Consider the following 56,598-nt stretch of genomic DNA (forward strand, 5'->3'; position numbering starts at 1 on the left):
AGCCCTCGATTCCGCCGTCTCCCATCAGCGCCTCCAAGCGTTCTTCGGCGTTCATTTCGCCCGTTGGATGGGCATTGAACAGCCTTACCTGCGAGATCGCTGCCGGACCAATGAAATCCGTCTTCTCGTTCACGTTCGGACAGGCCTCTAGGCAGACGCCGCAGGTCATGCACTTGGACAGCTCGTATGCCCACTGGCGCTTCTTCTCCGCCATCCGCGGTCCCGGGCCCAGATCATATGTTCCGTCGATCGGAATCCATGCTTTGACGCGCTTCAGCGCATTAAACATGCGGCTGCGGTCAATGACCAAATCCCGGACAACCGGGAACGTCTTCATCGGCTCCAGCCGAATCGGCTGCTCCAAATTGTCAATCAAAGCTGCGCAAGCCTGGCGAGGCTTGCCGTTAATCACCATCGAGCAGGCACCGCATACCTCCTCCAGGCAGTTGGAATCCCAACATACCGGAGCCGTGTCCTTGCCCTCCAGATTTACCGGGTTACGCTGAATTTCCATCAGGGCACTGATGACGTTCATGCCCGGGCGATAGTTCAGCTCGAACTCTTCCGTATAGGGAGCCGAATCCGGCTTGTCTTGGCGCGTTATAATGAACTTCACCTTTTTGGCCGTTGTTTCCGCTATAGCCATGACATTCCCCTCCTATTTTTCCTTCGAATAATCGCGAATCCGCGGTGGAATCAGCGAGACATCCACTTCTTCATACGAGATTTCCGGTCCGTCCGGCGTCCATTTCGCCTTCGTCGTCTTCAGGAACTCCTCATCATTCCGATCTGGGAATTCCGGCTTGTAGTGAGCACCGCGGCTCTCGTTGCGAAGCAGAGCGCCCAGCGTCATCGCTTCAGCCAGCTCCAGCATATTCCACAGCTGGCGGGTAAAAGCCGCGCCGGTGTTGTTCCAGCGGGACGTATCGTTAATGTTGATTTTCTGATAGCGCTGCTTCAGCTCTTTAATTTTGCCGATCGTAGCTTCGAGCTTATCGTTGTGGCGCACAACCGTCATGTTATCGGTCATCCACTCGCCAAGCTCCTTATGAATAACGTAGGCATTCTCCGTGCCGTCCATCGCCAGAAGAGCCTCGTATTTGCTCTCTTGAGCCTTGCGGTTCTTCTCGAATACAGCCGGGCTGATATCCTCTGCCGACTTCTTCAGCCCGCGAATATATTCGACTGCCTTCGGTCCAGCCACCATGCCGCCGTAAATCGCCGAGACGAGCGAGTTCGCCCCGAGCCGGTTGGCCCCATGATACTGATATTCACATTCCCCCGCAGCGAACAGGCCAGGAATATTCGTCATTTGGTTGTAATCAACCCACATACCGCCCATGGAGTAATGGACTGCCGGGAATATTTTCATTGGAATTTTACGAGGGTCATCCCCCATGAATTTCTCATAAATCTCGATGATACCGCCTAGCTTAATGTCGAGCTCCTTCGGATCCTTGTGGGACAGGTCGAGATACACCATGTTCTCGCCGTTAATGCCCAGCTTCTGCTCTACGCAGACGTTGAATATTTCCCGGGTAGCGATATCGCGAGGCACCAGGTTGCCATATGCCGGATACTTCTCCTCGAGGAAATACCAAGGCTTTCCATCCTTGTAAGTCCAGATCCGTCCGCCCTCGCCGCGAGCCGATTCCGACATCAAGCGCAGCTTGTCGTCGCCCGGAATCGCCGTCGGGTGAATTTGAATGAACTCGCCGTTCGCGTAATAGACGCCCTGCTGATACACGGCGCTCGCCGCAGTACCTGTATTAATAACCGAGTTTGTCGTTTTACCGAAAATAATCCCCGGTCCGCCCGTCGCCAAAATCACAGCATCGGATGCAAAGGTGACGACCTCCATCGAGCGAAGGTTCTGCGCCACGATCCCGCGGCAGACCCCCTCGTCGTCCAGCACCGCGGACAGGAACTCCCAGCTCTCGTACTTCGTAACAAGGCCTGCGGATTCATAGCGGCGAACCTGCTCATCGAGCGCGTACAGCAGCTGCTGTCCCGTCGTTGCCCCAGCAAACGCCGTCCGGTGGTGCTTCGTTCCGCCGAACCGGCGGAAATCAAGCAGGCCTTCCGGCGTACGGTTAAACATAACCCCCATCCGGTCCATCAGGTGGATGATCCCCGGAGCCGCTTCACACATCGCTTTCACCGGCGGCTGATTCGCAAGGAAGTCTCCGCCGTATACCGTATCGTCAAAATGCTCCCATGGGGAGTCGCCTTCGCCCTTCGTATTGACGGCGCCGTTGATGCCGCCCTGCGCACAGACGGAGTGAGAACGCTTGACCGGAACTAGGGAGAACAGATGCACCTGAATCCCGGCCTCCGCCGCTTTGATCGTAGCCATGAGCCCGGCTAGGCCGCCGCCTACGACAATAATGCTTTGTTTAGCCATATATGTTTCAACTCCTAAAAATTTTGTACAGCGTTACTGCATTGGAATACCTCGAACAAAACTTGCATATCAACCAGTCACTTTGTTTGGTGTAGCATTACTGCGTTGAAATGCCTTGAGCATAGCTTGAATCTCAAGCAGTCGATTTGTTTGGTGCAGCGTTACTGCAATTGAAATACTCCGAGTAGAAACTTGCCCCGAAAGCAGTCGCTTGTTTAAACAACATTACCGCCACCGATATGGTCTGCTCATTCAAGCTTAAATTAGCCTACAAACGCCTTCAGCGTCTGCAGCAATGCCGTTCCTTCCGCGGCAAATTCAGCGTTGCGGAATGCAAACAGCGACCACACGAACATCACGGAGACGATCACGAACAATCCCATGAAAATATTCGAGGAAACGCGCTGCGCACGCGGCCCTACCGTAATCCCCCAGCTCACGAGGAAAGACCACATGCCGTTGGCGAAGTGGAACGAAGCCGCGATAACACTGATAAAATAAAGGCCGAAGAAGATCGGCTGCGTAACGATCCCGTGCATCACTGCACCAAGCTCCTCGTGCGTCACGTTGCCCAATGCGACTTGTACCCGAGTCTCCCAAACGTGCCAGATTACGAACGCAAATACAATAACCCCGCTAATCCGCTGGAGCAAATAGCGAAGGTTCCGTTCATTGCGGAATCTGCCATTGTTCGGCTTCGCCTGAAATGCGATATACATCCCGTATACGCCGTGGTACAGTAGCGGCAGCCAAATAAATAACGCTTCAATTACAATAACAAGCGGCAGACTGTTCAGGAATGCAACGGCATCCATGAATCCCTGCCTTCCGCCTTCAACGGCTGAAAAGTTCGTAAGCATGTGTTCCAGAATAAAAAATCCTAGCGGAATGACACCCAGGAGCGAGTGCAGCTTTCTGGAATAAAACCCTTTCATAAGTGCGTGTTCCCCTTTCTCATTTCCATCGTTCCCTATTCAATGACACCATTCAACACCGGCCGTCAAGAAAGTATATGATAAATCCCACACCAAAACGGCCAACTGTCCATGTGCTTAAAATAACATGTGAACATCTTGTGTCACTTTCAATGTTACTCCTTTTTATCTTATAATGGAATTGCAATATACTTATTAATAGTTATAACTAATACGCATAACAATGTAAACTCCCAAATTATTTGCGAAAATTTATTTTCTTTTACAAAATTTATTTCAATTACTCTATTAGTTGAACTATTTGATTTACGGTACAAGCAGCAGAATAAAATGTTCTTTCGATATGAGCGCTTTTAAACGATTTTTCGATTAAAATTGCCACTCAGCCGACAAAGTCCGATTCCGTTTTTTGCCTCCCTGCGGCCCCATATCCGTTTAACCTCCGTATTACCAGCTATTAGTTGAATAACGTGGAGGACGGTGGCAATGGCTATAAAGTGCGGATCAGCTCATGGCATAAAGTGCGTTGCTCTTAAAGCCCATTACTATAAAGTAATTGCTATGAAGCACATTGCTATGGTGCGCATTTCTATGGAATCGATTGCTATGAAGCGCGCATTTCCACAAGATGTATTGCACAAAGCGTTACATTAATAAAGTGCATTGATATGAGAAAATTACTATAAGATGGATCATGAAAAAGAGCTGGTTAAACTGTTCAACATAATAATTAATTTCTATTTCCTAGTTTCTAATTCCTAATATCTATTTCATATATCACACGGCAATCGGGAGGGACTTACCTATGATGGAAGATTTACTCGTATTCACCACAGTCGTCGAGCAGTCCAGCTTGAACAAAGCTTCAAAGCTGCTCAATTTGTCGCAGCCCGCCCTGTCTCGCAAAATAGCCAAGCTCGAGGAAGAATGGGGCGTAGCCCTGTTTGACCGCAAAGGCAAACGGCTGGAGCTGACCCGCGTCGGCCAGGAGGCTTACATTTACGCTCTGGAACAGCGCCAGCGCCACCAGCAATTTCTGCAATCGGTCTCCCGCTTCAAGACGGCCGAGCGCAGAGTCATTACGCTTGGAGCAAGCCTGACGACGATTCAGACGACCCTGCCCCCGCTGGTCACCGCTCTGATGAACAAATCACCGGACATCGAAGTGAAGCTCGTCACCGGCAAGACCCATGAGATCGTCTCCTATGTCCGCGACAAAAGGGTCGACCTTGGCGTCGTCGCCTCTTCCATCTCCGAGCAGGGCTTGAAGTGTATTCCCTTGTTTCAGGATCATCTGGAGCTCGTCATTCCGAGGAGTCATGCATTAGCTGCAGGAAGTCCAGCTACCATGGAGGATTTGAACGGCCTGCCTATGATTATTTTCTCGAAAGGGACATGGTATCGTAAGCTGATCGATGATTTGTTTGGCCGTTACAGCATCATTCCCGACGTACGGATGGAGATTGATTCCTTCGAGGCGATCGTCCGGCTTCTTCCGACATGCCGGGCCGCCGCGCTGTTACCGCAATCCTATCTGCGGCCCCAACTGCTGAAGGACAATGAGCTTGTTGCTCTGCCCATGAAGGAGCTGGAGCAGACGCGCCGGGAAACCTGCCTTATTTACAGCAACAGCTCGGAGCTCAGCCAGGAGACCAAAGATTGGATCAAGGACATTAAGGGCAGTCTGATCGATGCCTTAGAGTTAGAGTGATGAGTGTAGGTATGGGTATGGGTATGGGTATGGGTATGGGTTTCGGCTTCAATAACAGAAATACCTTCATTCGCGCCTTTAAGGGCAAGGAAGGCATCACCCCAGCGAATATCGAAAAAATATGAGTAAGTAGACCAGAAACGATCAAACGGCTTAAGCCCTGTATTTTTCATCGGGCTTAAGCCGTTTGAGTTATAACTTTAACTATTGACCTCCGCCATTCGCAGCAGCATCGCTGCCGCCTCTGCACGAGTCGCGGTTTCATTAGGCGCGAATCGGCTGCCGCCGCGGCCATCGGCGAGGCCCAATTGGCGAATCGCTCCGACCGCGCCTTTCGCCCATAGGGGAATGGCTTCGTCATCGGTAAAACCGCTTGAAGTATGGGCATTCGTCGGAAGCTTAAGCGCCCGGGCGATCATGACCGCCATCTCGGCGCGGGTGATCTGCGCGCTCGGCCGGAAAGCACCGTCGTCATATCCGCTGACGATACCTGCTTCCACTGCACGGGAAACGGCCGGCCTCGCCCATGCACCGATTTGCTCGTAATCGGTAAAGGGCTGCTCGGCAGCCTTCCCTCCCAATTTCAAAGCGCCTGCAAGCATGACCGTAAACTCGGCGCGCGTAACCGGATCGTTCGGTTTGAAGGTGCTGTCTGGATAACCGCTAGCCAAGCCTTTCGCCGCAGCGCGTTTGATGTGACCTTCCGCCCAGTGTCCAGCGATGTCGATAAATGAGATCCGAGGTGCTTCAGGTTCATCTGATTCTGCTATTTCCCTTTCAATAGATAGCGTATATGTTTTACGGGAACCGTCTTCCGCTTGAACGGTCAGTGGAATGACGTTCTCCCCTTCTTTCAGTTCGATCCTGATCCCCTTGCCCGCTGCTTGATGGTTCCATTTCACTTTGGCAGCCGCATGCTCAGGATTCGCTTTCACCTCGATTTGCTCCGCTTCAGTCTTGGCCGTGTAAGCAAAGGTATCCGCTTTAAATACAGGTGTTAAGGAGATGCGTTTGCCATCCGCCCATACTTCCAACGTCTTCAGATTGGCGTTACTAGATAAATGCCAGCCAACGCCTCCTCCGCTGTCTGAACCTCCAGTATCGCCCTTCCCTGCTGCTGCCCTTGGAGTCGCTGTTGCTGCATTAGAGAAATCGCTGAACCCTTCCGCATGGATGCTTTTTACTGCAAACGCATAACCATTTCCATTCGTCAATCCAGTGACGGTGTAGGTGCTCGGCACAACATCAGATCGAATGAGCCTCCAGTTCGCCGGATCGACAGGAGCTGATGAGCCTTCCGCTTGATAGACAGCATAAGTCACACTATCTAATTCCGTAACCGCATTCCACTTTAACGTAACAGAACGATCGCCCGCCGAGGCTGTCAGATTGGCTGGCGCGGGTATCGTCGCGGGTACCGTTATAATAGAATAATATTCCTCCAGCATTTCACTATCGGTCATGCCATCCTTCACAGCGATAGCTTTGATTGTCATCGCCTCGGTAACCTCTATAGGAGCTGAATATACCGAACTGGTGCTGCTTACCGGTTCGCTGCCGTCTATCGTGTAATAGATCGTCGCTCCCTCGGTCGGCGTGCTTAGCGTAACCCTGGTGCCAGACCGCCTGCCGGACTCGCAACCGGCTTGGCGGCCTGCTCAAGCGGCGCTGAATTTTTCACCAGAGTGATCGTATACGTTTTATTTTCTTTCAAATACGGGGATACTTCCACATTAACGATCGTTTGCTCGTCGATGACTGGGATTCTGGCTGCCACTGCCGGATCGGATTGCCGCTCGCCATTCACATACACATCGGCATGCTCCGTGTATTCCAGAACAGCGAGCACGTTCATCTCGTTGACATCATTGTCAATCTGAACGGTGTACTCCTGCTGATCTGCATTAAATGGGAGCTCCACTTCTTCCCCGCTTGAATCGGTCAGTTCGATCCAAGTCAGATCGCTAGTCGGAATGTCGAGTTTGCCGGATCCCTCATAACCCCAGCCGACAACGGTTCCATCCGCTAGCAGCGCTAAGGTGTGATTATCCCCCGCCGAAATCGCGACGACGTTGCGCAAGTTTAGCGGAACCTCGAGTTGGCCCCAAGTATTATTTCCCCATCCAACCACCGTGCCGTCAGACTTTAAAGCGACGGAATGATGGCGGCCTGCACTTACGGCGACGACATCTTGCAGTCGATCAGGCAGGTTTAACTGGTTATGAGTATTATCTCCCCATGCGACGATCGTACCGTCTGTTTTCAAAGCCAAGGAATGATAGCCGCCTGCGCTGATCGCTTTCACATCCCGCAAGTCGCTTGGGATATTCAGTTGGCCAAAGCGATTGCTTCCCCATACCGCTACCGTACCGTCGGCCTTTAGTGCAAGGGAGTGAAACAGTCCCGCGCCGACCGCGATCGCATCCTTCAACTCGTCCGGCACCTCGAGCCGTTTATCTTCCTCATTCCCATAAACTTTACCCCAGGCAACGACCGTACCGTCATCCTGCAGCGCCAACGAATGATAGTCTCCTGCATCGATCGCGTCAACCTTGCGCAAATTCGGCGGAATGTCCAACTGATTGTACAGATTGTCTCCCCAGCCGTTGATCGTGCCATCTGTTTTTAATGCCAAGGAATGAGAGACGCTCGCGCTAATCGCTTGTACCTCATCCAAGCCTCCGGGGACCGGAAGCTGGTTGAAGCTATTGCTTCCCCAGCCGACCACGCGACCGGCGGATGTCAGAGCCAGGGAATGGCTGGCTCCCGCAGCGACCTGCCTTGGTTTCACGGGAGCAGCGATACGTGCCGGCACATCGATCTGTCTCGATCCGTTATCCCCCCAGGCAACGATCGTTCCATCCGCTTTCCGGGCCAGGGAATATTCATACCCCGCAGCAATCGCAATCACGCTGTTTTTCGCGGCTTCGGGTACGATTGCTTGTCCGTAGTCATCTCTCGAACCGTTGGAAATGCCCCAGGCAATGACGGAGCCGTCTGCTTTCAAGGCAAGAGAATGCGCACGCCCTGCAGCAATTGCGATAACACCGCTTTCCGCCTCTTCCGGCACAGAAGATTGTCCGCTTTCGTTCCTCCCCCAAGCAACCACCTTACCCGATGCGGTTAACGCCAAAGAATGATGCGTTCCTGCGCTAATGGCCACTGCATGACCTTGGACTTCATCGGGGATATTCAGCACTCCCGATCCGTACGGGTCTCCTCCCCAGGCAACCACTTCTCCAGCGGCAGTTAAAGCTAAGGAGTGCCAATACCCCGCCGCTATGGCTACAACACCGCGCTCCGCTTCATCCGGCACATCCGATTGACCCGTAATGTTAGCTCCCCAAGCAATGACTTTCCCTGAGGACGTAAGGGCTAACGAATGGAAGGCGCTGTTACCTGATGCAATCGCTACAATGTCGCTTTTCGCTTCCATGGGTACATTGGCTTCGCCAAATCTTCCCCCTCCCCAGGCAATGACCTCGCCAGCGGATGTAAGAGCGAGAGAGTGGTCTTGTCCTGCGCTAACCGAAACAATATTGGATTGTGCTTCAAGGGGGACCGTGGCCTTTCCATATCCATTCGATCCCCAAGCCAGCACTTCCGTATCCGGGGCCAAGGCTAAGGAATGGTACCGCCCTCCTGCGATTTGCTGGATTCCGCCCCAACGATCCCCGAGGGATGGATGAGCGCTCCCTTGAGCATAAACATTGCCGTAGGGTACTGTGAGCAGAAACGACTGCATCAGCAGCAATAGGATGCATAACCTCGCCAACCGGGCGCCTATTTGGTCTTTGTTTCGCAAGCTTCTTCCCAACCTCATTTTCACCATGCCTCCACCCATCTCCTAAGAACTTTATCGAGACGATTATACCTATTTCCCGTTCAGCAGTGATCAACCCCAGCTGTCGCATCCAACCCAAAGGTTGAGGAAGGGGGTGGAGACATTTCATGCAAAAAAAGAGGAACGGCTTAGAACAAATTCAGTGTTCTGGCACGTTCCAATGCTTGCAATCGGCCTTTGACCTGCAGCTTGCTGTAGATGTTGTTAATATGCGTTTTTACGGTAGCAAGGGAAACATGAAGTTCGAGAGCAATTTCTTTATTGGACAGCCCTGTTTCCATAAGCTGCAGCACACTCTTTTCTTTAGCTGTTAAAGAAGGTTTATTTGCTCCCCTGATAACCGCATCCTCGATCCGCCCTCCGCTTTGGTCAATGATCCGCCACAGCCGTTTTACATAGGGCAATGGAACCCTTTTGGCGGGACTGCGATGTTGATTTTGGCGCAGGCTGATATAGGTATCTAATAATTCCCCAAGCGGTGCTCCCTCATCGACAAAGGTACGAATGTAGCCTTCTGGCCAAGCCAGGGCAAGCGCTTCTTCCAATACATCCATACTCTGTACCACCTTTCCAAGGAGGAAAAGAATCCTGCTCTTTTGAATCAGCAAAAGGATTTTGTCGCTTTGCCGCCCTGCCTGATTCACCATGGAGGTGAGCCGGTTCGTTAAAGCAGCGGCTTCCTCTATCCTCCCCTGCGCTGTCAGCAGAGAGGCCAGTAAATTATATTCCTTGACCATCGATAGCGGAATTTCATCCCCGGGCCGTAAATCGCTTGTTCCCAGCCATTGCTTCGCTGGCTCCTCCGCTCCCTGCATCCTGCCTAGCACGGCCGAGAACCATGCGATTTTCCTGGACAAGTGAGTGTTCGCCCTTGAATCCGTTTGTTCACTCAGCTCCTGGAGCATAGCATTCGCTGTCCCCCAGCTGCCTTGTGCAGCAGCTATGCGGGCAAGCCAGAGCACGGCGATCGTCGCAAGGCTTGGATTGTCATGCATTCTTCCGAGCTCTTGCGCCCGGCGCATATAGCCTTCCGCCTTGTCAAGGCGATTTCGCTCGTAGTGCAATTTTCCGAAATCTATGTATAAATGAGCGATAAATAGCACATTTCGCGTTCCGGACCAAATGGATAATAAGGAAGTCAGTATGGGTTCAGCCAACTGAAGGCTGTCATCGGACACATAGATGTCCCACACGGGATGGTAGCCATCCCGCTCGCTTCCAAATCCTATGAAGAAATCTCCATCGGGGTTCCTCTCGACATATTCCTTTGAGAATTGAACGGCATATTCGAAGTCCCGGTCCATGAACGTGCGAAATGCCGCCAGAAAGTCCAGGCCCGCTTGCAATGACTCGGCTTCATAAGGACGCAGGGAAGCCGTGTCTTCTTCCAGCCTGCGAACCGCCCGCCAATACCCGTCTGTGGCCGCTTCGACGTGTCCAGACAGATACTGGGAAGCGAGCTTTGTCAACAACATCATCGGCCTGGCAAACAGCAGTGAATCGGGAATGGAGCTTAGCCACTTGCAAAGCGTCGTCCATTCATTAACCATGAGCTGCGGCGCAATCGCTTCTATTAAAGCAAACGCCTCTTCATAGCTCGTACCCGCCAAATAATGCTCGACTGCCTCGTAAGGATAGCCGTTCTCCTCCAGCCATCTTCCCGCGGCATTATGGAGCTCCTTCCCTCGGCCCGGTTCAAGCAGGTTCAATTGTACCTGGAGAAATTGCTGAAATAGATGGTGGTATCTGTACCATTCCCTCTGCTCATCCAAAGGCACGAGAAACAAGCTCTCCTGCTCCAGCTTCTGCAGCCATACAGCACTTTCGGCAATCCCGGTGACAGCCTCGCATAGCTCGCCGTTCATCCGCTGCAATATCGAGCTCTGGAGCAGAAATTGCTGCTGCCTCTCCGGCTGCCGGGACAGCACCTCCTCGAAGAAATAATCGGAAATATCGCGCTCCGTCCCTGTCATCTTCAGAATCATCGACGCGGGATCGGCATGCTCGTGCAGCGATAAGGCGGCGAGGCGCATCGCGGCCGCCCAGCCTTCCGTCCTTTCCTGCACAGCTCCCGCTTCTTCGGGAGACAAACTCACTCCGCCGCACTTCGCGAAGAACTCGGATGTTTCTTCCAGTCCGAAGCGCAGGTCGCTTGCTTCCAGCTCGTTCAACCTATTCTCCACCCTCATTTTGGAAAGGGGGAGCGACGGCTGGCTGCGGCTGGCGATATAGAGATGAACGTGAGAAGGCAGACGCTTCAGCAAATATACGATTCCCCTCAGGATCGCCGCTTCTTCGACATGATGGAAATCATCCCATATGAGAATCATCGGATGCGATACACGGTGCAATGCATTGACAAGTGCAGCAATCAACGCGTCGCCCGAGGCGTCTTCTGCGGCATGATGAAGCACGGCCTGTTCGTCCAAGGCCGGGTAGGCCTGCTTCAACGCGGCAATCGTATGTGCCCAGAACCGCATTCGATCATTATCCCCCTGATCCAGCGATACCCAGGCGCTCGAATGTTCCATCGTCATTACCCACTCGCTGAGCAGGGTGGTTTTACCGTATCCGGCAGGCGCTGTGACCAAGGTGAGCTCGCAATCCAACCCTTCATGCAAACGATGGAGGAGGCGGTGGCGCGTAACAAGCGCCGATCGCGGCCGGGGAATATGTAACTTCGTGGCGATGATCACCTCGATCACTTCCTTTTTTGACAAAAATCAATCGAACGGGATATTTTCCCTTTTATTCTATCAAATATCCATTCGTTTGACGCTATCGACTGAACCAAACATTAAGAAATGCAATACTTTCCTGCCGCCTGCAGCTGGGAGAATGCGATGGCATTTGTGGCCTCAGGAAAAAGAGTACAAGGCAAGCCTCCAACGAAGCAAATCGATGGAAGCGAATTGACAACCGGGATCGTTGGTTATATGGTTAGTTACATAAGTAATTAACCAAAGTAGGTGTGTGGATATGGCCATGCTGAGCGACGACGGCCGCCCGATATTCCAGCAAGTCGCAGAGAAGATGGAAGACGATATTATCGAAGGCCGGCTGCCCGAGCAATCCCAGGTACCTTCTACGAATCAGTTTGCGGCGTTCTACCGGATCAATCCTGCAACCGCCGCCAAGGGAGTCAACCTGCTGGTTGACCAAGGGATATTATACAAGAAGCGAGGAATCGGCATGTTCGTAGCGGAAGGAGCCCGCGCTGCCGTACTGGAGAAGCGCAAGCAGCAATTTTACGAGCAATACGTGGTAGCGATGGTTCGCGAGGCTGCGAAGCTGGGGATTACGACGAAGCAATTAGTTGAAATGATTATGGAAGGAGATGCTTAATGCTGGACTACACCTTAAAATGCCATCAGATCTATAAAAAGCTCGGAGACACCCAGGCCATTCACGATGCTGCCGTCGAATTCGAGCCCAACGCGATTCACGGGCTGCTGGGACCGAGCGGCGCCGGCAAAACGACGCTCCTTCATCTCATCTCCGGCCAATTGATTCCGGATCAGGGGGCTGTTACGGCAGGCGGTCATCCCGTTCACGAGAATCCGGGCATCGTCTCGCGGATATGCTTCGCCAAAGCCATAGAACAGGCTTGGAGCGAATACAGGGTCCAAGATATCATGAAATTCTGTTCCCTCCTCCACCCGGACTGGGACGCCGGATTCGCCGCGGAGATGCTGGACAGATTCCGCGTCCCCCTCAAGCCGAAGTACAAGCATTTATCGCAGGGAAGCCAGTCGCTGCTCAGCATCATTAAGGGGCTGGCCAGCCGCAGCCCGATCACGCTGCTTGATGAACCGACGCTCGGGCTTGATGCGGAGAAGCGCGAGGCGTTCTATGAGCTGCTCTTGAGCGATTATAGCGAGCATCCGAGAACGATCATCCTGTCTACGCATCTGATCGATGAATCCGCCGACCTGTTTCAATACATTACGCTGATGCAGCAAGGGACGATCGCTGCCCATTGCGAAACAGATGAGCTCGCCGGCCAAGCCCGCTATCTGCAGGGAAGCACGGAGCAATTGGCGCCCTTCCTCGGAGATGCCAGAATCCTGCACCAGGAATCCTTGGGCAGCGTAACGAGGCTCGCCTGGCTGGGTTCCATAGACCATGAGACGTATTTTAGAGAGCAAGGAATCGAAATAACCCCGATTCCCCTGCAAAAGCTCTTCGTTTATTTAACCCGCCAAGAACAGCAAATATCGGAGGTGCTTGCTAATGAGAACATTTCGTAGCCAGCTCGCCTTCCATTGGCATGAGAACCGCAAGCGCTTGTTGTATTTCGGAGCGATCGTGCTGCTCCTTGATTTGTGGGTGCTTGCCGGATATGGCGTATACGAGCCCGAGAATGCGTTGGCCCTGGTCATGAATAACAATTTTGCAGCAATTTCCATTTTCATCCTCTTGATCACTTATATTACAGGGGCCAATTCCTTCCCCTTGCTGATGGGCCTCGGCAGCACCCGCAGGCAATATTACTGGAGCAGCCTAACCTATTTCGCTGCATTCAGCGTGGCGATATCACTTGCCCAGACCATGCTCATGGCAGCGCTAAAGCTGCTGCTGCCGCTGCTCGGCTTCCATCTGGACAATGCTGTCATTTCATACGGTGCGATGTGGTATTCGCAGAGTGCCACTTACTTCCTGCTAGCCATGCTGTTCTTTCTGGCGAGTACCTTGATGTACCGCTTCGGCATCTTCTGGGGCTTCGGGTTAATCGCCATCTATGTTTTTAGCCTGGAGGCTCTTCGCACGAGCAATCCCACCCTCATCGATGCTACGGCCAGAACCTTGGTCGATATTCTCTCTCCTCATTTCGCCCTGGCCGCCTCCGCCGGCATAGCCCTCATCTGCGGATGGCTGTACCGGAGCGCCGAGGTGAAGACCTCAGCATAGTCAAAAAGCTGCAGCCCCGGCCTCAGGCCGAACTGCAGCTTCCTTATTCTCTCGCCTCAGCTTACTCTTCCTCGTTAATCATAGCTTCAAATTTATCTATGCTATCATTCGACCCGATCAGAACCATAATATCTCCAGCATCCAGCACGTCCATGGCGGTAGGCGCAACAATGACTCCCGTATGCTTGTGAATCGCCACTACGCTGCAGTTGAAGTTGACCCGGGGGTTGATCTCCCCTAGCGTTTTTCCCGCCAGGCAATCCGGTACCCTTAACTCAACGATACTGTATTCCTTCGACAGCTCGATATAATCGAGAAGATTCGGCGTAACCAGCTGATGCGCCACGCGAACCCCCATATCCCTCTCCGGAAAAATCACCCGGTCTACGCCAAGCTTCTCCAGCGCGCGGCCGTGCAGCACAGAGATCGCTTTGGCAACCACCGTCTTGATGCCCAAATCCTTGAGCAGAATCGCCGTCAGTATACTCATCTGTATATCGCTGCCGATCGCCACGATGCCGCAGTCGAAGTTGCGGATGCCCAGGGACTTCAGCATCTCTTCATCCGTAGCATCCGCCACGACGGCATGGGTTAAGTAGGCGCTCATGTCCTCCACCAGCTCCTCGTTCACATCGACGCCTAGCACCTCGTACCCCAAGTCCATCAACTCCAGGGCCAGGCTGGAGCCGAAGCGCCCTAAGCCGATCACCACAAACTGCTGCATTTTCATGGAATGGTCAATCTCCTATCCTATAATCATTTTCCCTTCGGGATGGCGGTATAACTCTTTACCTTTTTTCGGTCCAAGCGCAAAGGCCAGCGTCAAGGGTCCGAGCCGTCCGGTAAACATCATGAAGCATAATATAACTTTGCCGATATCGGTCAAATCCATCGTCAGCCCCATCGATAAGCCCACCGTGGCAAAGGCGGACGTCGTCTCGAACAATATGCTCAGGAAGCTGGCATCCTCGGTCGTTGAGAGCACCATCGCTACCGCAATTACAAGGAATAGGGCAAGCATCGTAATCGTCACCGCTTTGAATATCCGCTCCTGGGCCAAGCGGTATCGAAACATGACCAGATCATTGCGGCCGCGGATCATGGAAATGACCGCCCCGACCAGAATCGTGAACGTCGTCGTCTTGATCCCCCCGCCCGTCGAGCCCGGAGACGCGCCAATGAACATAAGGATGATAATAAAGAATTGCGAAGCCTGGCGAAGCGCGCCGATATCCACTGAATTTGCCCCTGCGGTTCTTGACGTCACCGATTGAAAGAACGAGCTCCATATTTTCCCGCCCCAATCCAGCGAGCCCATCGTCTTCACATTCGTAAATTCAAATATAAAAATAACTGCAGCTCCAATAATAATGAGGGAGCCCGTCATGGACAGCACCACCTTGGAATGAAGCGACAGCTTGCGGCTGCGGCGGAAATCCACAAGCTCGGACAGAACGATAAAGCCCAGCCCTCCAGATACAATCAGAAAGATCGATACGAAGTTAACGAGCGGATCATTCACGTATCCTGTCAGACTGCGAAACTCGCCGAATAAATCAAAGCCCGCGTTATTGAACAGGGAGATGGCATGAAAAATTCCATAATAAGCCGCTCGTCCAAGCGGCATGTCAAACGCCCAGCGCAGCGTAAACAACACGGCAGCGGCAGCCTCAATGATCATGGAGTACATGAACACCTTGCGGATGAGGCGCACGATGCCTTCCATCGTGTTTTGATTCATCGCCTCCTGCAGCAGAAGACGGTCGCGAAGCGAAATCCGCCGTTTCAACACTAGCGAGAAAAGGGTTGCCATCGTCATGAAGCCAAGGCCCCCGATCTGAATGAGCGTCATGATCACGATTTGGCCGAACACCGTAAAGTGAGTCCCGGTATCGCGAACGACGAGCCCTGTCACACAGGTGGCAGAGGTCGCCGTAAACAGCGCATCTATTAAAGGAAGAGGCTCCCCGCTTACATTGGCGAGCGGCGTCATGAGCAGCAGCATTCCGGCCAGTATGATGGCCGCAAAACCAAGCACCAATATTTGCGGGGGAGATAATTTAAGCCATTTGGACATCCTGTTCACCTCGTCTTCCTTTTCAGCATACCCACAACGTATTTATCCCATTAGGACGGCTCCTTTGGCAAAAGAAAAAAGCACTGGAAATCCAGAGCCTTTCGGATATGGTTCCTCTGCAATACGCCTACGAGGTTAGCTGACGGGTTCGGGCTGCACAGTCACCCTATTCGTCCTGCGGCGGACGCTCCGTCCGGCAGACTTGGAAATTCACCCCTAAAAATTGGTTCCCCCGTTTTCCTGTGGAAATTCGGCAAATATTATTTTCATCTCTTTCATTTCATTTTCATCTCATCTCTATGAATTGGATTATAAGCTTAATTCACGCTCACCACAAAGCGTAATTTGCGCGAAATACGATGAAAATCACCTTTGCTGCCCGAAACGCTGCCCGTCAGCCTTCATTCTCTGAGCCATGCTGTATTTTTACGGTATTATTGCGCCTTTTCAGCCCCGAGTTCCTGGGCATTCTGGCGATGGCTTATGGATTTATGGTATCTTTACATTGATATCCATTTACATTACTGCAAAGGGGTTTTGGAATGTTATCTGTCTTTTCGTCCACAGGACGAATGCCGAAGCAGCGCACCGTCTATCTGATGGCTGCTGCAGGTTTGCTTGTCTTTCTGATCCTTCAGGTGATTCTGCCATTGGCCGCGCCGGAATCATTAGTGCAGCTTAAAAAGACGATCACGAAGCAGGAGGCAGCGGAAATAGCTGCTGAATTTGCCGGCTCCACGCTGGGGCTCCCGGTGCCGCCGGACGATGCCCTGGTTACCTATGATACGCGGTCGGATATATACGGTTATTTATCCCGGGAAAAACTGATGAACACATACATGAAAGACTACGATGAACAGTTCCCGTTAGAGTTTTTTCGCGTACGGTTCGAGCGGCCGGATGACGTGCTTAGCGCCCTGACCATAGACGTTAACATGTACGGAGGCAGAGTTGCCGGATTTGAGCGTATTGTCACCTATAGCAATGCCACCAAAGAGCTGCTCCTTGAGCAGAGTATACAGAGCGGCAGAGAATTGCAATGGTTGGAGAGCAGACTGACGTCCGCAGAAAAGGAAGGCTTGGCAGAGCCCTACCTGGCAGCCTTTGGCTTTGACCCCGCCAAGCTGACGGTCAAGAATGCTCCGAAGGAGGCCGGACTGGTCTACGAGGTATCCGGCTATGAAGCCGGCGAGTCCCGCGGCCAGATCGAATTCCATTTTGAAGACGATGCTGTTTCCTCCATGCAAGCTTATTTCGCTCCCCCGGCAGCTCATAAGGAATATGTCAAAGGGCAGCAGACACTGGCCAATTGGTTCACCTGGGCCGGCTATGCCCTGTTCTCCTTCGTGCTCGGCATATTAGCAATCATTTACAGCGCAAGGACGCGTCCGTACTCTTCCTTCCTGCGCGGTCTGGTTCTGTCCTCCGTCTATTTTGTATTCTCGTTGGCCGGGGCCATTAATATGCTTCCCATGCTGAAGAAGGATGGAATGGGAGACGGTATCCTGATCGCCGGCTACATTGTACAGGGCATAGTTACATTAATTATCTCGGCCTCCATCTACTTCTCCCTGGTGGGGGGAGACGGACTATGGCGGCAGCAGGGACGGAATCTTTGGAGCCGGGCCAAAGAGCCGGGATACGGCCGGCATGTGATGCTCTCGATGAAAAACGGCTATCTCTGGGCCCTTATCCTGCTTGGCGCGCAAGCGATTATTTTCTTTATCCTAGAGCGTTCGATCGGCACCTGGTCAACGACCGATGCTTCGCAATCAGCGTACAACATGCTCTATCCTGTTCTGTTTCCCCTGCTTGCCTGGGTGGCGGGAATCGGTGAGGAGGCAGTCTACCGGTTGTTCGGCATCCCGATGCTGAAGAAAATATTCCGCAGCACGTTCGTAGCCAGCTTGCTATCGTCGCTCATCTGGGCGCTCGGACATTCCTTGTATCCGATTTATCCGGTCTACTCCCGGCCGATCGAGCTGACGATCATCGGGTTGCTGTTCAGCTTCGTCTTCCTGCGCTACGGCTACATTACCGCCATGTTCACGCATGTCGTCTTCAACAGCATCCTGATGTCATTCAGCCTCATGCTAATGGGCGGAACGCTGAACTTGGCCGCTGGCGTACTGTATATCGCACTGCCGGCTATCGTGGCGTATGTCATCTATTTATTCAACCCGCCGGGCCGGTCGGGAAGCGCTCCGCCGGTACAATACAAAAAAGAGGAGCCGCCATTTACGACTCCTCGTCCCGAAGGGCATTTATAATTTGATTGGCGAGCTTATCGCCGATCGACAGAGGCCGAAAGTCTTCGACGGAGGCCTCTTTTATTTTTTTGAGCGAGCCGAAATGCTTCAGCAGCAGCTTGCGCCGCTTCTCTCCAATGCCTGGAATCGCATCAAGGCGCGACGCTACCATAGACTTGGCCCGCTGCTCGCGGTGGAAGGTGATCGCGAAGCGGTGCACCTCCTCCTGGATCCGCTGCAGGAGATAGAACTCCTGGCTGTCGCGCGGCAGATGCACGGGCTCGGGCGGATCGCCCACCATAAGCTGGGCCGTCTTATGCTTGTCGTCCTTCACGAGCCCGCACACCGGAATGAACAAGCCCAGCTCGTTCTCCAGCACGTCGATAGCGGCCGATATTTGGCCCTTCCCGCCATCTACGACGATCAAATCCGGCTGCGGCAAGTTTTCCTTGAGCACCCGTTCATATCTGCGGCGAATTACTTCCCGCATCGTCTCATAATCATCCGGGCCTTCCACGGTCCGGATTTTATATTTCCGGTACTCTTTCTTCGCCGGCTTGCCATCGATGAACACGACCATCGCGGATACCGGGTTCGTCCCCTGAATGTTGGAGTTGTCGAACGCCTCGATCCGCGCGAGCGATTCTACTCCAATCGCCGCGCCCAGGTTCGCCGCTGCCCTCGAGGTGCGCTCTTCATCCCGTTCGATGAGCCGGAACTTCTCCTCCAGGGACACACGGGCATTCTCCTCGGCCATACCGATCATCTGCCGCTTCAGCCCGCGCTGCGGCACATGGGTCTTGACGCCGAGCCACTGCTGAAGCTCGGCCGCCCCGCTGATCGCATCTGCGGTGTGCGCGGCTTCAGCGGCTTCCTTGGAGTCGGCCTCCGAACCGCCCGCTTCCGCTTCCTGGCCAGCGGGCTCCGCCGGCAGCAGGATTTCCTGGGGCAGGGCTGGATTATCGCTGTAGTACTGCGTCACGTACGACAGGAAATCCTGATAAGCATCGCCATAGAACGGAAACACGGAGGCATGCCTTTCGATCATTTTCCCCTGGCGCATATACAGGATCTGTACGCACATCCAGCCCTTATCGACCGCATAGCCGAACACGTCGCGGTCCTTGGCGTCGGCCATCGTGATCTTCTGCTTCTCCATAAGCGCGTCGATGCTCATGATCTGATCGCGCAGCTCCTTGGCCCGTTCAAAATACAGCTCCTCGGCCGCCTCCTGCATTTTCCGCTGGAGCTCCTTCTTGATCTCTTCATGCCCGCCGCTCAGGAAGGATTGGATCTCCTGCGTAATTTCATCGTATTTCTCCTGAGGCACCTCCTGGACGCATGGCGCCATGCATTGGCCGATGTGGTAATACAGACAGACCTCTTTAGGCATGACATTGCATTTGCGCAGCGGGTACATGCGGTCGAGCAGCTTCTTGGTTTGCTGGGCCGCGTAACCGTTCGGGTAGGGTCCGAAATACTTCGCTTTATCCTTCAGCACCCGCCGGGTTACCTCCAGTCTTGGATGAGGCTCGTTCGTGATCTTCAAATAAGGGAACGTCTTATCATCCTTAAGCAGGACATTGTAACGCGGGTGGTGTTTTTTGATTAAATTGCACTCTAGAATGAGCGCCTCCATGTTGCTCGCGGTCACGATATATTCAAAATCGCGGATTTCCGAGACAAGGCGCTGGGTTTTGCCGTCATGGCTGCCCGTAAAATAGGAACGTACTCGGTTCTTCAGCACCTTGGCCTTCCCGACGTAAATAATCGTTCCTTCTTTATTCTTCATCAAATAACAGCCTGGCAAATCCGGCAGGAGCGCCAGCTTGTGGCGGATATTCTCCAGCGCCTTCTCTTTCTCCTGCTCCTGCTTCTGCAGCCCCTGAACTGATTCATCCATACCCATGCTCCCCCCTCTCCTTATGATACTACACAGGGTATGACATAGAAAACGCCCCCGGAGATTCCGGAGGCGTTACAAAGCGCTAATCCTTGCACTGCAGCTTACTGGTGCTTGGCGATGAGGCTCTTCAAAGCATCTTTCGAGTTCAAGCCGACCACTTTATCGACCGGTTGGCCGTCTTTGAAGAGAATAAGCGTCGGAATGCTCATTACGCCAAAGCGGGAAGCCGATTCTGGGTTATCGTCAACATTGACTTTAGCGATCTTGACGGAATCGCCTACTTCCGTTGCCAGTTCATCCAGAATTGGGGCGATCATTTTGCAAGGGCCGCACCAAGGAGCCCAGAAATCAACCAGGACAGTTCCCGTGCTTTCCACTTCACTATTGAAAGTTTGATCGGATACGTTAACGATTGCCATATAAATCTCCTCCTTCATGTTAAGGGCACGCAGATAACATGTTAATTGCACATGATTTGTGTCATACTTATGAATAAAGCCGCTAAAAAATTAGCGTCATTCAAAGTATACCACAAATATATAGCAAATGAAAAATCGTACTTCCGGCTTGTTCTTTACAAACTGTTGAACGTTTGGTTATACTAATAATAACCCAAAATCGTTTTGTCTATGACGTATTTCATTGATAAATATTAATTCTCGAGGAGGACCCATCGCCATGGACGCAAATACGCATGTAAATGACCCGCGGGAGCATATCAACGAAGAACCGCGCAACGACTTGTTTGACCTGATGAACGGCTTTTTTGGCATGCTGACGGTCATGATCGTCATTTTCTTCGGTATGGTCATTTTCAAATTTCTAGCCAGCTAATTGTAGGTTGTTCCAACCATCAATCGGCATGGGTATCCTGGCACGCTTATACATAAGGAACCCTTCGCAAATCCATAAAAATAGCAGGCCAAGCTTCTCCAGCTCTGGCCTGCTATTTTTATTGGCGCAGGACGCGCGGGATAGCTTTAATTCTGTCCCCGCTTATTCACGCCCCGCACCGGCACAACCTCCACAAATGGCGCGATCCGGTCCATCAGCCGCTGTCCTTTATGAATTTCTTCCCCATCCTTGCTCGTAAAGCTCAAATGCTTCTCGAGTCCGTTAAGCGAGTAGTTCGACGTATAGAAGGTCGGCTTGCGGTTCATCCGGTAGTTCAAGATCGAACCCATCACATGATCACGGACCCAAGGGTTCAAATTTTCCGCGCCGATGTCATCAAAGATCAGCAAGTCGGCCTGTTTCATGATTTCAATGGTTTCCTTCAGCTTCTGGCTGTCCTGGAACATCGATTTCAAATCCTCGACGAATTCAGGCATGTACACGATCACTCCAGAATAGCCCGCCTTGGCCAGCTCATGCAGCAGATAACACATCAAGAAGGTCTTGCCCGTCCCGAAATGCCCTTCCAAATACAGGCCGCGAGGCGGCAGGCCGCCAGCCTTCACCTCATTGATGTATTGGAACACCCGGCTCACCGCCGGAGCCCGCTCCCGGTCCTTGCTCATAATCTCTACTTCGCTGTAGCCTTCCTCCAGCGCCCGTTCATCCACGTAGAAGCTGTGGATCCGCTTCTTGATCGCGAGTTCCCGCTCCCGCTGGATCTGCAGATTGCAGGGGACTTGGCGGTCGTTAACCGTAGCCGTTCCGTTGACGGTCTCAACCGTCAGCTTCGTATAATGGCCGGGAAAATCATTCGGGCAGCGCTCAAGTCCCGGACAGCTGTCACAGTGACGCGAAGTCTGCACATATTGATAGAGCTTGGCCATACTCAGCGTAAGCTGCTCATCCTTCAATTCAGGATAACTTGCCCTTAGCTCCAAAATCAGCGGATCGCTCATCAGCCTCGCCGTCAATTCCTCCGAGCGCCGGCGAAGTCCCGGACTCTTCATCTGCGTCAGCAGTTCCCCGAGTGATTCCATAGGCTAACATTCACCTTCCTAAAATTACATGCTTCCTTTATTTTTGCTGGCCTGCATTTGCTCGGCCATTTTGAGCAGCTCGGCAAATTCCTCTTCCGATACGGCGCCTTCGCTCGCCGAGCTCTGGACGATCGGAATGTCCGGCTTGATTGCGCCTGGCCTGCCATAGGCCCGGCTTCTGCCTCCCGCTTGCTGGGATGCTCCCTGAGACTTGCCCTTGTCTTTCCGAATCTTCGCCCGATTGCGAATATAGTGCACAGCCTTCTCGTAGGAATCGATCCGCTTAAGCAGCATGTTCGCAGCGATCGCGTCCACAAAATTGCGGTTGATCCGCTGCTCTCCGCCCGAAGTAAGAAGCTCCATCAAATAATGGATCAGTACATTGATAACCTCGCCGGGGAGCTTGTAGTTCAAATCGATTTTCTCGAAGATATCCAATAAATTATCGGGCACCGAGCCCGGGAAAAACGTCTTGAGCAGCCGGGTATACGGTTCATTGCGCAGCATCATGTTGTATTGATGGATGTCGCATTTGCTGAGGAACTGGGGAGGAACTTCGACATAATACTCCATCTGCACGGCGACCTCCTCCGGCAGCCCTTCATCAGCACCCGGTTCCGGCGACCGCAGAGCTACAACCTTGGCGTAGGCGGCTTCCCTCTCTTCCTTGCGGCGCTTCCCCTGCCTGAAGTGGAGATTCGCTTTATGCTGCAGACTCTCCAGCAGCAGGCGGCCGTCCGTGCCGAAGACACCGTCCTCGTCCAGCAGCCGGCATAAATCCTGCACGCTAAGCTCATATTTGCGGGCTACATAATTGGCGATTCCCATCCCTTCGGGATCGAAGCGAAGCGCCTCTACATAGGAGCGATTCGCCGATTCGCGCGGAAAGCGAATAATGATATCGGCATAGTTGATCGCCTCTTCCTCTGTCCCCGGCAGATTGCCGGACTGCCTCCCTATGGAGGATTCGGCAATCGCCTGCTCCAGCTCGTAATCTATGGCATGGGTATTTAACTCGAATATATCGTAGAAAGGCACCGAAATATTCTCTTTATTATAGGTAAGTCCGCTCCACTCTGGCGGCTCCTCGCTGAATAAGCGCTCACGCAGGGCAAGAACGGCGAACTTGCCGATTTTATCGCGAAGCAGCAGGGTCAAATGCTGGGTCCGGAAAAAATCCGCTGGGGTAAGCGGCGCCTGCAGCTCATACTCGTAGATATAATCATCGCTATCCGGTATGTACAAACGGCTTGTCTGCAGAAGCCCGACGGCCTCCAGCCTCGATGCCTGCTCGATTAAATATTTGCGCCCCTTCTCGCTCGGCTCCAGGCCCAGCGTAAGGAACAGCTCCCGCTGCTGCTCGATCGGGGAATATCCGACCTGCTCCAAGCTGACCCGCTCGGCAAGCAGGCGGTAGAAGCCGATGGCGAACGCGCCGACCATCGGCTGATAAACCAGGCTTAGCATTCTGCCGTCGACAGCGCTGAGGCCGAAGTCGCGGTATACGCAGTAACGGTGGTTCTCGGTAAAGTGCAGCATATTGTTCATGCGCATAATTTCATCGCTCCTTCCAAGCTCACGTACGTGTAGACTTTCTCTATTCTATCACAAAAGCGATCTCCCTGAATCGGGGATACCCTACAAATTTCGCCGAAAAATATCATCTCTCAACGCGATAGGCAATGTTTCTTCCTCTTCTTCCTGAATGCTTCTGCTCGCGAATATTTTTGGACATGCAGCCTGTCCGGTCCCTGGCGCAGATCTCCCGCGCAAAAAGGAACGCACCTCCTCGATCGGGATGCCAGCCTCCTTGGCCATTGCGAGCAAATGCATCCACTCCGCTTCATCAGAGCTGGCAGACCGCCGGCCTGCCATGGTCTGGATCGGCTTATTCATCATCGTCCCCTCCTAAAGAAAGATGTTACTTATTCTCGGCAATGCCTATTGTTCTTTATAAAGAACAATAGAGGGCAGTAAATTAATGGAATCCGCAGAACGATGAAGCAATTCATGCATTTCCACGTATAAAATAGGCTTTTCGGCCGTTTGTCGCGCTTTCCATTCTAGCGTGAATCCCTTATATTTACATCACATTGTTGTTCTTAATAACGAACGTTTTGATGCTAAATGATTTTCCCGGAGAGGAGGGGACCCGTTGCGCCGTCCTAGAGCAACCGCAATCCAAAAGCGAGAGAAGCCGCGAAGGAGGCTGAGGCCGCGAAGAACACCGCTATTGGACGCGATAATCCTCCTGTCGGCGCTGCTCCTATATCTCCCGACTCAACTCGGCGCCACTTACGGCGAGTTCACGAGTTCCAGCAGCGCAGACGTTACTATGAAGGCCTGCCGGATATTTCCGGGTGAAATCGAGAGCCTGCTCTCCGGAGCTTTAGAGCATTTTAAAAGCGCAAGCGTTAGCAAAAGTCAGCTTCAGGCTTACACTGCAACCACCACTGCTCCGGCTATCCTATTTCCGGTAAATTCCCTCCCCCCTGCCCCAGCTTTCGCCAAGCCTTATTCAGCGGAGACAGCATCTTCTCCCGGGACTGTTGCAATGGACGCACCTGCGACAAGCGCAACCGTTACAAATGCAACCTATCCCGAAGCGGGGATGGAATCCACCAGCCCGTTCACTGCAGGCGGGCTTGATGCAGCAGCAGCCCGTCTATCCCTTCAGATCGAATCGTTTCAGAAGGAGATTGCGGCCCTTGATGCTAGACTTGCAGTCTCCTCCTATGCAATCCAGCAAATTGCGAATGAGCTTAATTCGGGCGGCGCCGCCTTGAATCATATCATCCGGATGCTCAGGGAGCTTCCCGTCAATTGTGCCCGTCTGTCTCAAGACAGCCTGCTCGAGAAGTCAACGGACTATTTTTCCGAGGATGCCCTGTTATCTGCTGCATTCTCCGCTTCCTTGAAGGAATTGACGGATTACTTGCGACAAGTATATGATGCCGGAATCGCGGTTCAGAACGTCCCGAATTCGCTCACAAATCAGTTGGTTCAAGATGCAGCAGACTTTACGGTGCCTCAAGAGGCTGCAGGTGAAGCGACAAGCCAGAAGCTGCTCCAGTTCTATGAGGTCATTCAGCGGTCGATGGAAGCGGAGAAACAGGCGATTTCAGCCGAGCTAGGGATTCTGGAATCACACCTGGCTATGCTGAGAGCAACTGCGGAAGAGCAGCGTGCGCGAGAAGCTGAGCGGGCTGTGCAGAAGGAGCACGAAGACCTGGCTGCTCCAGATGAGGAGCGGAATGACCTGTCGACTCCTGACGAGAAGCGGACTGACTCGGCCACCGCAGTCGGGGAGCCTTCAAAGGCAGAAGCCGATGAATCGGCGGAGCAACAGATACTGCCGAAGGTGCTGCAGGGAGAACCGCTAGATAAGCCGCTAGAAAAACTAGTAGATGAGCCATTAGAGGAACCGTTAGATCATGCTCTAGATGAGTCGTCAGATCACGCGCTCGGTGAGGTGTTGAACGATTCGCTAGATGATCCGCTAAATTATGCCCTGGAACCACTGCCAGTTGAAATAGTAGATGAGATATCAGGCATGGTGACAGATGAGTCGTTGGAAGTGATAACTGATAAATTGACAAATATAACGAGGGTGGAGTCGCCTAAAGAACTGCAGATGGAACGCTAGAGGGGATCAAGCAAAATACGAAGTCCCTAGCAACCCAGCTCCAGTTGGTGACCCAGCTCCAGCTTGTGAGATAGGAGGAGCCATTATGAGGCTAATAGGGAAACTCGCGATTCGAACGGTTTATTATTTGCTCATTATCATTTGCATGGCCGTGATCGGGGCGATATTGTGGTCCAGAATAACCGGCGGTGAGCCGAGCTTCTATGGATATCAGCTCAAAACGGTGCTATCGGGCTCGATGGAGCCGGAAATTCAGACGGGATCGGTCATCGCCATTTCCCCGCAGCGCCCGGAAGCTATGAAGCGCTTCGAGGCCGGAGACATCATCACATTCCGGGCTGATGAGCAGCGGCTCATCACCCATCGCATTATCGAAGTCAGGACCAGCGAGAGCGGCGGCCAAATTCTGTATCGCACCCAGGGGGACAACAATGACGCGCCCGACAGCGCCCTCGTCCGCCCAGACAACATCATCGGTTCCTATACAGGGTTTACCCTGCCCTATGCCGGCTACTTCCTCAGCTTTGCCGGGACCAGAACAGGCAGCCTCCTACTTCTTATCGTTCCAGGACTGCTGCTGTTTCTCCATGGCGCATATTCCATATGGAAAGTGATTTCCCAGCTGGAGCAGACCTCAAGCAACCATGATGGACCGGATTCACCTGCAGCGGTGTAGCCATGGTTATGGAGACGGCATAACCCGGGTTGGGATGCCCAACACTCTGCCCACTTTACCCTGATTGCTGTCCTTATGCCCGCATAAGGCCGCAATATATCAAGCCAATCATAAGGAGGATTATCGATTATGGGAATCAAAAAAACGCTAAGTCTCGGCGTGTTGACAGCAGCTTTAGGTCTGGCGCTTATCGGCGGAGGCACGTTCGCCTATTTCAGCGATTCGGTCGAAACGACGGGGACATTCGCTGCAGGGACGCTAGACCTTAACGCGGAGCCGACCGCCCTCATCAATTTGGATAACATCAAGCCCGGCGACTATGGCATCCGTACCTTCAAGCTGCTGAACAACGGCACGCTGGATATCGAAAAAGTCCTTCTACGCACCAGCTACAGCGTTATCAACAAGACAGGAGAGCCCGAGAATACCGATGATTTCGGAAAGCATATCAAGGTCAGATTCCTGACCAACCTCGATAAGCAGGAGGATGTGATTTACGAAACGACGCTTTACGAGCTGCAGTCTTTGGCGCCGGATGCCGTGGAGAATAAATGGCAGGAATGGTTCGAGGAGCGGGGCGGGCTAAAGGCCGGAACCACGGATAATCTCATCGTCAAATTCGAATTTGTGGATAACGGCGAGGATCAGAACCAGTTCCAGGGAGATTCCCTGCAATTGAAATGGGTCTTTGAAGCAAGGCAAGGGGCCGGTGAGGCTAAATAATTCCCCCTGCCCGAACGGAAAGTCCCCTTCTCCTTCCGGGAACCGGCTTCGCCCCTTCTTTTGTCGCATGCTGCATATTCTGCTATAATAAATCTCGAAAAATATCTTCGTATAGGATAGTGAGGCGTCGTCCTTATGGCAGACCACATTGGAGAGCGCATTCAAAAGTTCCGCCTGGAGCAGGAGTTGTCTTTATCGGAGCTGGCCAGCAAAGCGGAGGTCGCTAAATCTTATCTAAGCAATGTTGAGCGGAACATACAAAGCAACCCTTCCATTCAATTCATAGAGAAGGTCGCTTGCGCCCTGAATGTTACAATTCCCATGCTGCTGTATGGAGAGCGGCCCGCCGATCAGCATTTGGATCCGGAATGGTCACTTCTTGTCGAGGAAGCCATGAATTCTGGAATCAGCAAGCAGGAATTCAAGAGCTTTCTGGAATTTCAAAAATGGAAGATGAAGCAAAGCAATGACGGCAAGCCTGAATAACCGTATGCTTCATCCACAGACGGCACATTTCTCTAATATGCTGATTTCGTCAGTATACTTAAGTCGCCCTATGCTCAAATCACCAAATAACAAGCCCCAGGCCAAGGCCCGGGGCTTACTGTATGGACAGCTCATTCAAGTCCATATCTATATTATTGCTAGAACATTTTGTACCCGCCCTGGCGCAGCTTGCGGATCGTCCAGCCGCTGAGGATCGCTCCGAACAACCCGGCGATCGCTGTCAAATAATCCACCAGACGGTACGAGCCTACATACGTCCAGAAGCTCTGCTCACGGTTCCATAGCGAGTATACGACAATCGGCAGGATGACAATAATAAACACATAGGCCGGAAACCAAGTTGTTTTCATCAGCATATTAAGAATGAATCCGATGCCAAACATCATCACAAAGAACAGAACCATCAATATCAACACAACGAGCCAACCCATTGCTTTTCCCAACCCTTCTTCAACAAGCTCTATAAGCTAGATCACAGCTTTCCCACACTAGTAGTAAGTTTACTAGAAAAAATGTTGCGAAGCAACGAACTTTCCGTGAATAGATTGTGAATCGATTTGCCCGCTTGCGAGCCATAGGATACAATAGGGTCAATGTATTCTCTCTTGTAATTACTAGGAAACCATAGGAGTGATCATAAATGAATGAAGCAGCATTAACCCTGGAGGGCTGGTATGCCCTGCATGATTTCCGCTCCATCAACTGGACTGCTTGGAGAGCCGCTGATGATGAGGAACGCGCGGGCGCCCTGGAGGAGCTTCACGCCTTCCTGCAGGAATGGAGCAGCGTCGAGGAAGCCAAGCAAGGAAGCACTGCGGTTTATTCCGTCGTAGGCCAGAAAGCCGACTTTGTATTCATGCATCTGCGCGAGACGCTGGAGGAGCTTAATGCGCTGGAGAACTCCTTCAATAAAACGACCTTTGCGCAATACACCACGAAATCCTATTCGTACGTCAGCGTAGTCGAGCTCAGCAACTACTTGGCATCCGGAGGCGGCGACCCTAAGGCAAATCCGGAGGTCATGGCAAGATTGCAGCCAATTCTTCCGAAATCCAAATACATTTGCTTCTACCCGATGAACAAGAAGCGCGATCTGAGCGACAACTGGTACATGCTGTCGATGGATGAGCGGCGTGCCATGATGCGCAGCCACGGTCTGATCGGCCGCAGCTACGCCGGCAAAGTGAAACAGATCATCACCGGCTCCGTTGGCCTCGATGACTGGGAATGGGGCGTCACTCTCTTCTCGGACGATGCCCTGCAGTTCAAGAAGCTCGTCTATGAAATGCGCTTCGATGAAGTCAGTGCCCGGTACGGCGAATTCGGCTCCTTCTACGTCGGCAATCTGCTGAACGAACAGCTCTTTGAAGAGATGCTGAAGCTATAACCTAATCCAGATATTTGCAATACAATAAGGGGTGTTCCGGAATTATACCGGAACACCCCTGTTTATTTTTCTTGGAAATCTCTCGGAAATCCTATTCCTCTTCGTCCCGCATGGATTCCAGAAACTCGGCCGTCGCACGGTCGCGGGCTCTCCCCTTCTCCTTCAATCTTTCGATCGCCGGAAGAATGAGAATATCGACTTCCCTCTGCACATGGTAAGCCAGATCGTATTGCTGCTGCGACTCCAAATAAGAGCCGACCTCCATTAAGGCATTATACCTGTCAAGCTCTTCCCGGGTCAGCAGCCCCCGCACCTGTACACTGCAGTGACGCATTTTACAGGAATCTGCCTTTCTTCAAGACGAGCGGAATGCCGCCGATGATAAAGAGGTAACGCATATCTACGGCCTTTTTCAGCTGAGCGGCCACCCAGCCTTTATATTTCTTGCCGAATGCGGTAGCGATGGCTTCGCCTTTGCCCAGAGAAGCAACCGTTCCTTTATTGCTGAACACGAATTTCTTCAGCTCCTTGCCGCGGATTGAGGCAACGACGTTCTGCGCGCAGATTACACCCTGCTGCATAGCAATTTGAGCCGTTGGCGGATATGGACGGCCCTCTTCATTAAACATCAGCGAGTTATCGCCGATTATGAACACATTGTCATGCTCCGGCGCACGCAGGTACTCATCGATTTTCACGCGGCCGCGGGCTGTTTCGAAGCCTGCTGCCTCGATCAGGCGGTTGCCGCGAATCCCCCCGGTCCATACGACGGTAGCTGCTTTGATCTCCTCGCCCGTAGCAAGAACAACGCCCTCTGGCGTGCATTCTTTAATCGCTACGCCGATTTTGAATTGAACGCCCTTCTTGCGAAGCACATCCATGGCATATTCAACCAGTTCAGGGTCGAAGCCTGGCAGTGCGGTAGGAGCTGCCTCTACGTTATATACATTAACCAGGTTCGGATCTACATCGTAAGCCTTGCACAGCTCAGGCACGCGATCGGCCAGCTCGGCAACGAATTCGATGCCGCTGAAGCCTGCGCCGCCCACTACGAAGTTCAGGCGATCCGTGCGGCTCTCATCCGTTTTGTAGAGCGCAAATTGATATTCGATATGTTGACGGATCAGACGAACCGAGTTGATGCTGCGGATCGTCATGGCATATTCGCCAAGTCCCGGAATGCCAAAGGATTCAGGCTCCCCGCCAAGCGCGATAACGAGGTAATCGTAAGACAGGGTTCCGTCCTGAAGGACAACCTTCTTGTCCGCGATGCGAATTTCTTGAACGTTCGATTTCACCAGATCGATTTTGAATTCGTCGATCAGTTTGGAGATCGAAACGCGTGTATTCTCGATCGAATCTGTTCCCGCTGCAGGCATATGCAGATGCGTCGTGAAATAATGATAATCATGACGGTTCACCAGCGTAACGTCAGCTTCATTGTAATTTAATTCTTTCTGCAAACGCTGAGCCGTCAGGATTCCGCCATAGCCTGCTCCAAGAATAACGATTTTAGGTATGGTACTCATGAGTTTGTTCTCCTTCCAATTTGGACACTCTATATTTTAAATAAAACCAAAAACTGAAATGTGAAATGTGAAATTTAACACATAAAAATATAGTCTCTGGTAATTATCCATGAATTATGCGCAATGTGTAAATGCGACATTTGTCACATCAATTCTAAACCTTTATCACAATTTTATCAAAAAAAAATGTTCCTATTCATAATAGTTACCTTTTTCGTCACATTTATGTGCGCACACAATTTGAATGATATCGACTTTTTTATAAAAGATCAAGTCTTATTTTACGCGGTTTTAGCGGTATTTTAGTCATAAAATGCCGAGAAAAAACTGCCATAATGCGTTCACTTTGCAACGATAAGGTGGACGCTTATAATAAAGTAGAAATGACATTAATGAATGTCGAATAAGATCTGGAGGTGTTTGCCAGTGTCATCCTTGAATACCGGGAGCGAATTTTCCGACCTGCTTATTATCGGGGGAGGTCCGGCAGGCATGTTTGCCGCTTTTTATGGCGGCATGAGAAAAGCATCCGTCAAATTAATCGAAAGTATGCCTCAGCTGGGAGGCCAGGTTGCCGCCCTGTATCCTGAGAAATATATTTACGATATTGCAGGCTTTCCTAAAATTACGGGCCAGGAGCTCGTTAACAACCTGCACGAGCAGTTGAAGCTGTTCAATCCGGATGTTCGTCTGGAGGAAACGGTGCTGAGCATCGAGAAGAAAGAGGAGCGTCACTTCGTCGTTACGACCGATAAAGATGTCCACTTCGCGAGGGCCATCATCATAACCGCAGGCGTCGGCGCGTTCAAGCCGCGTCGCCTGGAGCTGGAGGAGGCACCGCGTTTCGAGAAGGCTAACCTGCACTACTTCGTCAGTGATTTGAATCGGTTCCGCGGGCGCAAGGTGCTGATCAGCGGCGGCGGAGACTCTGCTGTGGACTGGGCGCTGATGCTCGAGCCGATCGCCGAGCAGGTTACGCTCATCCATCGCCGCGATAAATTCCGGGCGCATGAGCACAGCGTCGAGAAGCTGATGAGCTCCAGTGTGCGCGTCATCACGCCTTCCGAAATCGCCGCGCTGCACGGGGACGAACGCATTGAGCGCGTTACCCTGGCCCATACGAAGACGAAAGAAACGCAGGAAATCGAAGTAGACGATGTCGTCGTGAACTTCGGATTCGTGTCCGCCCTTGGACCGATCGCTGAGTGGGGACTTGAAATCGAGTCCAATTCCATCGTTGTCGATTCAAGAATGGAGACCTCGATCCCGGGCATATTTGCCGCCGGGGACATTACAACCTATCCCGGCAAGCTTGATTTGATTGCGGTCGGATTTGGCGAAGCGCCAACGGCTGTAAATAATGCGAAGGTATACGTCGATCCTGAGGCGAAGCTATCCCCAGGTCACAGCAGCAACTTGAAACTATAAATTCATAACATGGGTCAATAAAGGGTATCTTACCTTTACGGTGCAACATACCGTAAAGGAGGGATACCCTTTGACATTGATTTGCCCGTTATGCAATGGATTAGCTCCACTAACAGCAGCTTGTCCCGACTGCGGCAGCACGCTGGAGCATGCGGGAAGGAGGCAGGACTACGCCGGACCATACAGTCCGTACGGCTCGGCCGACCAATACAATTCCGCCATCGATTCGTTCCACACGGAGGGCTGCGAGCATGTCGTGCAATGTCCGCACTGCCACGAAGCTTATATTTATCATGTCAACGCATGGCCTGCGCCTTAACATGGAACTTGCTAATAAATTCGTCGATTAATGTACTATGGTTAAATTGATCTCCAGGTTGCGCTTATGGATTTCTGCCAACAGAAGAGCAATGAACTCCATGTCTAGTTGCAATTCTGTAGCCATATGATAGGATTCAAGCAGCATTTCGTCTGTTAACATCGCCATTGGTAACACATCCCTTCTATTTTTTTCCTAATATTATATTAAGATCATATCAAGAAATGCGGAGTGGAACAAGCGTTCTGTTATCCACAAACGACTGTGGAAATCCTGTGAATAACTTGTGAGTAATTGTCTAAAACAGTTGAATTATATATTGGGGTAATGTGGACAAAAGTTATACACAGGTTCCACAGCCTGTTTTTTCGCCAAAAAAATTTTAATTGTGAACAAATAAAATATACACTCTATTAATACTTACCGTGAATTTAATCCAATTAAACGTATTTTTGTAAAATCATTGCGGCCGGGTATTGACTTCGAAGATCCAAATCTTGCCGCTGGTATCGATGCCATAGTCAAAGCCCAGCTCTCCAACGCCCGGGAAAGCCGATTCCATGATGGAGATGCATTTATTCGTCAAGGCGCGCATTTCTTCGCGCTTTTTGCGGATCGGCACTTTGCCAAGAGAACGTCTGAGCCCTTCTCTCGCGCTGAGCTGAGTACCGCCCTTGGCCAGATTCGTCACGAACAGTCCCGGACGGGCCAGCCGGCCCAGCATGGAACGGTATACCCATTTCCCGTTCTGTTTGGCGACCTTGACCCGGTAATCGATCGGCCTTCCCCCGATCCGGGCCAGATGAATTCCCTGCTGAATAATATACTTCCGGCCGACCTTGGCTTTATTTAACGCACGAAACATCGCATCGAAGCTTTTGAAAGACCAGCTGCGGGACATATAGGTGAAGCCGTAGCTTCCGCCCGCATAGGTTACCTTAATAACTCCGTAACCGCCTCCGCCGCGAACTGGTTTAATAACCGCCATTCCAAACTGGTGCAACACGCCTTGCAGGGCTTCTGCGCTGTATTTCCGGGTCTGCGGAACATGAACCGCTACCTCGGCATCTTTTAGAAGAGCTTCTGTCTTCAGCCATTTATCGGCTAATTGTCTTCCTGCCATGACACTCTCTCCTTTCTGGCGTTTATATGGCGTTATAGAATATACATACTCAGGACAAGGCTCCTGTTCTTGTATGTTTGTCCGACAGCGTGAGCCTGTTTTGGAAGAGCTGTTTTTCTTTGCAAAATCAACGTTTTGACGTATAGTAATCTGGTATAGTGCTTTATCCTGGAAGGAGAAAAGGAGGATCACGTTTTGGATACCGCATCGCTATTTGAGGTATTGTACTGGATTGCTATGATTGCCATGTCACTCGTCCTCATTGCAATTACCGTTGCCGTTTTCGCCATAGGCATCAAATTTATCAAGAACTCGCGCAGGCTGCTGGGGGGAGGCTCCATCTTATTTTCGTTCATCGCTGCAGCAATGATCATTTTAATGTTACAGAAGCAATTTTTTTCATAGACGGCCGGCATAGCCAGCCAGCATGCTGAAGGATTCATGCCACTAGCTCTTTTAAAGCGGGGGATGAATCTTTTTTTTGAAATTTGCTGAAACTAATTTTTATTCATACGTATTAATAATAGTAGAAACAACTAGGTCGTTGACAGGGGGGAACATTCTGTACATGAGTAGTTCGCAAAATTGGAATGAACGCTTCAGAAAATTTTTTATCAACAATCGCTTCGTGCTGTTTTTGCTCGTGCTGCTGCTGATCGGTCTGAATATATTTGTGCTGACAAAAATATCCTTCGTATTCAAGCCCTTGATCGTGCTGCTAAAGACGGTTCTCGTGCCGATCCTTTTGACAGGGGCCATCTATTATTTGCTGAACCCGCTTGTAAATTGGCTGGAGCGGAAAGGCATACCCCGTGTCTATACGATCGCGGCGCTATACTTGTTCATTATCGGGATCATCACGATCGTCATTATCTCCGTTATCCCGCTCGTCCGGGAACAGGTGACCGGATTGATTCACAATTTCCCGAAATACAGCTATGAAGTACAGCTGCAGTTCGAAACGCTGATCGGCAGCGACTTCTACTACCAGTTCCAAGAATCGACCGGCTTCAGTCTGACGGATCTGGCCCAGAAGCTGTCTGAGCGGGCATCCTCCCTTCTGCAGAATGCCTTTAGCAGCATCGGCGGATTTGTTGGCGCCGTCGTCGATATCGTGATCACCCTGGTTACGGTGCCGTTCATCCTGTTCTATTTGCTGAAGGACGGAAAGAAGCTGCCCCAATTTATCCTGCGCTTCGTTCCGGTGAAGCTGCGTGAACAGACCCACCGCGTGATGACGGAAGCGAACGGCCAAATCAGCTCGTATATCCGCGGACAGATCATCGTCAGCTTCTGTATCGGGGTACTGCTGTACATCGGCTTCCTGATTATCGGGCTTGATTATTCTCTGGTGCTGGCCATCATCGCGGCCTTCACCAGCATCGTCCCTTATTTGGGTCCGGCCATCGCGATTACGCCTGCCTTGATCATCGCCATTGTCACCTCGCCATTCATGCTGCTGAAGCTGATCATCGTATGGACCGTGGTCCAGCTCGTAGAGGGGAAATTCATCTCTCCGCAAATCATGGGCAAGACCCTGCGGATCCACCCGATCACGATCATCTTCGTCATTTTAACGGCCGGCAATCTCTTCGGCGTACTCGGTGTCATTCTTGCCGTTCCGGGCTACGCTGTGCTGAAGGTCATATGTACCCATCTCTTCCAATGGTTTGAACAGCGTTCCAAATTGTATGAGGAGGAAGACGCTGGTCATACACCCACCGACCTCGAAGTGACAGTTACGGTAGGCGGGCCTGCCGTTGACGGGCCAGACAAGCCGCAGCAGGAATAAAATGATCGTTCAAGCGAACAAGCCGCTTTCCCCAAGGGGATAGCGGCTTGTTCGTATTTTAACAAAATAACGAGCGGAATAAGCTCCGCTCGCACTAAAATTGTCATCCCTATGAGATGGTTAATCACAAACCTCAGGCTTGCCCTCTTCGTCCTTCATGCGGAACGATTGGCCACAGCCGCAGGAAGCGATCGCATTGGGATTATGGATCGTGAAGCCGCCGCTCATGCCGGATTCCTTGTAGTCAATCTCCAGCCCGTTCAAATAGCGGATGCTGTCCTTATCCACAACAACCTTAAGGCCGCCAACCTCCATATGCACATCTTCCTCGCTCTCTTGATCGTCCAGACCCATGCCATATGAAAAACCGCTGCACCCGCCCTCGTTCACTCCGAGGCGAAGGAACATGCCTGGCGTTTCCTCCTGCTCCAGCATTTGCTTGATGCGGGTCATTGCGCTATCTGAAATGTTAATCATCTGTCTTCACACTCCTTATCCTTACTTTATTAAAGTATACTCCACATCACCGTCCCTCTCAAGATATGTGATTTTTATTACAATTTGTTGCCCACTTACAATCGGAAGTTTATAATAGGGGGGGTGGTACATACTGTCTAATTGGATGCTCTCCAGTTATGGCAGCGACGGCAGCGGGATTCATTTCACATCCCCTCCTGCCATTGCCGCCGGAGTCATCTAATGGAAACGGAGGTCTTTATTTCATGTCTGTAGCAATCAGCCCGAATATCGACAGCAAAATGGCTGACATCGTAGCGAAGGTTCGTCAGGGACAGCGTCTAACGCTCGAGGATGGGGTATATTTATATGAAAGCGACGATTTGTTGACCATTGGTCAGTTAGCAAACGAGGTCAACCTCAGAAAGAACGGGCGCAAGGTTTATTTTATCGAGAATATGAGCTTATATTTTACGAACGTATGCGAATCCTACTGCGCATTTTGCAATTTCCGCAAGGATCAAGGGGAGGAAGGCTCGTACACTTTAAGCGGCGAAGAGATGGTCGCTTACGTAGAGCAGCATATTCACCCGGGCATCCGCGAGTTCCATATCGTTGGCGGCCATAACCATCATGTGCCTTTCCAATATTACGTAGACTCGCTCAAAGCGCTCAAGGATCGCTTCCCAGAAGTAACGCTTAAAGCATATACCGCCGCAGAGATTGAGTTCTTCACGCGGATCAGCGGCCTGAGCACGCGCGAAGTGCTGGTAGAGCTGCAGAAGGCGGGACTCCAGACCCTTACAGGGGGCGGAGCTGAAATCCTGTCCGATCAATACCGGCAAAAAATGAAGGTGGATAAAGCGAACGTCGACCAATATCTCGATGTACACCGCACAGCGCACCAGCTCGGCATGAAGACCCATACGACAATGCTGTACGGAGCTATCGAGAGCCATGAGGACCGCATTCGCCACATGCTGCAAATCCGCGAGCTCCAAGACGAGACGAACGGCTTCATGGTGTTCATCCCGCTGTCGATGCAGCCGCGGAACAAGAATGCCGGGATCACCCGCCGCAACTCTGCTTATGAGGATCTGAAGACGATCGCGATCAGCCGGCTGATGCTTGACAATATCCAACATATTAAAGCTTATTTTATCAATATCGGTGTACAGCTGACCCAAGTAGCGCTCACCTTCGGCGCATCGGACGTGCACGGCACGATTATCAAAGAACGGATCAGCCACGCTGCGGGGGCTCTGACTCCGGAAGGCCTGACCCGCAAAGAGCTGATTTGGCTGATTCAAGGAGCCGGACGCATCCCCGTCGAGCGGGACACCTTCTATAACGAAATTCAAATCTATGAGTAAAGCCTTCTTGGACAGCGAAAGCTCTGAAGAACCGGATAGAAAGGACATCGGTAAGATGAAACAATTCGTCATTCTTGGTGGAGGCTATGGTGGAACCGCCGTTATTCATGAACTGTTCAAGGGATTTATACCATCCGACGTTCAAGTAATATTAGTAGATCGAATGCCGTTTCAAAGCTTGAAGACCGAATATTATGCCTTAGCTGCCGGAACAGCTTCCGATTATGAGCTGCGCGTGCCGTTTCCAAGCTATTCCGGATTGCAGATCAAATACGGAGAAGTCAGCTCGATCGATTTAGAGAGCCGTTTTATCCACTTCGAGGAAGGCGATCCGCTGGAATATGACCAGCTCGTGATCGCCCTAGGCTGCACCGATAATTATCATGGCATTCCGGGTGCCCAGGAGTATTCCTTCGGCATTCAATCCTTTGCCGCCGTACGTGAAGCCTATCTGCAGCTTAACAATCTGAAGCCTTATGGCAGAGTGAATGTCGTCGGCGGCGGGCTTAGCGGTGTGGAAATTGCCGCCGAGCTAAGGGAGAGCCGCCCCGACCTCAACATCAGCATCATCGACCGCGGCGCAAGGGTGCTGTCAGCCTTCCCTTCCAAAGTGTCCGGCTATGTGACGAAGTGGTTTGATGAGCATGATGTGGAGACCCTGTCGAATATCTCCACGACAGGGCTGGAGAAGGGAGTCATCCATCACGCCGATGGCGAAATCGCCTCCGATGTGACCATCTGGACGGCAGGCATTCAGCCTCCCGCGATCGTGCGCAGCCTGGAGGTCGGCAAGGATCGCCAGGGCCGCGTGCTGCTGAATGAGCACTACCAGATTCCCGAGCATCCCGAAGTCTTCGTATGCGGCGACTGCGCGAGCCTTCCCTTTGCACCGAGCGCGCAGGCGGCCGAAGGCCAAGGCCAGCAAATCGCTCAGATTGCCTCGGCGCTATGGCGCGGCGAGGAGCCAAGGCTCCAGCGTCTGAAGCTCAAAGGTACTCTTGGCTCCCTCGGCAAAAAAGCGGGGTTCGGATTGATGGGCAAAACCCAGGTAACCGGACGCGTACCCCGCATTCTCAAGAGCGGTATCCTCTGGTTATCCCGGCATCATATCGGCTAACCAACCAGCTGCCCTCCTTCAATTCACGCATGGTCCGATCCCATTTGACCTATAATACGAACGATTGCATCATATAGAGCTTCGGCCGTCTCGGCTTCGATGGTCTCGCCGTTCACCAGCGCGTAAGGCGACATATAGCACATGCCGCATCCGGTAAGGCAGCCGTATTCATAAACCTCACAGCCGGGATGCTGCTCCAGCTTTTTCATGACCTCATCCGTTCCGAAATGGGCGTTGTTCGCACAAAATTCAACAATAACCTTCAACTCGGCATCCCCCATTTTACGAACCATTTAATTTTGAGCTTATTTGTACTATAATATATAAAGGAAAGGAGTTGAAAACAATGAGCGAAAATGTACAAGATAAATTGTATGACGAAGTATTGGAAGTTCTGGATAAGCTTCGCCCCTTCCTGCAACGCGACGGTGGCGACGTTGAACTCGTCGACGTTGAGGATGGCATCGTTAAATTGAAGCTGGTAGGCGCATGCGGCAGCTGCCCAAGCTCCACAATCACCCTTAAAGCGGGTATCGAGCGCGCGCTGTTTGAAGAAGTGGAAGGCGTACAAGAGGTCGTCCAAGTATTCTAACGCAAATAACTCCTTCAGATACAAAACTCGAATATATTATGGAATCATCAGCTCCGGCTGACACAGTATTCCGTAATTTTAAGAAACTCGGCTTCTCCGGTCTTGCCGGATCGGCCGAGTTTTTCTTTTTGTTAATCTGCTTTTTTAATATCATTCTTTGTTAGTAATGCATGCTCTTATCGCATCAGGAAGGTTTAATCCATGGCCGGATCGGATCGAGTCCGCCGGAAATATCCATAATATTGCCCGTAATGAAATCGGAATCGGGATGGCATAGAAATGCGATCACCCTCGATATGTCCTCGCCGCTGCCCGGGCGTCCCAACGGAGTCTCCCCATCCGAGAGCCGCCGCGCCTCCTCGATCGTGATTTCCTTATTGTCCCCCCGAATGTCTCCCGGACAAACCATGTTCACGGTAATTCCGTACGGCGCTTCCTCTACAGCCAGCGTCTTCGTGAAGGACACGAGCCCCGTCTTGGCTGCAGCATACACCGCCCGATGCGGCCAGGCCCGCGACTCTGCCGCATGCCCGAAGCCGAAATGGATGATGCGTCCCCAGCCCTTGTCCCGCATTCCCTGCAGCACATAATGATCAAGCAGCATCGTGCCGACCAGGTTGCCTTCGATCATGGACAATATTTCAGCCTGGCTGTAATCCGCAAACAAGCGCCGCTCCCGGATGAACGGTCCAGCATTGTTGACGAGAATATCGACGGTTCCCAGCTCGGACGCGACCTCATGGGCCAAGCCTTCTATCTCCTCGCGCCGCGAAATATCAGCCCGCACCGCGATGCAGGATACGCCAAGCCCCTCGATCTGACGCTTCAGGTCGAAGGCTTCAGCTTCGCTATGTACATAGTTTAGTGCGATATGACATCCTTGTTCCGCAAGCGTCAGCGCCGTCCTTCTGCCAAGTCCTTTGGCGCTTCCGGTAATCAGGGCGACTTTTCCCTTCAATGTCCTTCTCCTCCTCATCCTACATACACCTATATCAATTATAAAAGATTTGAAGCTTTCCCACAAACGACAAGGCCTAGGCCTTAAGAGTACAAACTCCAATTCACAACTAAAAAACAGAAAGAAGAGAGATGCTGCTGACGACATCCGTTATTGCAGCTCAACCGCTTTGAGTTAGGTAAGCGGCTTTGAGTTAGGTAAGGTGCTTTGAGTTAGGTAAGCGGCTTTGAGCTGGGTAAGGTGCTTTGAGTTAGGTAAGCGGCTTTGAGTTAGGTAAGGTGCTTTGAGTTAGGTAAGCGACTTTGAGCAAGGTAAGCGACTTTGAGCAAGGTAAGCGGCTTTGAGTTAGGTAAGGTGCTTTGAGTTAGGTAAGCGACTTTGAGCAAGGTAAGCGGCTTTGAGTTAGGTAAGGTGCTTTGAGTTAGGTAAGCGACTTTGAGCAAGGTAAGCGGCTTTGAGTTAGGTAAGCGACTTTGAGCAAGGTAAGCGACTTTGAGCAAGGTAAGCGACTTTGGGAGAAGTGAGCCTGATTTAGTTGGAATTTCTGTATTTGTTTTTGCGCATTAGGTCATGTTCAGGAATTTAGTTGGAAATCACGTATTTAAACTGCTTGATTTGCCTCATCCTACCTTAAAACTTATATTTAATGACACGCAATCCTCTTAAATATATATTTACGCTAGATTTCAAAGTTTTAATACTACAAATCCATTTATCTTGTTTGACTGGATACCGGATCACATGAAGAATATATTACCGTATATCTTAAAAAAATCCCGCACACCCAAAAGGGTGTACGGGACTTGGATTCAAGCGTATGATGACGCAATTAGAATACAGGAACCAATGCTCCTTCGTACGTCTCTTCAATGAACTTTCTTACGTCATCCGAGGTCAGAGCTTGAGCCAGCTTCTGGATCGCATCGGAGTCTTTGTTGTCCGGACGGGCTACCAGAAGGTTCGTATATGGGGAATCCTTATCCTCAATGAACAGGGAGTCCTTGATCGGGTTCAAGCCGGCTTCGATCGCATAGTTCGTATTGATCAAAGCGAAGTCTACCTCATCCAATTGACGAGGGAGCATAGCAGCGTCAAGCTCTTTAATTTCCAGGTTCTTAGGGTTCTCAACTATGTCAGCCTTCGTAGCCGCAATGCCTGCGCCTTCCTTCAGCTTGATCAGGCCTTGCTTCTCCAGCAGGAGGAGTGCGCGTCCGCCGTTGGTAGCGTCATTAGGAATAGCTACCTTTGCGCCGTCGGCGATTTCATCAGCGGATGTATATTTCTTGGAGTATGCGCCGAAAGGCTCGACATGAACGCCTACAACGGAGACAAGATCCATATTATTCTTCTCGTTTTGGTCATCCAGATACGGCTGATGCTGGAAGTAGTTGGCATCCAGCTGCTTCTCGAATACTTGCACATTCGGTTGAACATAGTCCGTAAACTCTTTAACTTCCAGCTCAATGCCTTCTTCTTTCAGCTTCGGAGCGATGAACTTCAGAATGTCTGCATGCGGCACAGTAGCGCCCACAACCAGTTTAACCGGTTCTGCCGGTGCGGATTGCTCCGCATTTCCAGCGTTGTTCTGCGGCGTTTCCGCAGCCCCGTTGCCATTGCTCTTGGCATTGCTTCCGCAAGCGGCAAGTACTAGAACAAGCGCAAACGTCAAGAAAGATAGTGTCCATTTCTTCATTACAGTATGCCCTCCTAATGAATATGTTTTGTTGAATAAGGATGTGCTAAAGGTAGTTCAAAAAGTTATCTTTTGATCACCAAGTCATTCAAGATGCAATTTCTCATCGAATCCTGCATTCCCCCACGAAGAGCCTATGCTTTCGCAGCATGTTTCCTCTGTAAACAGGGTAGCTGCTCATGTGGTTCTGCCTGTACTCTGCACTTCCTAATAGTTTTGCAAAACAAAACTCACTTCGGAGGCATAGTCTTCAGCTCATGCAACTTCCCGGTGCTGAAAAGCAACTTTTTGAACTCTTATCCTCAGCAGCACGATATATATTGTAATTCCTTATTTCCGCGTAAAATAAATAACGAAGCGGTCGCCGATCATTTGCAGCAGCTGCACGAGAATGACCATGAAAACAACCGAGACAATCATGACCTCCATCTGGTAACGATAATAGCCGTACCGGATGGCCAGGTCCCCGAGTCCGCCGCCGCCGACCATGCCGGACATCGCGGTATAGGAGACGAGCGTGACAGCCGTGATCGTCATTCCAGCGATCAGGCCCGGCAGCGCTTCAGGCAGCAGCACCTTGCGGATAACCTGCAGCGGAGAGGCTCCCATCGCCTGGGAAGCTTCGATGACGCCGCGGTCGACCTCGCGCAGCGCCGTCTCAACGAGACGCGCGAAGAATGGGGCAGCCCCGATAACGAGCGGCGGAATCGTTCCCTGCACGCCCATCGATACCCCGACGATAGCCCGGGTTAGCGGAATAAGCGCGACGATCAGGATTACGAACGGTACGGACCGGAGAATGTTGACGATGAGCGACAGCACCCTATAGAGCAAGCCGATAAACCAATGGTTCGACCTCGAGAAGCTGTACAGCAGAATCCCCAGCGGCAGGCCGATCAAGAAGGTGAAGAGGGTCGCATAGCCCATCATGAGCAGCGTATCGCCTGTGGCGGTGCGCATTTCATCCCAATTGATTTTCGAGAAATCCAATTCCGTCATTACCCGATCACCTCCACATCAAGATCTCGCTCCCGAAGCAGCTTCAGCGTCTCGTCCACCTTCGCATTGTCCCCTTCGAAGGAGACTGTCAACTGACCGTAAGGAATATCCTTAATCGTTGAAATCGTCCCTTGCAAAATAGCGAAATTAACCCCCGTCTCCCTCACGACCTGAGACAGTACGGATTCATAGGTTTTGGCGCCCAGGAACGTAATTCTGACCAGCCGTGCCCACGCGGGAAGCGGAACCGAGGAAACCTGCCGGAATCCTTCCTCGTCGGCCAGCTCCCGGCTGATGAATTCGCGCGTAACCGCGTGCTTCGGCTTGAGGAACACCTCGGCGACGGGGCCTTCCTCGACGATGCCGCCTTGATGAATGACGGCTACCCGGTCGCAGATGCGCTGAATGACGTGCATTTCGTGAGTAATCAGCAGAATCGTCAGATTGAACTTGCGGTTAATCTCCAGCAGCAAATTCAGAATCGAATCCGTTGTCTGCGGATCAAGGGCGGAGGTCGCCTCGTCGCACAGCAGTACATCGGGATCGCTGGCGAGCGCCCGGGCGATGCCCACCCGCTGCTTCTGCCCTCCAGACAGCTGGGCGGGATATTTCTTCTGATGCTGGGCCAGACCGACGAGCTCCAGAAGCTCGTTCACTTTAGCGCTGATTTGCGCTTTGGGAACGCCCATCAGCTTCAAGGGAAATGCGATATTGTCGTAGACGTTCGCGGAGGACAGCAGGTTGAAGTGCTGGAATATCATGCCGATTTTCCGGCGCTGCAGCTGAAGCTCCCGGCGCTTCAGCTTGGTCAGCTCCACACCGCCTACCCATACCTCGCCCTCCGTCGGCCGCTCCAGCAAATTGATGCAGCGGATCAGTGTACTCTTACCGGCACCGGAATGGCCGATGACCCCGAAGATTTCTCCCTTCTTCACGGTAAGGTTCAGCCCGGACAAAGCGGTAGTCGCTTTTTTCTTGGTGCCATAGGTTTTAGTGAGCTGTTTAAGTTCAATCAAGCTAGTGTCCTCCCGTTCATAATATCGCAAGCTGTATGATCATCATATTGCAAAATTTCGGCTCCACGTGTGAATGTCGTCAAGCGCGCCACGCAGGAACTGCTCTGAGCCAACAAGCCCGAGCCTTGCTCCTTGAGCACGTACCCTCGAAGCGCAAGCTGCATCATCGCTTCAGCTAACTGCACTATCACATCAGCTAGCTGAACTATCGCATCAGTTAACTGCACTATCGCATCAGCTAACTGAACTACCGCATCAGTTAACTGCACTATCGCATCAGCTAACTGCACTATCGCATCAGCTAACTGCACTATCGCATCAGCTAACTGAACTACCGCATCAGTTAACTGCACTATCGCATCAGCTAACTGCACTATCGCATCAGCTAATTCCATCATCGCTTCATTAACTCCATCATAGCGATAGCATCACAGCAATCGTCCCGCACGAACGCCCTGCAGCAGCAATTCATCCCTCGCTGATAGCCTATATAAATAAAGAGCCCTACAGATTCAGAGGGCTCTCTTTACGTAAAGACAATGCCTTCTCATCTGCCAAAACCGCTGTTCTTTACGCCATGCGATCTTGAAGGAATTAGCACCATGACATTTGCCACAAGCTGCAGCTATCCACGCTGCAGTTCTATGCAAATCGGTTGCTGGGCTTCATCGGGCCTTTCCCTCCGCCTCTCTTGATAAGAAAATATGAAATTATTTGAAAGATCCCGAATGAATCTTTCTGAAACTGTTCTAGAAATAGAGTATAGATTCTTTCCCCGTTTTTGTCAAAGGAAATTGCTTTATAACTATGCGTTAACTCTGTTTAACTTTTTTCCATCTCTGGTTCGTGTAGGCAAACACCGCATGCAGGCTCTCGCATACCATCAAGTAGCCGTGCTCCAAATCATGAAGATGCTTGTCCAGGTCCTCGAGCTCGATTTTGCCGTCCAGACCTTGATGCCGCTGCCATAAGTCGTCCTGCATTTCCGCGTTCATGTAATGGATTTCCGTATTGCGGCGGCGGCGCAGCACGCTCATCGACTCCTTGTACTTGTCCTTGATGACAAACAGCTCATTGGCCAGCTCTAGGTGTACCTTCAAATACCGGAATTGGCGCAGCACCGTGAAATAGGAGAAATGCGCCTTCACCTTGGATGTATTCAGCTCGAACATTTCGTTCAGCACCGTTCCCAGCTTGTCCAGTGTCGAGAATACACGAATGAAGCCATCCTTGTAAAAATAAACATACCTGGCATAATCACTTTGCTCGCTAGGGGGCATATCCTCCAAATAATCCTGGGTCACCTTCCGCCGGAAGAAGTGAGCCGCATATTTGCACTGCTCCAGCTCATCGAGGGAAGCGATCAAGCCGTAAATCCATATTTCAAGCTTGCGAAAGTCATGCGAGGGATCCTGACTCTGCTCCATTTCTTTGCGCAGCAGCTTCAGCGTCTTGGACATGGCTTCCATCGTATCTGCCAATAATCCTTCATTCTGTCTCGGAGGCTCGCCAAGTAGAGCACGCAGCATATCCATTCCCCGCTTCCTCAATAATGATCATGATCACAACTCTTATTCTCGCACCATTATAAGCTATTCATCAGGCACCTTCTTAGCTTGCTACGATTGAGCGGATTTAACGCCCTTCCGCGGCTCTTGCCCCTGGGCCTGCTCGCTGCGCAAGCGGCTCATTTGCCAGGTCCGGACGCATAAATACGACAGCACGCCGAACAAGGCGGCCAGAACAACGATATGCGCCAGCGACGTAAATAAGTAGACGTGATAATTGGTCATCGTAAACACGATGCTCGCTCCCGTAAACACCTGAATGACCGCAAGGATCGTGGCCGCCAGGCCCAGATTGCGGATCTCGCGGTTATCGCGATTCCTCCAGAAGGCGATATGCCCCAGGATCGCAATAAGAACCAGCAGCAGAGCAGCTGCTATCCGGTGCAGAAAGGCAATGCCGACGCCGCCCGACAGCTCCGACGGGATCAGCTGCCCGTTGCAAAGCGGCCACCCCAGGCATCCGCCTGCGGAGTCGGTATGGCTCACGTAAGCCCCTATATATACAACAATATAAGTATATGCGGTCGTCACCCATACCAGATTGCGGAATGACTTGGATACCCGGGCTGCGGGAGCCGAAGGCGCCATCCCCAGCCTGGCTTCATCCTCGCGGATGCCGAGCACCAGCATGATTGAGCTGGCAAAGGCGATCAGCGAGAAGCCGAAATGCAGCGCCATGACCGCCGAGGACGTCGGATAAACGACAGCCATCGCTCCCATGAAAGCCTGAACCATAACAAAAATCAGAGCCAAGAGGGAATAGGCCTGCAGGTCCTTGCGGTTCTTGCGATACCGCCAGAAGGCAATGAAAGCCGCAACGGCCAGCAAGCCGGCAGCTCCGCTGACCGCCCGGTGTGAATATTCGATCATGGAGGCTAACGTATGGGCCGGAACGAATTTGCCATGGCAGAGCGGCCATTCATTGCCGCAGCCAAGCCCCGATTCCGTCTTCGTGACAACGCTTCCGCCCAGAGTAGCCAGAAACATAACAAAACAAGATAGATAAGCGATCCATTTCAGTTGCTTCGTGTTCAAAGGTTTCTCACCTGCAATTTAGGATTAATAAGAACGGCTTTTCCTCTATAAAATAGGCAATTGCAATAAATCATTCTTCATTATAACCGATAAGGAACGGGACGACATAGTAAAACTGTGACAAAATGTTCAAAAATAAAACATCGCCCTTCCGTGATTGCGAAGAGCGATGTGATTTATGTTGTTGATACCGCTGCTGACAGGTCAAGCTGTGAAGCAGCTATTCTTTTCTCTCCGGCGTATCATGGAGCGTATGGTACACGGCCAGCGCCTTGTTCAGGAAATCCTCGATTTCCTCGCGCGACTTCCGCAGCTTGTTCACGAATCTGACCAGCTCTCTTCCATCGGTATACGCAACGAAGCTCGGAATGCCCAGAATGTTCTGCTCCTGACTGACCTCGCCCACTTTGTCGACATCGACTTCAATGAGGGTCAAGCGATCCGCATATTTCTCCTCGACCTCCGGCATGAATGGATCGATAAATTTACAATCGCCGCACCAGTCTGCTTTGAACACAGCGACCACTAAATTGCTCGATTGAATGCTGACATTGAATTCTCCGGCGGATGCCACTTGTTTCACTTGAGATCATTCCCTTCCGTATCGTTCTCTAGTTTAGTCAATCAAATTGGAGAGTGGAAGTCAAATCTTTAGGCCATACTTTGTAATAAAAGTTATGAAAAATAAAGCGAGGAACGCACATGAAGCAGAATCGTCTCAAGCGGGTGCTGCTGGACCTGCCGGCTGCCGTGCGGGATGCGATCCGCGGCAAAGCGGAGGACTTCGCCCACTCCTCCCGGCTTCGCGAGGAGCGCCTTCCGCTTCCCTGGAGCGAGGCTTCGGCCCGTACGGTCTCCGGCGAGATCGAGGAGCTCTTGAAGCGGGGAGCGGCTTACCGCACGCAGGAGGACGAGGAGTGGACCCGCGACGACCGGGAGCTGGCCGAGGATATCATGACGGCAACGAGCCGTGCCGGCATCAGCAACATTACGCGCACCGCCGCGTATCTCGAATGCTATGAAGCCTGTCCCGAGCTCCACTGGGCCTTCTTAGCCCATATGGTGTCCCGGAATGCGGGCTGGAATATGACCGATCTCCGCGGCAGCCGGGTGGCCGATGTGCTGAGCGAGGAAGGCAAGCGGTCGACGTACCGGTTTCTGGAGCGCAGCAATGCGCTTATTTTTCAAGACGCCTATCCGCAGCTGCTGCTGTACCGCAAAAGCCGCGAGCTCGGCGCCAGCCAGTTCCACTTGCTGCGTTATTTCAGCGTGTCGCGGTTCATGAGGCCCTTCTGGGAGCGCTTCTGGATCGACCGGGGCAGCGCCCTGCTGACCGTCGGCCTCATCATCAACGAGCAGAACTATATCGAGCAGCGGGTGGTCAAGCACCCGTTCTATCAGAGGCATGTCAGCGAGAAAACGAATTTCCACCTGTACAGCCTGTCGGGCTTGAACCAGCTGATCCTCCCGCTGCTCGACGGGACGAGCGTCACCCGCCTGGCCGGCCGAACCGTCAGCGACTTCGGCAGCCTCCCCGCCCGCATCGCGATGGGCAAAAGCCTCTACGCGATGCTCATGGGCCTCCGCGCCGTGCGCAGCGGCGCCGAGGCCTTCGATTTCAATCCAGTTCCACTCCATTCCAAGTTGCAATTTTGCTCTCTATATAAGGCCATTCTACCATACCTGGAGAGCCTCTGCAGTTGGCCTAGTTTCTTCTGAGCTCGGTAATGAATACTCCTGGAGCAACCTCGACATCACTGACCTGACGGAAACCGAACATTTGATAGATGTGCATACGAGACAGGTGCCGCACAGCGGCTCGCGCGCCGATTATTGGCCGGACATTTTCACGGCCAATAAAGAAGAAGCTCTGACCGCCCCCCTGCAGGGGTCAGAGCTTCTGGAGGGGGAGACGCTGCCGCCCGGCTCGCGTCTCTATAGCCCCAAGCTGCTGGATGCTTGGGGCGACACCCCTTACGAGCCAATATCCCGTGAGGATTGGCTCAAGGACACGAGCGCGCTGGATGGCATCGGCCCGCCTCAGGCGCCGCTGCTGTGCGATATCAGCCGCGAGCACCGGACGGGCGTGCTGAAGACCGCGCTCGCCCACGACGCCGCCGAGCCCTTCAAGGCAGACTAGCTGCCTTGTCCGGGCAATCCGCCGCGCTGCAGCCGCATCAGCGGGGACAGCAGCTTGCGGAGCGGCGCCGGATATGCTGCAAGCTCGTCCTTCCGGACGACGCGCAACACGACCAGCAGAACCGGGTACAGGCCGACGACCGCCAGACCGACGATGCAGCAGGTCACGAAGAACGCCAGGCGGTCCGGCAGCACGGAGACCAGAAGGATCCCCGCCTGATTCAGGCCGTAGCCAGCGGCGGACAGCAGCACGACCGTGACGAGGAAGCCGGTCCAGCGGCGGCCCATGATCGAGAAGGGAACGATCTTCTTCATCGTTCTGATGTTAAGCAGCGTGATCGTCAGGAAGCACAGGATCGTCGCCAGGATGATGCCGTAAACCCCGAGCAGCCGTGAGAGCATCAGGCTGAACGCCAGCTTCACGGTCACGCCGATGCCGACGTGAGCCATGGAGAGGTTCACCTTGTCGACGCCGATCAGGATCGAGTTGCTGATCATCATCGTGATCTGAAATATCGTTCCGAAGGTCAGCAGCGCGATGATGCTGCTCCCGTCGCGGGTACTGAACAGCAGCCCGTTCACGGAGTACGCCGCCGTAGTCAAGGCGATCACCATCGGCATCCCCGTCAATACCGATACGCGCATGGCCAGCGTGACCTGACGGTGGAGGTGCTCCTCGTCCTTCCGGGCAAACGCGGCCGAAATAATCGGCAGAAGCGACGTGCTGAGCGCAATGGCCAGAATCGGCGGAATGCCCGCGATCATCTGGGCGCGGTTCCCCAGGATGCCGAGAATATAGGTCGCCTGCTCCGAGCCGATATGCTGGCTCAGCAGCGGCTTCAGAATCGAGCCGTCGATGAAGTTGACCGCAGGCACCGTCAGCGAGGACAGCACGATCGGAATCGACAGCTTAAAGATTTCCAGATAGATTTTTGAGAAGGGCAGCCGGTTAGGATCGTCCTTAGCCTGAAGCAGGCCGTCCTTCCGGTCCTGCCGCTTCGTCTTCGCATTGAAATACAGCATGACGACCAGCGCGGCCACGCCGCCAAGCACGGCCCCGAACGTCGCAGCCGCAGCAATCTCCTCGCCTTTGGCATTCATATGATACAGCACGAAGGCCAGCGAAATCCCGGAGCCGACGCGCACAATTTGTTCAATAACCTGAGAGATGCCGCCCGCGATCATAATGTTGCGGCCTTGAAGATAACCGCGGATAATGGCGATCAGAGGGAAAATCAGCAGGGCCGGCGCCAGCGTCCGGATCGCGATGGCCGCCTCTGGCACCCGGGAAGCAGCGGCATAATATGGCGCGGCAATATATAGAAACAAAGACATAAGAATGCCCGTGACGGCTGCGAACCAGAGCGCAGCTTGATAAATCCGCTCTGACTCGGCAGGCCGGTCAAGGGCATGCCGTTCGGAGACCATCCGGCTCAGCGTGCTCGGCAAGCCCGCCGTAGCCAGCGGCAGGAGCATGAAATAAATTCCGTTGGCCAGGACATAAGAAGCGTTCCCGACATCTCCGAGAATATGCTCTAGCGGCACGCGCTGGAATAAGCCAAGCAGTCTGGCAATCAGCGCGGCTCCAGCCAATATCAACGTTCCTTTAACAAACGATTCCTTCTTGGACAAAGATTTTTCCTTCTTTCCACTCGATTAGGCAGACATACAGCCCTTCGGACTAAAAAGCAGCGATCCATATCACGAACAGGATAATCATCACAAGCTGCAGTACGATCTTCACAGCCATGCTGCTGAACAGGCCAACAACTGAGCCGATTCCGACCTTGAACGCCTTGCTCAGGCTTTCGCCCTTAATCATTTCTCCGATCATCGCGCCAATCAGCGGGCCCAGAATCAGTCCGAAGGCCGGTATAATAAACGGTCCGACGATGATCCCGATCGTACTCAGCCATACCGACAGCTTGCTGCCCCCATACTTCTTGACGCCCCAGGCGCCGACGGCATAATCCGCTACCAGCAGGGCAGCGACGATCAGTGTCTGGACGATCCAGAAGACCGGACCCAATGCTTCGAACGAGAAAAACCAGCCATAAACGAAAAATGCTGCATAAATGGCCAGCACTCCCGGAAGCACCGGGAACACCGCCCCGGCCATTCCTGTCACGAACAGCGCAATTATAATAATCCAGCCGAGTATATCCAAAGGCGGATCACTCCTCCGTCAAAATATAGTCGCGAATGATCAGAGCTATCCCGTCGTCGTCATTGGAGGCCGTGACCACGTCGGCATTCTCCTTCACCGCGAGCTGTGCATTTCCCATAGCAACGCCAAGTCCGGCCGCCTGGATGGCCGCCAGATCATTCAGGCTGTCGCCAACCGCCACGACCTCCGACATTTGAATGCCTAGCAGATCGCAGACGAGGGCCGTTCCGCTTGCCTTGTTAACCCCTTGCGGGTTAATTTCAAAATTATAAGGGGAAGAGTTGGTGATTTCCAATCCGTTCACATTTTGCAGCTCCATATTAATCTTATGGCGAAGCTCATCATCTTCGGTCGTATAACCGAATTTGAGCCACTGGTTGCGTTCCAGCAGGCTGGGGTCCCAGTTATCTTCTTTATATAAGCCTTCCACGGCATAAGCCCAGAAATAGACATCCATCTTCCTGGCGATTTCATACATCTGCCCGATCAGCCGGTAATCGAACAATTCGCGATGATACAGCTCATGGGGCGTTCGCCACACCTCGCTGCCGTTAACCGTAATCATCGGAGTCTCGAGCCCGAGCTGCTTCCCGTAGGGCACGGCTTCATTGTAGTTTCTCCCGGTTGACAGGCAGACATGAACGCCCGCGGCCATCGCTTTGCGAAGCCAATGCTCCGTCTCCGGGGAAATTTCATGATTGCTGTTCAGCAAAGTCCCATCCATATCCAGTGCTAGCAGTTTGTATTTCAATCCAGTTCCACTCCATTCCAAGTTGCAATTTTGCTCTCTATATAAGGCCATTCTACCATACCTGGAGAGCCTCTGCAGTTGGCCTAGTTTCTTCTGAGCTCGGTAATGAATACTCCTGGAGCAACCTCGACATCCCTGACCTGGCGGAAGCCGAACATTTGATACAATCCCTTGGCCGGAAAATTCAGAGCTCCCGTGCTTACCCGGATCGGCCGGCCCTGCGCAACCGTCTCCACGACATGCTCGACGAGAATGGTGGCGATCTTCTTGCGGAAATGATACGGGTGGACGACGAGACGGCAAATTTCAATTTCCTGCTCCGCCTCCTCGTAAGAGATGAAGGCCGCCAGCTCCCCTTCCAGCAAGTAGCCGACGAACTTCTCCCGGCTCTGCATAATCGTTTCTACGGTATCCTTCAATTGAGGAATTCCATCGAAGCCCATCAGCTCCGCTTCGACCTTGTAGGCGGGAAGTTGTATATCAATCATCTTTTTGGCTGTATCATAATCGGCAACGTTCAGCTTGATCAGCAAGCGTCAACAACTCCTTTGCTTCGCAGTATTTATTAATAACATTACATTACTCCTTCATCAACATTCAATACTTTTAAAATATGAAAGAAGCCGCATCCCGCAATTTGCGGAAGATGCAGCTTCTTGTTGAGGGGACAATCACGCGATCAAACGACGATCCGGACGCCCTATTCTGTAATAGGCGGCCCTGCCTGGGCCATTGTAAATATCCTGCACATTATGCCGTCATGGATTTCATGCGCCGCCGTTTGCTAAATCTTGCAACCAGGCCGTGAAGCGGAGAGAACAGAAACGCAAGCAGGAACAGAAGCCCCGCAGCAGTAATCATCGATCCTGCGATCGATGCATCCAGCCACTTCGCGAAATAATATCCGCCGGCCGAGCTCAATGCACCGACCAATACGCTGTACAGCAGCATGATGCTCAAGCGGTCTGTGAGCAGGTAAGCCGTGGCAGCCGGAACGATCAGCATGCCGACGACGAGTATGGCGCCGACGCTTTCAAAAGAGGCTACCGTAGACAGCGACACGAGCCCCATCAGCAGGTAATGGAACAGGGCGACGGGAATACCCAAGGCGGCGGCCAGCGCTGGATCGAAGGCGCATATTTTGAACTGCTTGTAGAACAAGCCGATCACAGCAAGAACGATAAGCAGGGTTATGCCGAGAAACCAAACGGCGGCAGGACCCATATCATAGCCGTTAATAATGAGAGTGTCCCACTGCACATAAGCGATCTCCCCGAACAGTACGCAGTCCAGATCAAGATCGATATTCGCAGCATTGCGGCTGATCAATATGACGCCGATAGCAAACAGCGCCGTAAAGACAATCCCGATCGACGCGTCCGACTGCAGGCCCCCCTGCTGAAGCAATTGAATGAGGAATACCGTGATCAGCCCGAGCACGGCTGCGCCAACCATCATAAGCAGCGAATCCCTTGAGCCGCTGACCATAAAGGCGATCGCAATGCCTGGCAGCACGGAGTGGCTGATCGCATCGCCGACGAGCGACATTTTGCGCAGGACGAGAAAGCAGCCCAGAATGCCGCTGGTGGCGGCGACGAGCGTCCCGGTAAGGATAATCCAGAAATCGAACATCATTCCGCCCCCCTTTCCGCCGTATGCTGGCTGATCATCGCAGCTGCCGTCTGAACCTCCAGGCCCCTGCGGACGGCCTTCCGCGTGCGATTATGCCGGATCCACTTCGCGAGCAGGCCTCTTCGCGGCGCAAACATAATCGATAAGACGAATAGCGCCGTGGCCGCCAGCACCGTAACAGGGCCCGTCGGCAGATTCGACAAGGTCGAGCTGATCAATGTGCCTGTAACTCCCGACAGAGCTCCGAACAATCCCGCCAGAACTACCATGACGCCGAGCGCATCCGTCCAGTAGCGGGCAGCTACCGCCGGGGTAATTAATAAGGCGGCGACGAGAACGACGCCGACAGCCTGAATGCCGACGACTACGGCGACGACCGTTAACAGAAGCAGCAATTGCTCATATAGTCCGACATTCAGCCCCATCCCGCGTGCAAATCCGGGATCAAAGCTGACCAGCTTGAATTCTTTAAAGAATAATAAACATATTAGAACGAGGGCAAGGGACACAGCGCCCATTAAGTAGACGTCGGCCAGCATCATCGAAGCCGCCTGCCCGAACATGTATTTATCGAGTCCGCTCTGATTGCCGTTGCCGCTATGCTGAATTTTTGTCATCAGGACAACCCCGATGCCGAAAAAGACCGTAAGTACAATGCCCAATGCGGCATCCTGTTTGATTCTCGAGTATCGGGTTACGAAATGGATTCCGAACGTCGCCAGCATTCCCGACAGTATCGCCCCGATCATGAACAGCCCTACCGACTTCACCCCGCTGAGCATGAAGGCGATGCAAATGCCGGGCAGAGCCGCATGGGCCAGCGCGTCCCCCAGCAGACTCTGCTTGCGCAGGAACGTGAAGGAACCGATTACCCCGCTGCCTAAGCCAAGCAGCAGAGATCCCATCAGAATCCATCTCATATTCGGATCGCTAAACCATCCAAGCATAGATTCGAGCATCCTTGATCACTCCATCTCTATCGGCACGGCGGCGAAATCCTGGATCATGGCAATCCGCCCTCCGTACGTTCTCTGCAAATTTTGCGGGGTGAAGGTATCCTCGGTAGTCCCCTCCGCAACCAGCTCTCCGTTAAGCAGGAGAACATGGTCGAAATACTCCTTGACCGTAGACAAATCATGGTGGACGACCAATACGGTCTTGCCCTGCTCCTTCAGCTCGTGAAGCAGCCCGATAATCGCCTTCTCCGTCGTCGCGTCCACCCCGGCGAAGGGCTCATCCATGAAATACAGCTGGGCGTTCTGGGCAAGGGCCCTCGCGAGAAACACCCGCTGCTGCTGGCCGCCGGACAGCTGGCTGATCTGACGGCCGGCGAAATCGGCCATGCCGACTTTGCCCAGGCAATCAAGCGCAATCCGCCGCTCCTCCGCGCCAGGCCGGCGGAACCAGCCCAAATGGCCGTATCGACCCATCATCACGACATCCAGCGCATTCGTCGGGAAATCCCAGTCCACCGACTCCCGCTGCGGTACATAGCCAACCAGCTTGCGCTGCTCCTGATACGGCTTTCCGAAAATCTTGACCTCGCCGTCCACCTTCGGGAGCAATCCAAGCACTGCTTTGAGCATCGTGGATTTACCCGCCCCATTCGGCCCGAGCACGCCGATAAGCTTCCCGGAAGGAATTTGAAAAGAAACGGAGCGGAGTACCGGTTTCTTCTGATAGGCCACCGTTAAATTTTGCACTTCCAACGGATATGAGTTCATCTGTTTTCGCTCCTTTTTCCATAGGCAATCGCTGGCATCACTGCCGTCCTACATCTTATTTCAACGCTTCAACAATGGTGTTAACATTATGGCGAACCATCGTGATATAAGTGTCCGCTCCCGAGCCGGGCTCGCCCATCGAATCAGAATACAGCTCTCCGCCTATGATCACGGAATGCCCCTTCTCCTTGGCTCCGGCAATGACCGCTTCCATCGCTTTCGGCGGAACGCTGGATTCCACGAACACCGCCTTGATCTTGTTTTCAACCAGATAATCGCGCAGCTTGCTGACATCCTTCGAGCCGTATTCAGCAGCCGTACTGATGCCCTGCAGGCCCATAACCTTGATGCCGTAGGCATCCCCGAAATATCCGAAGGCGTCATGCGCCGTAACCAATACCCGTCCCGCTTCCGGTATTTCGTTGATTTTCTCCTTAATCTCGGCATCCAGCTCATTCAACTTTCCGATATACGCCTCGGCATTTTGCTTGTACAGCTCCGCATGAGCCGGGTCATAAGCGACAAGCGCGTCCCGGACCGTTCCCGCAGCGGAAATCCACAGCTTCACATCGAACCAGATGTGCGGATCGAATTGTGTGCCGTTAATATCTTCCCCCGAGCGAAGCAGGGCCTGATCGATATCCTTCGAGACGGGAATCGTAGGCTTATGCCGCTCCAGCTTCTCCAGGATTTCTGTCATCTTCCCTTCCAAATGAAGGCCGCCGTAAAATACCATATCCGCATGATCCAGCTTCTGGATGTCTCCTTGAGAAGCCTTGAACAAGTGGGGATCGACCCCCGGGCGCATCAGAGCCTCCACCTGAACCTCCGTCCCCCCGATTTCCTGGGCAAGGTCGGCGATCATGCCCGTCGTGGTCACCACCTGAATGATCTCCTGATTCTCGCCGCGAGTGGCTTGCACCGTATTTCCCTCTACCTTGGAGCAGGCTGCCACGATGATTAACGCCAGTACACCTAGCGTCATTTTAAAGCGCTGCAGCGGACTCTTCTTGATTTTCTGCCGTTCCATTAAACTCCCTCCCAATTATCCCGATATTATCTCTTGTGTTGAGCCGGGAAACATATGTTTCCCCGAACTCTAATTGTTTGCTCCGTAAAATAAAGTTTCCCTAGTGCAAATTTTAAGCCATACCCATACAAAAAAGCAAGAGAAATATTTTCTCTTGCTTAAATCTATGGCTCAGAGGAAAGTATTTAATTCTGCGGCTTCTGCTTCTTAGGTACGCCATCCAGCCCGTATTCCTGATCGTACGCATCAAAGATTTTGCGCGCAATCGGCGCCGCGCTCGTCGAACCGAATCCCCCCTCCGGAACAACGACTGCTACCGCAAGCTTGGGATTCTCCCGCGGGGCAAAAGCGATAAACACTCCATTATCGATTTTATGGCCTTTGTAATCCTGCTGGGAGGTTCCCGTCTTCCGGGCAAAATCATAAGGGAAGCCGTTAAAAGCCGAAACCTCTGTCTTCATCCCGCCGATGACCTCGTTCCAGTGCTCTTTTTTAAAGTTCACTTCATTCAGCACCTTCGGCTTGATCTCCTTAATGAGGTTTCCATTGGAATCGGTAATCCTGCTGACGAGATGCGGCTCCATTCGTTTGCCGCGGCTCGCCAGGGTAGCGGCATACTGCGCTAATTGCAGGGGAGTATATTTCGCCTGCTGGCCGAACGAGGCATAGACCAGCCTGGCCAGCGGCGTCTCTCTCTCATCCCGGTAATCAAGCGTGCCATGGAACTCTCTCGGCAGATCAATGCCCGTTGATACACCCAGCCCAAACTCTTTCATGTACCGGTCCCATACCTCGATCCCTTCGCTTCGATGCATGCTGTAAAGCCTCTTCCCGACCATATCGACCATAAAGGCGTTCGAGGATTTGGTTATCGCCCTGGAGGGGCGCATCGAGCCGTAAGCATAACGCCCGGAGTTGCGGACGCTGGAGGAATTATTCTTCCCGAAATAAGCGATTCCCTTATCATTATAAGTTGTATTCGTCGAGAAGAAGCCTTCGTTCAAACCGATGAGAACCGACAAGGGCTTAACCGTCGAACCGAGATATACCGTGGATTCAAAAATGTGGCCCGAGCGTCCCGAGCTGATCGGGGTAATCGTCCCGTTCTGATAATTGGTCTCGATCCGCTTCCAATCCTCAGCAGATATCCCGCCGCTCTGCCATACGTTCACGTCATAATCGGGCATGCTGGCCATCGCCACAATATTTCCGGTCTCTACCTCCATGGCGACGGCATACCCGGTTTT

Annotated in this window: 59 protein-coding genes and 2 riboswitches (2 of these 61 running past the window's edge); of the genes, 22 read left to right on the plus strand and 37 right to left on the minus strand. The window is 52.4% G+C overall.

What is annotated here, in order from left to right:
* The 3 genes from sdhB to BN2762_RS04555 form a co-directional block, all read right to left on the minus strand.
* Positions 1-646, minus strand: the 5' portion of a protein-coding gene (gene sdhB / locus BN2762_RS04545; RefSeq protein WP_187386471.1) for a succinate dehydrogenase iron-sulfur subunit. Its footprint begins 119 nt before the window's first position; only the first 646 of its 765 coding nucleotides appear in the window; its start codon is at positions 644-646; its stop codon lies beyond the left edge, outside the window.
* A gap of 12 nt (positions 647-658) precedes the next feature.
* Positions 659-2,404, minus strand: coding sequence for a succinate dehydrogenase flavoprotein subunit (gene sdhA, locus BN2762_RS04550; RefSeq protein ID WP_055105832.1), 1,746 nt, complete (start codon positions 2,402-2,404; stop codon positions 659-661).
* Between the two features lie 263 nt (positions 2,405-2,667).
* Complete coding sequence (locus tag BN2762_RS04555) at positions 2,668-3,339, minus strand: succinate dehydrogenase cytochrome b558 subunit (RefSeq protein ID WP_055105833.1); 672 nt, start codon at positions 3,337-3,339, stop codon at positions 2,668-2,670.
* A gap of 805 nt (positions 3,340-4,144) precedes the next feature.
* Here BN2762_RS04555 and BN2762_RS04560 point away from each other — a divergent pair.
* Together BN2762_RS04560 and BN2762_RS28030 are read left to right on the plus strand one after the other, a co-directional pair.
* The gene (locus BN2762_RS04560) at positions 4,145-5,050 is read left to right on the plus strand and encodes a LysR family transcriptional regulator (RefSeq protein WP_055105834.1); all 906 of its coding nucleotides are present in this window, start codon (positions 4,145-4,147) and stop codon (positions 5,048-5,050) included.
* On the plus strand, positions 5,050-5,175 hold the full coding sequence (locus BN2762_RS28030; protein WP_262362793.1) for a hypothetical protein: 126 nt from the start codon (positions 5,050-5,052) through the stop codon (positions 5,173-5,175). Before BN2762_RS04560 ends, BN2762_RS28030 begins: the two co-directional genes overlap by 1 nt.
* A 75-nt stretch (positions 5,176-5,250) precedes the next feature.
* On the opposite strand, the gene BN2762_RS04565 is transcribed toward BN2762_RS28030, so the two are convergent.
* The 3 genes from BN2762_RS04565 to BN2762_RS04575 form a co-directional block, all read right to left on the minus strand.
* The gene (locus tag BN2762_RS04565; RefSeq protein WP_316246765.1) at positions 5,251-6,627 is read right to left on the minus strand and encodes an S-layer homology domain-containing protein; all 1,377 of its coding nucleotides are present in this window, start codon (positions 6,625-6,627) and stop codon (positions 5,251-5,253) included.
* Between the two features lie 23 nt (positions 6,628-6,650).
* Positions 6,651-8,882 (minus strand): cadherin-like beta sandwich domain-containing protein, encoded by a 2,232-nt coding sequence (locus BN2762_RS04570; protein ID WP_055105836.1) that lies wholly within the window; start codon positions 8,880-8,882, stop codon positions 6,651-6,653.
* A 140-nt stretch (positions 8,883-9,022) separates the two neighbouring features.
* Positions 9,023-11,614, minus strand: a complete 2,592-nt coding sequence (locus BN2762_RS04575) for a winged helix-turn-helix domain-containing protein (RefSeq protein WP_230202418.1) — start codon at positions 11,612-11,614, stop codon at positions 9,023-9,025.
* An 84-nt stretch (positions 11,615-11,698) separates the two neighbouring features.
* On the opposite strand from BN2762_RS04575, the gene BN2762_RS27500 reads away from it, so the two are divergent.
* Genes BN2762_RS27500 through BN2762_RS04590 form a run of 4 tightly spaced genes read left to right on the plus strand, consistent with a single transcriptional unit; the run spans position 11,699 to position 13,805 of the window.
* Positions 11,699-11,854, plus strand: a complete 156-nt coding sequence (locus BN2762_RS27500; protein ID WP_222861018.1) for a hypothetical protein — start codon at positions 11,699-11,701, stop codon at positions 11,852-11,854.
* A 19-nt stretch (positions 11,855-11,873) separates the two neighbouring features.
* Complete coding sequence (locus tag BN2762_RS04580) at positions 11,874-12,239, plus strand: GntR family transcriptional regulator (RefSeq protein WP_055105838.1); 366 nt, start codon at positions 11,874-11,876, stop codon at positions 12,237-12,239.
* Positions 12,239-13,144: an ATP-binding cassette domain-containing protein gene (locus BN2762_RS04585; protein WP_055105839.1), complete on the plus strand. Its 906-nt coding sequence runs from the start codon at positions 12,239-12,241 to the stop codon at positions 13,142-13,144. Before BN2762_RS04580 ends, BN2762_RS04585 begins: the two co-directional genes overlap by 1 nt.
* On the plus strand, positions 13,128-13,805 hold the full coding sequence (locus tag BN2762_RS04590; protein ID WP_055105840.1) for a hypothetical protein: 678 nt from the start codon (positions 13,128-13,130) through the stop codon (positions 13,803-13,805). The genes BN2762_RS04585 and BN2762_RS04590 overlap by 17 nt, the downstream gene beginning before the upstream one ends.
* A gap of 61 nt (positions 13,806-13,866) precedes the next feature.
* Here the strand turns inward: BN2762_RS04590 and BN2762_RS04595 are convergent, their stop codons facing one another.
* Together BN2762_RS04595 and BN2762_RS04600 are read right to left on the minus strand one after the other, a co-directional pair.
* Positions 13,867-14,535 carry a potassium channel family protein gene (locus tag BN2762_RS04595; RefSeq protein WP_055105841.1) on the minus strand — a complete coding sequence of 223 codons (669 nt, stop codon included), beginning with the start codon at positions 14,533-14,535 and terminating at the stop codon, positions 13,867-13,869.
* 15 nt (positions 14,536-14,550) lie between these two features.
* Entirely contained in the window at positions 14,551-15,882 is a 1,332-nt protein-coding gene (locus tag BN2762_RS04600; RefSeq protein WP_392391559.1) for a TrkH family potassium uptake protein, read from the minus strand.
* Between the two features lie 109 nt (positions 15,883-15,991).
* A riboswitch (cyclic di-AMP (ydaO/yuaA leader) is annotated at positions 15,992-16,148 on the minus strand.
* A gap of 276 nt (positions 16,149-16,424) precedes the next feature.
* Here BN2762_RS04600 and BN2762_RS04605 point away from each other — a divergent pair.
* Positions 16,425-18,152 (plus strand): CPBP family intramembrane glutamic endopeptidase, encoded by a 1,728-nt coding sequence (locus BN2762_RS04605; RefSeq protein ID WP_055105843.1) that lies wholly within the window; start codon positions 16,425-16,427, stop codon positions 18,150-18,152.
* On the opposite strand, the gene uvrC is transcribed toward BN2762_RS04605, so the two are convergent.
* On the minus strand, positions 18,121-20,034 hold the full coding sequence (gene uvrC / locus BN2762_RS04610; RefSeq protein WP_055105975.1) for an excinuclease ABC subunit UvrC: 1,914 nt from the start codon (positions 20,032-20,034) through the stop codon (positions 18,121-18,123). The genes BN2762_RS04605 and uvrC overlap by 32 nt on opposite strands.
* Positions 20,035-20,138: 104 nt before the next feature.
* Positions 20,139-20,456, minus strand: a complete 318-nt coding sequence (gene trxA, locus BN2762_RS04615; RefSeq protein ID WP_055105844.1) for a thioredoxin — start codon at positions 20,454-20,456, stop codon at positions 20,139-20,141.
* A gap of 259 nt (positions 20,457-20,715) precedes the next feature.
* Here trxA and BN2762_RS26780 point away from each other — a divergent pair, with 259 nt between their 5' ends.
* A complete protein-coding gene (locus BN2762_RS26780; RefSeq protein WP_148499870.1) occupies positions 20,716-20,871 on the plus strand; it encodes a YqzM family protein in 156 nt (51 codons plus the stop codon).
* Positions 20,872-21,017: 146 nt separating this feature from the next.
* On the opposite strand, the gene dnaI is transcribed toward BN2762_RS26780, so the two are convergent.
* The 3 genes from dnaI to BN2762_RS27505 form a co-directional block, all read right to left on the minus strand.
* Positions 21,018-21,971 carry a primosomal protein DnaI gene (dnaI, locus tag BN2762_RS04620; RefSeq protein ID WP_055105845.1) on the minus strand — a complete coding sequence of 318 codons (954 nt, stop codon included), beginning with the start codon at positions 21,969-21,971 and terminating at the stop codon, positions 21,018-21,020.
* A 24-nt stretch (positions 21,972-21,995) separates the two neighbouring features.
* The gene (locus tag BN2762_RS04625) at positions 21,996-23,525 is read right to left on the minus strand and encodes a replication initiation and membrane attachment family protein (RefSeq protein WP_055105846.1); all 1,530 of its coding nucleotides are present in this window, start codon (positions 23,523-23,525) and stop codon (positions 21,996-21,998) included.
* Positions 23,526-23,609: 84 nt separating this feature from the next.
* Entirely contained in the window at positions 23,610-23,870 is a 261-nt protein-coding gene (locus tag BN2762_RS27505; RefSeq protein WP_230202419.1) for an anti-repressor SinI family protein, read from the minus strand.
* Between the two features lie 256 nt (positions 23,871-24,126).
* Here BN2762_RS27505 and BN2762_RS04635 point away from each other — a divergent pair, with 256 nt between their 5' ends.
* From BN2762_RS04635 to BN2762_RS04650, 4 genes are all read left to right on the plus strand, one after another.
* The gene (locus BN2762_RS04635; protein ID WP_055105848.1) at positions 24,127-25,617 is read left to right on the plus strand and encodes a hypothetical protein; all 1,491 of its coding nucleotides are present in this window, start codon (positions 24,127-24,129) and stop codon (positions 25,615-25,617) included.
* Positions 25,618-25,702: 85 nt separating this feature from the next.
* The gene (gene sipW / locus BN2762_RS04640; protein ID WP_055105849.1) at positions 25,703-26,293 is read left to right on the plus strand and encodes a signal peptidase I SipW; all 591 of its coding nucleotides are present in this window, start codon (positions 25,703-25,705) and stop codon (positions 26,291-26,293) included.
* A gap of 129 nt (positions 26,294-26,422) precedes the next feature.
* A complete protein-coding gene (locus tag BN2762_RS04645) occupies positions 26,423-27,016 on the plus strand; it encodes a TasA family protein (RefSeq protein WP_055105850.1) in 594 nt (197 codons plus the stop codon).
* Between the two features lie 135 nt (positions 27,017-27,151).
* Positions 27,152-27,502, plus strand: coding sequence for a helix-turn-helix domain-containing protein (locus BN2762_RS04650; RefSeq protein WP_055105851.1), 351 nt, complete (start codon positions 27,152-27,154; stop codon positions 27,500-27,502).
* Between the two features lie 158 nt (positions 27,503-27,660).
* Here BN2762_RS04650 and BN2762_RS04655 read toward each other — a convergent pair whose 3' ends face one another.
* Complete coding sequence (locus tag BN2762_RS04655; RefSeq protein ID WP_055105852.1) at positions 27,661-27,954, minus strand: YuiB family protein; 294 nt, start codon at positions 27,952-27,954, stop codon at positions 27,661-27,663.
* Positions 27,955-28,163: 209 nt separating this feature from the next.
* Here BN2762_RS04655 and hemQ point away from each other — a divergent pair, with 209 nt between their 5' ends.
* Complete coding sequence (hemQ, locus tag BN2762_RS04660) at positions 28,164-28,910, plus strand: hydrogen peroxide-dependent heme synthase (protein ID WP_055105853.1); 747 nt, start codon at positions 28,164-28,166, stop codon at positions 28,908-28,910.
* Positions 28,911-29,001: 91 nt separating this feature from the next.
* On the opposite strand, the gene BN2762_RS04665 is transcribed toward hemQ, so the two are convergent.
* Entirely contained in the window at positions 29,002-29,244 is a 243-nt protein-coding gene (locus BN2762_RS04665) for a hypothetical protein (protein WP_055105854.1), read from the minus strand.
* Between the two features lies 1 nt (position 29,245).
* Positions 29,246-30,439, minus strand: a complete 1,194-nt coding sequence (locus BN2762_RS04670) for an NAD(P)/FAD-dependent oxidoreductase (RefSeq protein ID WP_055105855.1) — start codon at positions 30,437-30,439, stop codon at positions 29,246-29,248.
* Between the two features lie 396 nt (positions 30,440-30,835).
* Between BN2762_RS04670 and BN2762_RS04675 the strand changes: the two genes are divergently transcribed.
* Entirely contained in the window at positions 30,836-31,867 is a 1,032-nt protein-coding gene (locus tag BN2762_RS04675) for an NAD(P)/FAD-dependent oxidoreductase (protein WP_392391560.1), read from the plus strand.
* Positions 31,868-31,937: 70 nt separating this feature from the next.
* A complete protein-coding gene (locus BN2762_RS25790; RefSeq protein ID WP_074048568.1) occupies positions 31,938-32,186 on the plus strand; it encodes a hypothetical protein in 249 nt (82 codons plus the stop codon).
* Positions 32,187-32,213: 27 nt separating this feature from the next.
* Here BN2762_RS25790 and sda read toward each other — a convergent pair whose 3' ends face one another.
* Both sda and BN2762_RS04685 read right to left on the minus strand, forming a co-directional pair.
* Positions 32,214-32,354, minus strand: a complete 141-nt coding sequence (gene sda / locus BN2762_RS04680; RefSeq protein WP_148499871.1) for a sporulation histidine kinase inhibitor Sda — start codon at positions 32,352-32,354, stop codon at positions 32,214-32,216.
* 292 nt (positions 32,355-32,646) lie between these two features.
* On the minus strand, positions 32,647-33,309 hold the full coding sequence (locus tag BN2762_RS04685) for a YheC/YheD family protein (protein WP_055105857.1): 663 nt from the start codon (positions 33,307-33,309) through the stop codon (positions 32,647-32,649).
* 195 nt (positions 33,310-33,504) lie between these two features.
* Here BN2762_RS04685 and BN2762_RS04690 point away from each other — a divergent pair, with 195 nt between their 5' ends.
* Both BN2762_RS04690 and BN2762_RS04695 read left to right on the plus strand, forming a co-directional pair.
* Complete coding sequence (locus tag BN2762_RS04690) at positions 33,505-33,714, plus strand: hypothetical protein (RefSeq protein WP_055105858.1); 210 nt, start codon at positions 33,505-33,507, stop codon at positions 33,712-33,714.
* Between the two features lie 163 nt (positions 33,715-33,877).
* Positions 33,878-35,101 carry an AI-2E family transporter gene (locus BN2762_RS04695; protein WP_055105859.1) on the plus strand — a complete coding sequence of 408 codons (1,224 nt, stop codon included), beginning with the start codon at positions 33,878-33,880 and terminating at the stop codon, positions 35,099-35,101.
* A 120-nt stretch (positions 35,102-35,221) separates the two neighbouring features.
* Here BN2762_RS04695 and BN2762_RS04700 read toward each other — a convergent pair whose 3' ends face one another.
* Positions 35,222-35,578, minus strand: coding sequence for a HesB/IscA family protein (locus tag BN2762_RS04700; RefSeq protein WP_055105860.1), 357 nt, complete (start codon positions 35,576-35,578; stop codon positions 35,222-35,224).
* Positions 35,579-35,823: 245 nt separating this feature from the next.
* Between BN2762_RS04700 and mqnE the strand changes: the two genes are divergently transcribed.
* Positions 35,824-36,930 (plus strand): aminofutalosine synthase MqnE, encoded by a 1,107-nt coding sequence (gene mqnE / locus BN2762_RS04705; RefSeq protein ID WP_055105861.1) that lies wholly within the window; start codon positions 35,824-35,826, stop codon positions 36,928-36,930.
* Positions 36,931-36,985: 55 nt separating this feature from the next.
* Positions 36,986-38,047 (plus strand): NAD(P)/FAD-dependent oxidoreductase, encoded by a 1,062-nt coding sequence (locus tag BN2762_RS04710; protein WP_055105977.1) that lies wholly within the window; start codon positions 36,986-36,988, stop codon positions 38,045-38,047.
* A 23-nt stretch (positions 38,048-38,070) separates the two neighbouring features.
* On the opposite strand, the gene BN2762_RS04715 is transcribed toward BN2762_RS04710, so the two are convergent.
* Positions 38,071-38,313: a YuzB family protein gene (locus BN2762_RS04715; RefSeq protein WP_055105862.1), complete on the minus strand. Its 243-nt coding sequence runs from the start codon at positions 38,311-38,313 to the stop codon at positions 38,071-38,073.
* Positions 38,314-38,393: 80 nt separating this feature from the next.
* On the opposite strand from BN2762_RS04715, the gene BN2762_RS04720 reads away from it, so the two are divergent.
* The gene (locus BN2762_RS04720; protein WP_055105863.1) at positions 38,394-38,639 is read left to right on the plus strand and encodes a NifU family protein; all 246 of its coding nucleotides are present in this window, start codon (positions 38,394-38,396) and stop codon (positions 38,637-38,639) included.
* Positions 38,640-38,823: 184 nt separating this feature from the next.
* Here the strand turns inward: BN2762_RS04720 and BN2762_RS04725 are convergent, their stop codons facing one another.
* The 8 genes from BN2762_RS04725 to BN2762_RS04760 all read right to left on the minus strand — a co-directional run bounded on the left by BN2762_RS04725 (position 38,824) and on the right by BN2762_RS04760 (position 46,491).
* On the minus strand, positions 38,824-39,597 hold the full coding sequence (locus tag BN2762_RS04725) for an SDR family oxidoreductase (protein WP_055105864.1): 774 nt from the start codon (positions 39,595-39,597) through the stop codon (positions 38,824-38,826).
* A gap of 829 nt (positions 39,598-40,426) precedes the next feature.
* Positions 40,427-41,290 (minus strand): MetQ/NlpA family ABC transporter substrate-binding protein, encoded by an 864-nt coding sequence (locus BN2762_RS04730; RefSeq protein ID WP_055105865.1) that lies wholly within the window; start codon positions 41,288-41,290, stop codon positions 40,427-40,429.
* A 330-nt stretch (positions 41,291-41,620) separates the two neighbouring features.
* Positions 41,621-42,289: a methionine ABC transporter permease gene (locus BN2762_RS04735; protein ID WP_055105866.1), complete on the minus strand. Its 669-nt coding sequence runs from the start codon at positions 42,287-42,289 to the stop codon at positions 41,621-41,623.
* A complete protein-coding gene (locus tag BN2762_RS04740; protein ID WP_055105867.1) occupies positions 42,289-43,305 on the minus strand; it encodes a methionine ABC transporter ATP-binding protein in 1,017 nt (338 codons plus the stop codon). The genes BN2762_RS04735 and BN2762_RS04740 overlap by 1 nt, the downstream gene beginning before the upstream one ends.
* The gene (locus BN2762_RS26790; RefSeq protein WP_055105868.1) at positions 43,302-43,703 is read right to left on the minus strand and encodes a YhgE/Pip domain-containing protein; all 402 of its coding nucleotides are present in this window, start codon (positions 43,701-43,703) and stop codon (positions 43,302-43,304) included. Before BN2762_RS26790 ends, BN2762_RS04740 begins: the two co-directional genes overlap by 4 nt.
* Before the next feature lie 146 nt (positions 43,704-43,849).
* Positions 43,850-44,006, minus strand: a riboswitch (SAM riboswitch).
* A gap of 111 nt (positions 44,007-44,117) precedes the next feature.
* The gene (locus BN2762_RS04750; protein ID WP_055105978.1) at positions 44,118-44,834 is read right to left on the minus strand and encodes a Cthe_2314 family HEPN domain-containing protein; all 717 of its coding nucleotides are present in this window, start codon (positions 44,832-44,834) and stop codon (positions 44,118-44,120) included.
* Positions 44,835-44,924: 90 nt separating this feature from the next.
* The gene (locus tag BN2762_RS04755) at positions 44,925-45,908 is read right to left on the minus strand and encodes a COX15/CtaA family protein (protein WP_055105869.1); all 984 of its coding nucleotides are present in this window, start codon (positions 45,906-45,908) and stop codon (positions 44,925-44,927) included.
* Between the two features lie 220 nt (positions 45,909-46,128).
* Entirely contained in the window at positions 46,129-46,491 is a 363-nt protein-coding gene (locus BN2762_RS04760; protein WP_055105870.1) for a thioredoxin family protein, read from the minus strand.
* Positions 46,492-46,610: 119 nt separating this feature from the next.
* Between BN2762_RS04760 and BN2762_RS04765 the strand changes: the two genes are divergently transcribed.
* Both BN2762_RS04765 and BN2762_RS04770 read left to right on the plus strand, forming a co-directional pair.
* Entirely contained in the window at positions 46,611-47,627 is a 1,017-nt protein-coding gene (locus BN2762_RS04765; protein WP_230202420.1) for a DUF2515 family protein, read from the plus strand.
* 61 nt (positions 47,628-47,688) lie between these two features.
* On the plus strand, positions 47,689-48,048 hold the full coding sequence (locus BN2762_RS04770; RefSeq protein WP_055105871.1) for a DUF2515 family protein: 360 nt from the start codon (positions 47,689-47,691) through the stop codon (positions 48,046-48,048).
* Here BN2762_RS04770 and BN2762_RS04775 read toward each other — a convergent pair.
* From BN2762_RS04775 to BN2762_RS04815, 9 genes are all read right to left on the minus strand, one after another.
* The gene (locus BN2762_RS04775) at positions 48,045-49,679 is read right to left on the minus strand and encodes a putative polysaccharide biosynthesis protein (protein ID WP_055105872.1); all 1,635 of its coding nucleotides are present in this window, start codon (positions 49,677-49,679) and stop codon (positions 48,045-48,047) included. The genes BN2762_RS04770 and BN2762_RS04775 overlap by 4 nt on opposite strands.
* A gap of 49 nt (positions 49,680-49,728) precedes the next feature.
* Positions 49,729-50,214: a DUF456 domain-containing protein gene (locus tag BN2762_RS04780; RefSeq protein ID WP_055105873.1), complete on the minus strand. Its 486-nt coding sequence runs from the start codon at positions 50,212-50,214 to the stop codon at positions 49,729-49,731.
* 7 nt (positions 50,215-50,221) lie between these two features.
* A complete protein-coding gene (locus BN2762_RS04785; protein WP_055105874.1) occupies positions 50,222-51,016 on the minus strand; it encodes a Cof-type HAD-IIB family hydrolase in 795 nt (264 codons plus the stop codon).
* Positions 51,017-51,048: 32 nt separating this feature from the next.
* The gene (locus tag BN2762_RS04790) at positions 51,049-51,498 is read right to left on the minus strand and encodes a GNAT family N-acetyltransferase (RefSeq protein WP_055105875.1); all 450 of its coding nucleotides are present in this window, start codon (positions 51,496-51,498) and stop codon (positions 51,049-51,051) included.
* A 217-nt stretch (positions 51,499-51,715) separates the two neighbouring features.
* Entirely contained in the window at positions 51,716-52,597 is an 882-nt protein-coding gene (locus BN2762_RS04795) for a metal ABC transporter permease (RefSeq protein WP_055105876.1), read from the minus strand.
* Positions 52,597-53,544: a metal ABC transporter permease gene (locus tag BN2762_RS04800; RefSeq protein ID WP_230202421.1), complete on the minus strand. Its 948-nt coding sequence runs from the start codon at positions 53,542-53,544 to the stop codon at positions 52,597-52,599. Before BN2762_RS04800 ends, BN2762_RS04795 begins: the two co-directional genes overlap by 1 nt.
* 18 nt (positions 53,545-53,562) lie before the next feature.
* Complete coding sequence (locus tag BN2762_RS04805) at positions 53,563-54,321, minus strand: metal ABC transporter ATP-binding protein (RefSeq protein WP_055105878.1); 759 nt, start codon at positions 54,319-54,321, stop codon at positions 53,563-53,565.
* Between the two features lie 55 nt (positions 54,322-54,376).
* Positions 54,377-55,351 (minus strand): metal ABC transporter solute-binding protein, Zn/Mn family, encoded by a 975-nt coding sequence (locus BN2762_RS04810; protein WP_055105879.1) that lies wholly within the window; start codon positions 55,349-55,351, stop codon positions 54,377-54,379.
* 185 nt (positions 55,352-55,536) lie between these two features.
* Positions 55,537-56,598 carry the 3' portion of a peptidoglycan D,D-transpeptidase FtsI family protein gene (locus BN2762_RS04815; protein WP_055105880.1) on the minus strand. The gene runs 957 nt beyond the window's last position, so only the last 1,062 of its 2,019 coding nucleotides appear in the window; its start codon lies off the right edge, out of view — the gene reads right to left on this strand; its stop codon occupies positions 55,537-55,539.

This window comes from Paenibacillus ihumii (assembly GCF_001403875.1).
GTDB lineage: Bacteria > Bacillota > Bacilli > Paenibacillales > Paenibacillaceae > Fontibacillus > Fontibacillus ihumii.

Bases quoted from the DNA above. Each gene is read 5' to 3' on its own strand.
- BN2762_RS04685 (WP_055105857.1), bottom strand. From the start codon at position 33,309: ATGGCAGGAAGACAATTAGCCGATAAATGGCTGAAGACAGAAGCTCTT.
- BN2762_RS04695 (WP_055105859.1), top strand. From the start codon at position 33,878: ATGAGTAGTTCGCAAAATTGGAATGAACGCTTCAGAAAATTTTTTATC.
- BN2762_RS04600 (WP_392391559.1), bottom strand. From the start codon at position 15,882: ATGTCCAAATGGCTTAAATTATCTCCCCCGCAAATATTGGTGCTTGGT.
- sdhA (WP_055105832.1), bottom strand. From the start codon at position 2,404: ATGGCTAAACAAAGCATTATTGTCGTAGGCGGCGGCCTAGCCGGGCTC.
- BN2762_RS27505 (WP_230202419.1), bottom strand. From the start codon at position 23,870: ATGATGAATAAGCCGATCCAGACCATGGCAGGCCGGCGGTCTGCCAGC.
- mqnE (WP_055105861.1), top strand. From the start codon at position 35,824: ATGTCTGTAGCAATCAGCCCGAATATCGACAGCAAAATGGCTGACATC.
- BN2762_RS04675 (WP_392391560.1), top strand. From the start codon at position 30,836: ATGTCGAATAAGATCTGGAGGTGTTTGCCAGTGTCATCCTTGAATACC.
- BN2762_RS04590 (WP_055105840.1), top strand. From the start codon at position 13,128: ATGAGAACATTTCGTAGCCAGCTCGCCTTCCATTGGCATGAGAACCGC.
- BN2762_RS04655 (WP_055105852.1), bottom strand. From the start codon at position 27,954: ATGGGTTGGCTCGTTGTGTTGATATTGATGGTTCTGTTCTTTGTGATG.
- BN2762_RS04665 (WP_055105854.1), bottom strand. From the start codon at position 29,244: ATGCGTCACTGCAGTGTACAGGTGCGGGGGCTGCTGACCCGGGAAGAG.
- BN2762_RS26780 (WP_148499870.1), top strand. From the start codon at position 20,716: ATGGACGCAAATACGCATGTAAATGACCCGCGGGAGCATATCAACGAA.
- BN2762_RS04585 (WP_055105839.1), top strand. From the start codon at position 12,239: ATGCTGGACTACACCTTAAAATGCCATCAGATCTATAAAAAGCTCGGA.
- BN2762_RS04735 (WP_055105866.1), bottom strand. From the start codon at position 42,289: ATGACGGAATTGGATTTCTCGAAAATCAATTGGGATGAAATGCGCACC.
- BN2762_RS26790 (WP_055105868.1), bottom strand. From the start codon at position 43,703: ATGATGGAATTAGCTGATGCGATAGTGCAGTTAGCTGATGCGATAGTG.
- BN2762_RS04750 (WP_055105978.1), bottom strand. From the start codon at position 44,834: ATGCTGCGTGCTCTACTTGGCGAGCCTCCGAGACAGAATGAAGGATTA.
- sda (WP_148499871.1), bottom strand. From the start codon at position 32,354: ATGGCGATGTTAACAGACGAAATGCTGCTTGAATCCTATCATATGGCT.
- BN2762_RS28030 (WP_262362793.1), top strand. From the start codon at position 5,050: ATGAGTGTAGGTATGGGTATGGGTATGGGTATGGGTATGGGTTTCGGC.
- hemQ (WP_055105853.1), top strand. From the start codon at position 28,164: ATGAATGAAGCAGCATTAACCCTGGAGGGCTGGTATGCCCTGCATGAT.
- BN2762_RS04570 (WP_055105836.1), bottom strand. From the start codon at position 8,882: ATGGTGAAAATGAGGTTGGGAAGAAGCTTGCGAAACAAAGACCAAATA.
- sipW (WP_055105849.1), top strand. From the start codon at position 25,703: ATGAGGCTAATAGGGAAACTCGCGATTCGAACGGTTTATTATTTGCTC.
- BN2762_RS04595 (WP_055105841.1), bottom strand. From the start codon at position 14,535: ATGAAAATGCAGCAGTTTGTGGTGATCGGCTTAGGGCGCTTCGGCTCC.
- BN2762_RS04670 (WP_055105855.1), bottom strand. From the start codon at position 30,439: ATGAGTACCATACCTAAAATCGTTATTCTTGGAGCAGGCTATGGCGGA.
- BN2762_RS04720 (WP_055105863.1), top strand. From the start codon at position 38,394: ATGAGCGAAAATGTACAAGATAAATTGTATGACGAAGTATTGGAAGTT.
- BN2762_RS04645 (WP_055105850.1), top strand. From the start codon at position 26,423: ATGGGAATCAAAAAAACGCTAAGTCTCGGCGTGTTGACAGCAGCTTTA.
- BN2762_RS04795 (WP_055105876.1), bottom strand. From the start codon at position 52,597: ATGTTCGATTTCTGGATTATCCTTACCGGGACGCTCGTCGCCGCCACC.
- BN2762_RS04605 (WP_055105843.1), top strand. From the start codon at position 16,425: ATGTTATCTGTCTTTTCGTCCACAGGACGAATGCCGAAGCAGCGCACC.
- BN2762_RS04810 (WP_055105879.1), bottom strand. From the start codon at position 55,351: ATGGAACGGCAGAAAATCAAGAAGAGTCCGCTGCAGCGCTTTAAAATG.
- BN2762_RS04625 (WP_055105846.1), bottom strand. From the start codon at position 23,525: ATGCGCATGAACAATATGCTGCACTTTACCGAGAACCACCGTTACTGC.
- dnaI (WP_055105845.1), bottom strand. From the start codon at position 21,971: ATGGAATCACTCGGGGAACTGCTGACGCAGATGAAGAGTCCGGGACTT.
- BN2762_RS04765 (WP_230202420.1), top strand. From the start codon at position 46,611: ATGAAGCAGAATCGTCTCAAGCGGGTGCTGCTGGACCTGCCGGCTGCC.
- BN2762_RS04785 (WP_055105874.1), bottom strand. From the start codon at position 51,016: ATGGCCTTATATAGAGAGCAAAATTGCAACTTGGAATGGAGTGGAACT.
- uvrC (WP_055105975.1), bottom strand. From the start codon at position 20,034: ATGGATGAATCAGTTCAGGGGCTGCAGAAGCAGGAGCAGGAGAAAGAG.
- BN2762_RS04730 (WP_055105865.1), bottom strand. From the start codon at position 41,290: ATGAAGAAATGGACACTATCTTTCTTGACGTTTGCGCTTGTTCTAGTA.
- BN2762_RS04650 (WP_055105851.1), top strand. From the start codon at position 27,152: ATGGCAGACCACATTGGAGAGCGCATTCAAAAGTTCCGCCTGGAGCAG.
- BN2762_RS27500 (WP_222861018.1), top strand. From the start codon at position 11,699: ATGCAATACTTTCCTGCCGCCTGCAGCTGGGAGAATGCGATGGCATTT.
- BN2762_RS04580 (WP_055105838.1), top strand. From the start codon at position 11,874: ATGGCCATGCTGAGCGACGACGGCCGCCCGATATTCCAGCAAGTCGCA.
- BN2762_RS04800 (WP_230202421.1), bottom strand. From the start codon at position 53,544: ATGCTTGGATGGTTTAGCGATCCGAATATGAGATGGATTCTGATGGGA.
- BN2762_RS04700 (WP_055105860.1), bottom strand. From the start codon at position 35,578: ATGATTAACATTTCAGATAGCGCAATGACCCGCATCAAGCAAATGCTG.
- BN2762_RS04805 (WP_055105878.1), bottom strand. From the start codon at position 54,321: ATGAACTCATATCCGTTGGAAGTGCAAAATTTAACGGTGGCCTATCAG.
- BN2762_RS04710 (WP_055105977.1), top strand. From the start codon at position 36,986: ATGAAACAATTCGTCATTCTTGGTGGAGGCTATGGTGGAACCGCCGTT.
- BN2762_RS04555 (WP_055105833.1), bottom strand. From the start codon at position 3,339: ATGAAAGGGTTTTATTCCAGAAAGCTGCACTCGCTCCTGGGTGTCATT.
- trxA (WP_055105844.1), bottom strand. From the start codon at position 20,456: ATGGCAATCGTTAACGTATCCGATCAAACTTTCAATAGTGAAGTGGAA.
- BN2762_RS04560 (WP_055105834.1), top strand. From the start codon at position 4,145: ATGATGGAAGATTTACTCGTATTCACCACAGTCGTCGAGCAGTCCAGC.